General features: G+C 70.6%; 55 protein-coding genes, 1 tRNA gene and 3 pseudogenes (2 of these 59 cut by a window edge). 25 read left to right on the top strand and 34 right to left on the bottom strand.

Going from position 1 to position 54,085, the window contains the following annotated elements:
* Positions 1 to 254, top strand: partial view of an ATP-binding cassette domain-containing protein gene (locus tag ABD810_RS37705; RefSeq protein ID WP_344952445.1) — the final stretch only. The gene continues 775 nt to the left of window position 1, outside the view; the window shows 254 of its 1,029 coding nt (coding positions 776-1,029); its start codon lies off the left edge, out of view; its stop codon occupies positions 252 to 254.
* Positions 251 to 1,087, top strand: a complete 837-nt coding sequence (locus ABD810_RS37710) for an ABC transporter permease (protein WP_344952447.1) — start codon at positions 251 to 253, stop codon at positions 1,085 to 1,087. The genes ABD810_RS37705 and ABD810_RS37710 overlap by 4 nt, the downstream gene beginning before the upstream one ends.
* Positions 1,088 to 3,103: 2,016 nt before the next feature.
* On the opposite strand, the pseudogene ABD810_RS37715 reads toward ABD810_RS37710, so the two are convergent.
* The 3 genes and pseudogenes from ABD810_RS37715 to ABD810_RS37725 form a co-directional block, all read right to left on the bottom strand.
* Positions 3,104 to 4,147, bottom strand: a pseudogene (locus ABD810_RS37715) (AfsR/SARP family transcriptional regulator); the annotation flags it as partial.
* 216 nt (positions 4,148 to 4,363) lie between these two features.
* Complete coding sequence (locus tag ABD810_RS37720; RefSeq protein WP_344952449.1) at positions 4,364 to 5,554, bottom strand: alginate O-acetyltransferase AlgX-related protein; 1,191 nt, start codon at positions 5,552 to 5,554, stop codon at positions 4,364 to 4,366.
* Positions 5,555 to 5,568: 14 nt separating this feature from the next.
* A complete protein-coding gene (locus tag ABD810_RS37725; protein ID WP_344952451.1) occupies positions 5,569 to 7,071 on the bottom strand; it encodes an MBOAT family O-acyltransferase in 1,503 nt (500 codons plus the stop codon).
* Between the two features lie 124 nt (positions 7,072 to 7,195).
* Between ABD810_RS37725 and ABD810_RS37730 the strand changes: the two genes are divergently transcribed.
* Positions 7,196 to 7,852, top strand: a complete 657-nt coding sequence (locus tag ABD810_RS37730; RefSeq protein ID WP_344952453.1) for a response regulator transcription factor — start codon at positions 7,196 to 7,198, stop codon at positions 7,850 to 7,852.
* Positions 7,849 to 8,994 (top strand): sensor histidine kinase, encoded by a 1,146-nt coding sequence (locus tag ABD810_RS37735; protein WP_344952455.1) that lies wholly within the window; start codon positions 7,849 to 7,851, stop codon positions 8,992 to 8,994. The genes ABD810_RS37730 and ABD810_RS37735 overlap by 4 nt, the downstream gene beginning before the upstream one ends.
* A gap of 309 nt (positions 8,995 to 9,303) precedes the next feature.
* Here ABD810_RS37735 and ybiA read toward each other — a convergent pair whose 3' ends face one another.
* Positions 9,304 to 9,870: a riboflavin biosynthesis intermediates N-glycosidase gene (ybiA, locus tag ABD810_RS37740; RefSeq protein WP_425567031.1), complete on the bottom strand. Its 567-nt coding sequence runs from the start codon at positions 9,868 to 9,870 to the stop codon at positions 9,304 to 9,306.
* Between the two features lie 62 nt (positions 9,871 to 9,932).
* Between ybiA and ABD810_RS37745 the strand changes: the two are divergent.
* Both ABD810_RS37745 and ABD810_RS37750 read left to right on the top strand, forming a co-directional pair.
* Positions 9,933 to 10,130: pseudogene (locus ABD810_RS37745) on the top strand (hypothetical protein); the annotation flags it as partial.
* A gap of 90 nt (positions 10,131 to 10,220) precedes the next feature.
* Positions 10,221 to 10,883 (top strand): DUF6461 domain-containing protein, encoded by a 663-nt coding sequence (locus ABD810_RS37750; protein WP_344952457.1) that lies wholly within the window; start codon positions 10,221 to 10,223, stop codon positions 10,881 to 10,883.
* Between the two features lie 31 nt (positions 10,884 to 10,914).
* Here ABD810_RS37750 and ABD810_RS37755 read toward each other — a convergent pair whose 3' ends face one another.
* From ABD810_RS37755 to cysS, 5 genes and pseudogenes are all read right to left on the bottom strand, one after another.
* Positions 10,915 to 11,238: a hypothetical protein gene (locus ABD810_RS37755; protein ID WP_344952459.1), complete on the bottom strand. Its 324-nt coding sequence runs from the start codon at positions 11,236 to 11,238 to the stop codon at positions 10,915 to 10,917.
* A 67-nt stretch (positions 11,239 to 11,305) separates the two neighbouring features.
* Positions 11,306 to 11,533: pseudogene (locus tag ABD810_RS37760) on the bottom strand (GntR family transcriptional regulator); the annotation flags it as partial.
* Positions 11,534 to 11,598: 65 nt separating this feature from the next.
* A tRNA-Thr gene (locus ABD810_RS37765) sits at positions 11,599 to 11,671 on the bottom strand.
* Between the two features lie 315 nt (positions 11,672 to 11,986).
* Positions 11,987 to 12,952 carry a 23S rRNA (guanosine(2251)-2'-O)-methyltransferase RlmB gene (gene rlmB / locus ABD810_RS37770; protein WP_344952461.1) on the bottom strand — a complete coding sequence of 322 codons (966 nt, stop codon included), beginning with the start codon at positions 12,950 to 12,952 and terminating at the stop codon, positions 11,987 to 11,989.
* A 21-nt stretch (positions 12,953 to 12,973) separates the two neighbouring features.
* Positions 12,974 to 14,371, bottom strand: a complete 1,398-nt coding sequence (gene cysS / locus ABD810_RS37775) for a cysteine--tRNA ligase (protein ID WP_344952464.1) — start codon at positions 14,369 to 14,371, stop codon at positions 12,974 to 12,976.
* A gap of 498 nt (positions 14,372 to 14,869) precedes the next feature.
* Between cysS and ABD810_RS37780 the strand changes: the two genes are divergently transcribed.
* Positions 14,870 to 16,567, top strand: a complete 1,698-nt coding sequence (locus ABD810_RS37780; RefSeq protein WP_344952466.1) for a DUF2637 domain-containing protein — start codon at positions 14,870 to 14,872, stop codon at positions 16,565 to 16,567.
* 416 nt (positions 16,568 to 16,983) lie between these two features.
* Here ABD810_RS37780 and ABD810_RS37785 read toward each other — a convergent pair whose 3' ends face one another.
* The 3 genes from ABD810_RS37785 to ABD810_RS37795 form a co-directional block, all read right to left on the bottom strand.
* Positions 16,984 to 17,253 carry a GlsB/YeaQ/YmgE family stress response membrane protein gene (locus ABD810_RS37785; protein WP_344952468.1) on the bottom strand — a complete coding sequence of 90 codons (270 nt, stop codon included), beginning with the start codon at positions 17,251 to 17,253 and terminating at the stop codon, positions 16,984 to 16,986.
* Between the two features lie 540 nt (positions 17,254 to 17,793).
* A complete protein-coding gene (gene ispF / locus ABD810_RS37790; protein WP_344952470.1) occupies positions 17,794 to 18,303 on the bottom strand; it encodes a 2-C-methyl-D-erythritol 2,4-cyclodiphosphate synthase in 510 nt (169 codons plus the stop codon).
* 17 nt (positions 18,304 to 18,320) lie between these two features.
* A complete protein-coding gene (locus ABD810_RS37795) occupies positions 18,321 to 18,803 on the bottom strand; it encodes a CarD family transcriptional regulator (protein ID WP_344952472.1) in 483 nt (160 codons plus the stop codon).
* Between the two features lie 263 nt (positions 18,804 to 19,066).
* Here ABD810_RS37795 and ABD810_RS37800 point away from each other — a divergent pair, with 263 nt between their 5' ends.
* On the top strand, positions 19,067 to 19,699 hold the full coding sequence (locus ABD810_RS37800; protein ID WP_344952474.1) for a copper chaperone PCu(A)C domain-containing protein: 633 nt from the start codon (positions 19,067 to 19,069) through the stop codon (positions 19,697 to 19,699).
* A gap of 128 nt (positions 19,700 to 19,827) precedes the next feature.
* On the opposite strand, the gene ABD810_RS37805 is transcribed toward ABD810_RS37800, so the two are convergent.
* Together ABD810_RS37805 and ABD810_RS37810 are read right to left on the bottom strand one after the other, a co-directional pair.
* On the bottom strand, positions 19,828 to 20,517 hold the full coding sequence (locus ABD810_RS37805; protein WP_344952476.1) for a response regulator: 690 nt from the start codon (positions 20,515 to 20,517) through the stop codon (positions 19,828 to 19,830).
* Complete coding sequence (locus ABD810_RS37810; RefSeq protein ID WP_344952611.1) at positions 20,514 to 21,695, bottom strand: sensor histidine kinase; 1,182 nt, start codon at positions 21,693 to 21,695, stop codon at positions 20,514 to 20,516. The genes ABD810_RS37805 and ABD810_RS37810 overlap by 4 nt, the downstream gene beginning before the upstream one ends.
* A gap of 106 nt (positions 21,696 to 21,801) precedes the next feature.
* Between ABD810_RS37810 and phoU the strand changes: the two genes are divergently transcribed.
* The gene (gene phoU, locus ABD810_RS37815) at positions 21,802 to 22,461 is read left to right on the top strand and encodes a phosphate signaling complex protein PhoU (RefSeq protein WP_344952478.1); all 660 of its coding nucleotides are present in this window, start codon (positions 21,802 to 21,804) and stop codon (positions 22,459 to 22,461) included.
* Between the two features lie 100 nt (positions 22,462 to 22,561).
* Here phoU and ABD810_RS37820 read toward each other — a convergent pair whose 3' ends face one another.
* From ABD810_RS37820 to mshA, 3 genes are all read right to left on the bottom strand, one after another.
* On the bottom strand, positions 22,562 to 23,305 hold the full coding sequence (locus ABD810_RS37820; RefSeq protein ID WP_344952481.1) for a phosphoglyceromutase: 744 nt from the start codon (positions 23,303 to 23,305) through the stop codon (positions 22,562 to 22,564).
* A 9-nt stretch (positions 23,306 to 23,314) separates the two neighbouring features.
* Complete coding sequence (locus ABD810_RS37825; protein ID WP_344952483.1) at positions 23,315 to 23,884, bottom strand: type III secretion system chaperone family protein; 570 nt, start codon at positions 23,882 to 23,884, stop codon at positions 23,315 to 23,317.
* 122 nt (positions 23,885 to 24,006) lie between these two features.
* Positions 24,007 to 25,287, bottom strand: a complete 1,281-nt coding sequence (mshA, locus tag ABD810_RS37830; protein WP_344952485.1) for a D-inositol-3-phosphate glycosyltransferase — start codon at positions 25,285 to 25,287, stop codon at positions 24,007 to 24,009.
* A gap of 191 nt (positions 25,288 to 25,478) precedes the next feature.
* Here mshA and ABD810_RS37835 point away from each other — a divergent pair, with 191 nt between their 5' ends.
* Positions 25,479 to 26,219: an SDR family NAD(P)-dependent oxidoreductase gene (locus tag ABD810_RS37835; protein WP_344952487.1), complete on the top strand. Its 741-nt coding sequence runs from the start codon at positions 25,479 to 25,481 to the stop codon at positions 26,217 to 26,219.
* A 30-nt stretch (positions 26,220 to 26,249) separates the two neighbouring features.
* Complete coding sequence (locus ABD810_RS37840) at positions 26,250 to 27,116, top strand: class I SAM-dependent methyltransferase (RefSeq protein ID WP_425567032.1); 867 nt, start codon at positions 26,250 to 26,252, stop codon at positions 27,114 to 27,116.
* 76 nt (positions 27,117 to 27,192) lie between these two features.
* Here ABD810_RS37840 and ABD810_RS37845 read toward each other — a convergent pair whose 3' ends face one another.
* Positions 27,193 to 27,723 (bottom strand): O-acetyl-ADP-ribose deacetylase, encoded by a 531-nt coding sequence (locus ABD810_RS37845; RefSeq protein ID WP_344952489.1) that lies wholly within the window; start codon positions 27,721 to 27,723, stop codon positions 27,193 to 27,195.
* Positions 27,724 to 27,904: 181 nt separating this feature from the next.
* Between ABD810_RS37845 and ABD810_RS37850 the strand changes: the two genes are divergently transcribed.
* From ABD810_RS37850 to ABD810_RS37875, 6 genes are all read left to right on the top strand, one after another.
* The gene (locus tag ABD810_RS37850; protein WP_344952491.1) at positions 27,905 to 28,261 is read left to right on the top strand and encodes a BlaI/MecI/CopY family transcriptional regulator; all 357 of its coding nucleotides are present in this window, start codon (positions 27,905 to 27,907) and stop codon (positions 28,259 to 28,261) included.
* A complete protein-coding gene (locus tag ABD810_RS37855) occupies positions 28,258 to 29,184 on the top strand; it encodes a M56 family metallopeptidase (RefSeq protein WP_344952493.1) in 927 nt (308 codons plus the stop codon). Before ABD810_RS37850 ends, ABD810_RS37855 begins: the two co-directional genes overlap by 4 nt.
* A gap of 67 nt (positions 29,185 to 29,251) precedes the next feature.
* Entirely contained in the window at positions 29,252 to 29,734 is a 483-nt protein-coding gene (locus ABD810_RS37860; RefSeq protein WP_344952496.1) for a helix-turn-helix domain-containing protein, read from the top strand.
* A gap of 3 nt (positions 29,735 to 29,737) precedes the next feature.
* A complete protein-coding gene (locus tag ABD810_RS37865; RefSeq protein WP_344952498.1) occupies positions 29,738 to 30,199 on the top strand; it encodes a hypothetical protein in 462 nt (153 codons plus the stop codon).
* A gap of 209 nt (positions 30,200 to 30,408) precedes the next feature.
* On the top strand, positions 30,409 to 30,738 hold the full coding sequence (locus ABD810_RS37870; RefSeq protein WP_344952500.1) for a DUF2516 family protein: 330 nt from the start codon (positions 30,409 to 30,411) through the stop codon (positions 30,736 to 30,738).
* Between the two features lie 120 nt (positions 30,739 to 30,858).
* A complete protein-coding gene (locus ABD810_RS37875) occupies positions 30,859 to 32,487 on the top strand; it encodes a DUF2207 domain-containing protein (RefSeq protein ID WP_344952502.1) in 1,629 nt (542 codons plus the stop codon).
* A 23-nt stretch (positions 32,488 to 32,510) separates the two neighbouring features.
* Here ABD810_RS37875 and ABD810_RS37880 read toward each other — a convergent pair whose 3' ends face one another.
* On the bottom strand, positions 32,511 to 33,464 hold the full coding sequence (locus ABD810_RS37880) for an asparaginase (RefSeq protein WP_344952504.1): 954 nt from the start codon (positions 33,462 to 33,464) through the stop codon (positions 32,511 to 32,513).
* Positions 33,465 to 33,570: 106 nt separating this feature from the next.
* Here ABD810_RS37880 and dtd point away from each other — a divergent pair, with 106 nt between their 5' ends.
* Positions 33,571 to 33,996 carry a D-aminoacyl-tRNA deacylase gene (dtd, locus tag ABD810_RS37885; RefSeq protein WP_344952506.1) on the top strand — a complete coding sequence of 142 codons (426 nt, stop codon included), beginning with the start codon at positions 33,571 to 33,573 and terminating at the stop codon, positions 33,994 to 33,996.
* 10 nt (positions 33,997 to 34,006) lie between these two features.
* On the opposite strand, the gene ygfZ is transcribed toward dtd, so the two are convergent.
* The 3 genes from ygfZ to ABD810_RS37900 all read right to left on the bottom strand — a co-directional run bounded on the left by ygfZ (position 34,007) and on the right by ABD810_RS37900 (position 36,483).
* The gene (ygfZ, locus tag ABD810_RS37890; RefSeq protein WP_344952508.1) at positions 34,007 to 35,068 is read right to left on the bottom strand and encodes a CAF17-like 4Fe-4S cluster assembly/insertion protein YgfZ; all 1,062 of its coding nucleotides are present in this window, start codon (positions 35,066 to 35,068) and stop codon (positions 34,007 to 34,009) included.
* A gap of 37 nt (positions 35,069 to 35,105) precedes the next feature.
* On the bottom strand, positions 35,106 to 35,519 hold the full coding sequence (locus ABD810_RS37895; protein WP_344952509.1) for a Fur family transcriptional regulator: 414 nt from the start codon (positions 35,517 to 35,519) through the stop codon (positions 35,106 to 35,108).
* Between the two features lie 475 nt (positions 35,520 to 35,994).
* A complete protein-coding gene (locus ABD810_RS37900) occupies positions 35,995 to 36,483 on the bottom strand; it encodes a heme-binding beta-barrel domain-containing protein (protein ID WP_344952511.1) in 489 nt (162 codons plus the stop codon).
* Positions 36,484 to 36,583: 100 nt separating this feature from the next.
* On the opposite strand from ABD810_RS37900, the gene ABD810_RS37905 reads away from it, so the two are divergent.
* Positions 36,584 to 36,946: a DsrE family protein gene (locus ABD810_RS37905; RefSeq protein WP_344952513.1), complete on the top strand. Its 363-nt coding sequence runs from the start codon at positions 36,584 to 36,586 to the stop codon at positions 36,944 to 36,946.
* A 29-nt stretch (positions 36,947 to 36,975) separates the two neighbouring features.
* On the opposite strand, the gene ABD810_RS37910 is transcribed toward ABD810_RS37905, so the two are convergent.
* The 4 genes from ABD810_RS37910 to ABD810_RS37925 form a co-directional block, all read right to left on the bottom strand.
* A complete protein-coding gene (locus ABD810_RS37910; RefSeq protein ID WP_344952515.1) occupies positions 36,976 to 37,689 on the bottom strand; it encodes a type 1 glutamine amidotransferase in 714 nt (237 codons plus the stop codon).
* Positions 37,679 to 38,908, bottom strand: coding sequence for a MurT ligase domain-containing protein (locus ABD810_RS37915; protein ID WP_344952517.1), 1,230 nt, complete (start codon positions 38,906 to 38,908; stop codon positions 37,679 to 37,681). The genes ABD810_RS37910 and ABD810_RS37915 overlap by 11 nt, the downstream gene beginning before the upstream one ends.
* A gap of 117 nt (positions 38,909 to 39,025) precedes the next feature.
* Positions 39,026 to 42,109: an ATP-binding protein gene (locus ABD810_RS37920; RefSeq protein WP_344952519.1), complete on the bottom strand. Its 3,084-nt coding sequence runs from the start codon at positions 42,107 to 42,109 to the stop codon at positions 39,026 to 39,028.
* Between the two features lie 62 nt (positions 42,110 to 42,171).
* Complete coding sequence (locus ABD810_RS37925; RefSeq protein ID WP_344952521.1) at positions 42,172 to 44,115, bottom strand: hypothetical protein; 1,944 nt, start codon at positions 44,113 to 44,115, stop codon at positions 42,172 to 42,174.
* 205 nt (positions 44,116 to 44,320) lie between these two features.
* On the opposite strand from ABD810_RS37925, the gene ABD810_RS37930 reads away from it, so the two are divergent.
* From ABD810_RS37930 to ABD810_RS37940, 3 genes are read left to right on the top strand one after another with little or no spacing between them, the layout of a single operon-like run.
* Entirely contained in the window at positions 44,321 to 44,995 is a 675-nt protein-coding gene (locus ABD810_RS37930; RefSeq protein WP_344952523.1) for a hypothetical protein, read from the top strand.
* On the top strand, positions 44,995 to 45,711 hold the full coding sequence (locus ABD810_RS37935; RefSeq protein WP_344952525.1) for a hypothetical protein: 717 nt from the start codon (positions 44,995 to 44,997) through the stop codon (positions 45,709 to 45,711). Before ABD810_RS37930 ends, ABD810_RS37935 begins: the two co-directional genes overlap by 1 nt.
* Before the next feature lie 4 nt (positions 45,712 to 45,715).
* Positions 45,716 to 46,396, top strand: coding sequence for a hypothetical protein (locus tag ABD810_RS37940; RefSeq protein ID WP_344952528.1), 681 nt, complete (start codon positions 45,716 to 45,718; stop codon positions 46,394 to 46,396).
* Here the strand turns inward: ABD810_RS37940 and ABD810_RS37945 are convergent.
* Positions 46,360 to 47,754: a hypothetical protein gene (locus ABD810_RS37945; RefSeq protein WP_344952530.1), complete on the bottom strand. Its 1,395-nt coding sequence runs from the start codon at positions 47,752 to 47,754 to the stop codon at positions 46,360 to 46,362. The two genes, ABD810_RS37940 and ABD810_RS37945, sit on opposite strands and share 37 nt — an antisense overlap.
* Positions 47,755 to 48,042: 288 nt before the next feature.
* Here ABD810_RS37945 and ABD810_RS37950 point away from each other — a divergent pair, with 288 nt between their 5' ends.
* Genes ABD810_RS37950 through ABD810_RS37960 form a run of 3 tightly spaced genes read left to right on the top strand, consistent with a single transcriptional unit; the run spans position 48,043 to position 50,200 of the window.
* On the top strand, positions 48,043 to 48,645 hold the full coding sequence (locus ABD810_RS37950) for a hypothetical protein (RefSeq protein ID WP_344952532.1): 603 nt from the start codon (positions 48,043 to 48,045) through the stop codon (positions 48,643 to 48,645).
* Positions 48,645 to 49,310: a hypothetical protein gene (locus tag ABD810_RS37955; RefSeq protein WP_344952534.1), complete on the top strand. Its 666-nt coding sequence runs from the start codon at positions 48,645 to 48,647 to the stop codon at positions 49,308 to 49,310. Before ABD810_RS37950 ends, ABD810_RS37955 begins: the two co-directional genes overlap by 1 nt.
* Positions 49,310 to 50,200, top strand: a complete 891-nt coding sequence (locus ABD810_RS37960; protein WP_344952536.1) for a hypothetical protein — start codon at positions 49,310 to 49,312, stop codon at positions 50,198 to 50,200. The genes ABD810_RS37955 and ABD810_RS37960 overlap by 1 nt, the downstream gene beginning before the upstream one ends.
* Here the strand turns inward: ABD810_RS37960 and ABD810_RS37965 are convergent.
* The 7 genes from ABD810_RS37965 to ABD810_RS37990 form a co-directional block, all read right to left on the bottom strand.
* Entirely contained in the window at positions 50,094 to 51,464 is a 1,371-nt protein-coding gene (locus ABD810_RS37965; protein WP_344952538.1) for a hypothetical protein, read from the bottom strand. The two genes, ABD810_RS37960 and ABD810_RS37965, sit on opposite strands and share 107 nt — an antisense overlap.
* Before the next feature lie 137 nt (positions 51,465 to 51,601).
* Entirely contained in the window at positions 51,602 to 51,901 is a 300-nt protein-coding gene (locus ABD810_RS37970) for a DUF1416 domain-containing protein (protein WP_344952540.1), read from the bottom strand.
* Positions 51,901 to 52,740: a sulfurtransferase gene (locus ABD810_RS37975; protein ID WP_344952542.1), complete on the bottom strand. Its 840-nt coding sequence runs from the start codon at positions 52,738 to 52,740 to the stop codon at positions 51,901 to 51,903. Before ABD810_RS37975 ends, ABD810_RS37970 begins: the two co-directional genes overlap by 1 nt.
* Before the next feature lie 14 nt (positions 52,741 to 52,754).
* Positions 52,755 to 53,165 (bottom strand): DUF4395 domain-containing protein, encoded by a 411-nt coding sequence (locus ABD810_RS37980; RefSeq protein ID WP_344952544.1) that lies wholly within the window; start codon positions 53,163 to 53,165, stop codon positions 52,755 to 52,757.
* An 86-nt stretch (positions 53,166 to 53,251) separates the two neighbouring features.
* Entirely contained in the window at positions 53,252 to 53,335 is an 84-nt protein-coding gene (locus ABD810_RS41215) for a putative leader peptide (RefSeq protein WP_380838093.1), read from the bottom strand.
* A 32-nt stretch (positions 53,336 to 53,367) separates the two neighbouring features.
* Positions 53,368 to 53,799: a thioredoxin family protein gene (locus tag ABD810_RS37985; protein WP_425567033.1), complete on the bottom strand. Its 432-nt coding sequence runs from the start codon at positions 53,797 to 53,799 to the stop codon at positions 53,368 to 53,370.
* 117 nt (positions 53,800 to 53,916) lie between these two features.
* On the bottom strand, positions 53,917 to 54,085 hold the end of the coding sequence (locus ABD810_RS37990; protein ID WP_344952546.1) for a zf-HC2 domain-containing protein. Its footprint extends 626 nt past the window's final position; the window shows 169 of its 795 coding nt (coding positions 627-795); its start codon lies beyond the right edge, outside the window — the gene reads right to left on this strand; it ends in the stop codon at positions 53,917 to 53,919.

Below are 54,085 nucleotides of genomic sequence, written 5' to 3' on the forward strand. Positions count from 1 at the left end.
AGGGGCCCGCGGCTATGGAGATCGTGCGGCGCGTCCTCGGCTCCGACCCGATCCTCAGCCCGGAGCAGGGCCGCCTCAACGTCGCCCTCGACCAGGCCGATCTGGCCGCGGACGTACTGATCGCGCTGCGTGCCGCCGGGGTGTCGATCTCCTCGGTGAGCGTGGCCAAGCCCAGCCTGGACGAGGTGTTCCTCGCCCTCACCGGCCACGAAACGGACGGGGACGACCAGACCGGCACGGAGGAGAACCGATGAGCACCACGATCGCACCCGCCCGTGAGGCGGTCCGGGCCGCCGACCGCGTGGCGGCCGCCCGGCGGCGCATCTCCATGGGGGAGACGCTCGGTCAGACCCTGATGATGGCGTGGCGGGCACTCAAGAAGATGCGCCGCAACCCGGAGCAGTTCTTCGACGTGGCGCTGCAGCCGATCCTGTTCACCGCGATGTTCGCCTTCATCTTCGGCGGCGCCATCGCCGGCGACGTGCAGAGCTACCTCCCCCTGATGATCCCCGGCATCCTCGCCCAGACCGTGCTGACGACGTGCATGGCCACGGGCACGCAACTCCGCGAGGACATGGAGAAGGGTGTCTTCGACCGGTTCAAGTCGTTGCCGATCGCCCGGATCGCGCCGCTCGCCGGCCCGATGGTGGCCGACCTGCTGCGCTACACGATCGCCGCCACACTGACCTTCGGAATGGGCCTGGTGCTGGGCTACCGCCCGGGCGGCGGAGCGGGCGGCGTGCTCGCCGCGATCCTGCTGGCGATCTTCACGGGCTGGTCGCTCGCGTGGGTCTTCACCTGGGTCGGCACGATCGCCCGGAGCGCCCAGGCCGTGCAGGGCATCTCCATGATGATCTTGTTCCCGCTGACGTTCCTGTCGAACGCGTTCGTCCCCGTCGAGACCCTGCCCGGCTGGCTGGCCGCGTTCGTACGGGTCAACCCGGTCTCACATCTGGTCACGGCCGCCCGCGACCTCGCCAACGACGCCCTGGTCAGCGGAGAGGTGGCCTGGACGCTCCTGGCGTGCCTGATCGTCATCGCGATCTTCGCGCCGCTGTCGGTACGAAGCTACAAACGGCACATGTGACCTCCGTCCGTCATGCCCGGAAACCTGCTCGACGAGACTCCGTGCCTCGTCGAGCAGGTCGGGGCCGCGTCGATCGCCGTACTGGGCCCGCACGGCGGCGATCATCCCGGGCGCGGCCAGCTCCGCGTACGGTTCGATCCGCTTGAAGGTCATGCTGGGCATGCCGCTGTTGTACGCGAACCGCTCGGCCAGCACCAGCAACCCGATCGCGTCGCCGGGGGCCATGGCTTCCCGCAGCAACCCCCAGGCGCCGAGCGCGAAGAGCACCGAACCGCACAGCGGGAAGTCGAGGATGGGGTTCTCCACACCCAGCAGGTCGAAGTCCCGCGCGGCGGAGAACAACTCCTCGCCGTACCGGACGTCTTCCGGCGGGGCGTGGTACGCGTACGCCGTCAAAGTGACCGACACCGCGATCATCGTCCACGGCGTGAACTCCGCGCGGGACACCCCGGGCAGGCGCAGATCGCGTGCCCGCTGGACGGCCAGGCGGTACTGCGCGAGCGCGGCGGCCGTCTCGCCGCGGGCGAGGGCGAGCTCCGCCGCGCACAACGAGGCGATCGCCATCGCGCCGAACACCGCCTCGTTGTCGTTGATCCGGGTGATCTCAGCGAGCTCGGCCTCCGCGGTGCCGAGGTCGCCATCGATGAGCGCGGAGGTCAGCAGCACCGCGCGTAGCTGGATCTCGTCATCGGTGGCGCCGAGCCGGCTGAGCACCGGAATGGCGGTCCGCGCGTGTTCGACCGACTGCCGGTGGTCGCCGAGATGCACGACCAAGTGGGCCAGCACGGCGTGCATGATCGCGGCGAGCCACGGCCCATCGTCCTCGGGGAGCATCATCAGGGTGCGCTCGGCGGCCTCGATCGCCCCGGTCACGTCACCCGCGTTCTCCAGGACGTGGACGCTCAACTGCGTCGCCGCCAAGGCGACGGCACGGTCGGTGCTCCGGCTCAACATCGCCAGCCGGCGGTGCACCTCGGCGCCGTCGGCCACGTCGCACGCGAGCAGCACCGTGGTCATCGCCCCCACGTGGGGATCGGTCATGTCACTGGTGGGCAGCGTACGGAGGAGATCGCGCAACGGATCGCCGCGGCGATCCGTGATGATCACGATGTTCATGAGCGTGATCAGTATGGCGGCCCTGGTCACCTCGACGAGGTGTGGCGGCGGCACCCAGCCGGTGATCACCTCGTTGATCGCATCCCAGTGGACGAGGATCCGGGAGTGGTCGCCACGGATCGACCACAGCGTGCCGACGCCGACCAGTAACTGGACCGTCGTAACGGGATCGGACTCGCCGAGAGCCTGCCGGAGCAGATCGGCGAGGTTGCCCTCCTCGACGCGCAACGCGTCGACCGCCGCGAACTGCGCCGGGCTGAACACCGCCAAAGCGTGTTCGAGGGCGTACGCCGTCGCCCAGGCTCGCTGCGCCGCCCGGGCGGGCGCCTCCTCGCCGGCCTCCTTCAACCGCATCCGCCCGAACTCCCTGACGGTCTCCAGCATCCGGTAGCGCAGGCCGTACGTCGTCTCGCGGACGCTCAGCATCGACTGCTCGGTCAGCACGTCCACGACGTGCAGGGCGTCCGGGCCGAGGACGTGCTCGGCCGCGGCCAGCGTGAAACCATCGCCGAACAGCGACAACCACCGCAACGCCTGCCGTTCCGGGTCGCCCAGCAGATTCCACGACCAGTCGATGACCGCGAGCAGCGTCTGGTGCCGGTCGGGGGCCATACGGTTCCCGCCGCGCAGCAGAGCGAACCGGTCCGCCAGGCGCCGCGCGATCTCCTCCACCGACATCACCCGCACCTTGGCCGCGGCCAGCTCGATCGCGAGCGGCAGCCCGTCGAGGCGGACGACGACCTCCTCGACCACTCCCTCCTCGATCCGCACACCTGGGCGGGCGGCCGTGGCGCGCTGGCGGAACAACTCCACCGCGTCGCCCCTGGGCAGCTCGCCAAGCAGGTAGACGCGTTCGGCGGGGATCGACAACGGGGCGCGCGAGGTGATCAGCACCCGCAGGTCGCGGGTCGTGACGGTCAGGAACGCCACCAGATCGGCGACGGCCTCGATCACGTGCTCGCAGTTGTCCAGGATCAGCAGCGCCGGAGCCTGGTCGAGATGCTGGGCGATCCGGGCGCGAACGTCGGAGCGCTGCTCGGTGGTCAGGGCCCGACGCCCGCTGACCGAGTCCCGGACCCCGAGTGCCGAGCCCACCTCCCCGACCACGCCGTCCGGCGAGGAGACCCCGACGAGTTCGACGAAGTGAGCGATGGGCTGCGCGGCGTTCCTGCCGACGACATGAGCCAGCCGGGTCTTGCCCAGCCCGCCAGGGCCGATGATGGAGACCACCCGGTTGGTCTGCACCAGGGCGTGCACCGCACGGATGTCGTCGTCGCGGCCGAGCAGCGAGGAACCGTCGAACAGGATGCCTTCACGCACCGGCCGATCGGCGACCAGGAGTTCGGCGTACACGCGGGCAAGCTCAGGCCCTGGCCCGGTGCCGAGCCGCGCCACCAGACCCGCGCGATACCGCTCGTAACGCTCCAGAGCGGCGGCGGCACCTCGTACGGCGGCCTCGCTGCGCAACAGGCAGGCGAGCAGCTCCTCGTCGTGCGGCCGATCGGCCACGGCCTCCTCCAGCAGCGGCAACGCGCTCTCGTGAGCACCGCTCCGCCCCCGCGCGATCGCCACCACCCGGCGCGCCTCGGCCACCCACCCTGCGGCGACGCCCCTCAGCTCAGCGAGCGGCCCCGTGGCTCCGTCCACGCCGCTGGCCACCAGACCCATGGCCTCTTCGGCGCGGCGGCACGCGAGCACCATGTCGTCTTCGCCCAGTGCGGCCCGTGCCTGCTCCACCAAACTGCCGAGCAGCAGCACGTCCACCTGATCGGCGGGCAGCCCGAGCCGGTAACCACGCGCGATCCGCACCACGACGTCGGCACAGGTCGCCGCCCTGGTCCGCGAGACGACCACCTGCAACGCCTTCGCGGGGTTGGCCGGCACCTCTTCGGGCCACAACTCCTCGGCCAAGCGCTCGTCACCGACCCCTGCCCGCCCATGCATGGCGAGCACGGCCAGCAAGGTCTGCGCGCGATCACCGACCACGCGCACACCCTGCCACCGAACGCCATCGAGCAGGACCAGTGCGGGGGACACACCCACAGCTTACGGAGAGTGCGATGATCGCGAGAGGCCGTGACCGGGCGCGAGGGGAAGCGCCGTCCTTCCGCGACCGACGGCGGGCGAAGCCCACGGCCCTGAGCGAAGCGAAGGACCATTTCACAGTGCCCGTTCGAGGGCGGCGAGCACGGCGTCGTCCAGCATCTCGACGCGGCCACCGACCAGGTGACGCTCCACGATCTCCACCACCACCGTCTCGCTCCGTGCCACCTCCCACGCGACCTGGTCGGCCCCCACCGTCGCGGGGGCGTCGCTGCGCAGGTAGGTGAGGTCGGCGAAGTATGGGAGCACCCACGGCAGGGAGTTGCGGGTGAACGAGTCGCCGATGAGCAGGGTCCTCGGCCGGTACAGCGATGCGCGGCCGGAGGCGTTGGCGGTGCGGAAGGACACCGGCAGCTCGCGGTCGTCCTGTCGGAGCCGCCGCACGCCGTCCCGGTCCAGGCGCCACCGCTCGACGGTCTCCTCGCGGGGCACGCCCAGCAGCCCGCCCAGGTCGCCGTCGCGCACCGCCCGCCCCGTCCTGACCAGCCGGGTGTGCCGGGACAGGCCGGGGTCGAGGGCACGGGCGAGTTCGGCGCCGTACAGCCCCGCGGAGCGCTCGGTCCAGTGGCTGTCGGTCCGCCAGTACGCCGGCGCGCCGGAGTCGCGCTGCGTCCGTTCCAGCGGGCCCCGCAGATCCACGTAGCCGGGCAGGCGCGCCATCCGCAGTGCGGCCCAGAACTCCCGCTTGCGTTCGCCGAGACAGCTCTGGCCGGGGAAGCGCTCCGGCAGCCGGTGCGGGTACACGGTGGTCTTGTCGGGGGCGACGGTGACCAGGAACCGCCGGCCGGACCCGCGCACGATCTCGGCCAGGCGGCGCAGGCGTTCGAGGGTGTCGGCGACCGGGCGGCGCGGCCGGCACGCCTCGGTCACGTCGTCGCCGAAGTAGAGCCAGCCGTCGCGCCCTTCCACCACCCGCGGATAGTCTGGCCGGCCCGTCCTGGCGTGCGACGACGCGTCCCCGAATAGCAGCTCCGAGAGGGCGGCGTCCGCGCGTACCGCGTACCGCCGCAGCGACAGATGGGCGGTCGCCCACGCCTCCGCGTCCGGGATGACGTCCCAGCCCCGCGACAGCGCCGGGAACTCCGGCAGCCTCCGGTTCTCGATCTCCACCGCACGGTCACCCGCGACGAAGGCCAGGGCGGGGCCGAAGAAGAACAGCGCCGCCGCCAGCGGCGCCACCGCCCGCCGTGCCGTGGGGCGGCGGCCTCTGGCCCGGGGCGACGCCGGTCCGGTCCGCACAGTGCTCACCTCCATCATCTCTGTCAGAACTGGTAGTAGAGGAAAGGGCTGAAGGTTCCGGCGGCGACCAGCATCGCCGCATAGGGGGCGGCCACCCAGATCACCACGGCGCGCGCGACCCGCGCCGCCCGTCCCCGGCCCTCCTCGATCAGCGGGCCGAGCGCCGGCCCGGCCGGCGACGCCACCACGGCGAGCGCCAGAGCGAGGACGAGCATCCGCTGGCGGTTCGCGGTGTACGCGACGAACTCGTCGAGCTCGCCCGGACGCCAGGTGAACATCGCCCGCAGCATGCCCCACGCGTCCGGCATGCTCTCCGCCCGGAAGACCACCCAGCCGACCACGACCAGCAGGAGAGTGGCGCCGCGGCGCAGCACGCCCGCCCACGCGGCGGTGGGCGGGCGGTCCCAGCCGAGCAGCCGTTCGGCCACCAGCAAAGCGCCGTGGTACAGGCCCCACACCAGGAAGGTCCAGCCGGCGCCGTGCCACAGGCCACAGAGCGCGAAGACGGCCAGCAGGTTGCGGTACGTCCTCGGCGCGCCGCCCCGGTTGCCGCCGAGCGGGATGTACACGTAGTCGCGGAACCAGCGGGACAGCGACATGTGCCAGCGCCGCCAGAAGTCGGTGACGGAGTACGCCGTGTACGGCCGGTCGAAGTTCTCCGGGAGCCGGAATCCGACCATTGTGCCCAGGCCAATGGCCATGTCCGAGTAGCCGGAGAAGTCGAAGTAGATCTGCAGCGCGTAGGCCGACGCCCCCAGCCACGCCGTCGGGGTGCTGATCTGCCCCTCCGCCTGCGCGAACGCCGCGTCGGCGACGGGGGCGAGCGAGTCGGCGACGATGACCTTCTTGGCCAGCCCCAGGGCGAAGCGCGGGAAGCCCGCGGCGAGGTCGCCGAGGCGGTCGCGCCGGGCGTCGCCGAGCTGCCCGGCCATCTCGTGGTAGCGGACGATCGGCCCGGCGACGAGCTGTGGGAACATCGCGATGTAGGTGACGAACCGCACGGGACTCCGCTGGGCGGGCGTGCTGCCTCGGTAGACGTCCACCACGTACGACAGGTGGTGGAAGGTGAAGAACGAGATCCCGATCGGCAGGGCCAGGGCCACGACCGGGGTGTGGCCCAGCCCCAGCGCCCCCGCCAGCGCGTCCACCTGCCTGCTGGCGAAACCGGCGTACTTCCACACCGCCAGCACCGCCACGTCCCACCCGACGGCCGCCAGCAGCACGCCGCGGCGCGCCCCCGGCCGGTCGCGCAGCCGGGCCGAGCCAAGCGCGAGCCCGGCGACGTAGTTGACGGCGACGGCCGCGAGCAGCAGCAGGACGTACGGTCCGGCGCCCCAGGTGTAGAAGACCAGGCTGGCGGCGGCGACGACCGCATTGCGCCGGCGCGGCGGGAGCAGGCAGTACGCGGCCAGCGTGGCCGGCATGAAGAACCACAGGAACAAGGGGGAGGCGAACGACATCTGGGCCCCGAGGATGTGCAGGAGAGGGTGCGGACGACAGGGGCACTCCAGCAGACGGCCGATCAAGGTGACGTAACCGTATTTGGTTACGCCCGCGTTATTCCGCCGCTGCCACCCTGGTGCCCGCCGGGACGTACGGGTGCGCCCGCCGGGGCATACGGGTGCGCGGAGGGACTACGGAAGGGGCGCGATGCGGGTCCTGATCGCCGAGGACGAGCGGATGCTCGCCGACTTGATCGCGGCGGGCCTTCGCGGCGAGCGGCTGACCGTGGACGTCGCCTACGACGGCGCGGCGGCCCTGCGACGGCTCGCCGTCCACCGTTACGACGTGCTCGTCCTCGACCGGGACCTGCCGGGCGTGCACGGCGACGACGTCTGCCGGAAGGCGGTCGACGCGGGCGGCCTGGTCCGGATCCTCATGCTCACCGCCGCGGGGAATGTCCGCGACCGGGTGGCCGGCCTGTCCCTCGGCGCCGACGACTACCTGACCAAGCCGTTCGCCTTCGACGAGCTGGTGGCCAGGGTCCGCTCCCTGGGCCGGCGCGCCACCCCCGCCGATCCGCCGGTCCTCCGGCGCGGGGACATCACCCTCGACCCGGCCCACTGCCAGGTGTTCCGCGACGGCCGGTACGTCCCGCTGGCCCGCAAGGAGTTCGGCCTGCTCGCCGAGCTGCTGCGCGCCCGCGGCACCGTCGTCTCGGCCGAGGTCCTGCTGGAGAAGGTCTGGGACGAGCGCGTCGACGCCTTCACCAACACCGTACGGACCACGATGATGAAGTTGCGCCGCAAGCTCGGCGAGCCACAGGTCATCGAGACCGTCCCCGGCGTCGGGTACCGCATCCCATGAGGACCACCATCCGGATGCGGTTCGCCCTGCTGTTCGGAGGGATGTCCTTCCTGATCGGCGCCCTGCTGCTGGCCATCGTCCACCTCGTCGTCCAGCTGAGCCTCGGACCTCTCCCCCAGGAGACCGGCGCTCTCATGGTCCGCACCCCGGAAGGCCAATGGGTGTCGAGGAAGGACGTCCTCCGGTTCGGCTACGAGGAGGGGATCCAGCGGATCTACCTGGCCGACACCCTGCACGCCGTGCGTCTCTGGGGAGCCGTGGCCCTGATCGTCACCACTGTGATCGCCGGCGCGGCCGGCTGGTGGGCGGCCGGCCGGACGCTCCGCCCGGCACGGACGGTGACCCTCGCCGCCCGGCGCGTCGCGCAGAGCCACGACCTGGCCGAGCGCATCGGCTACGACGGCCCGTACGACGAGATCAAGGAACTGGCCGACATCTTCGACGGCATGCTCGGCCGGCTGGCCCGGGTCGTGGACGGGCAACGGCGGTTCATCTCCAACGCCTCGCACGAGCTGCGCACCCCGCTCGCCGTGAACCGCACGCTGGTGGAGGTGGCGGTCCGCGAGCCCGGCGCGCCCGCGCAGGTCCGGCGGCTCGGCGAGTCGCTGCTGCTGGTGAACGCCAGGCACCAGCGGCTGGTCGACGGCCTGCTCGCCCTGGCCGAAGGCGAGCGACCGGTCCTCGACCGCAACCGGTTCGACCTGGCCGACGTGGTCGAGCACGCCGTGGAGCAGGCGGCGGCCGAGGCGAAGGAACGCGGCGTCACCGTGCACAGCACGCCGGAATGCGCGCCCACCGCAGGTGACGCGGCGCTGGTCGAACGGCTGGCGCAGAACCTCGTGGAGAACGCGATCAGGCACAACCAGCGGGACGGCGAGGCGTGGGTGACCACCCGGCGGTGCGGCGACATGGTCGAGCTGGTGGTCGGGAACACCGGGGCCGCCGTGCCGCCCGGCGAGATCGAGGCGATCTTCCAACCGTTCCGGCGGCTGCACGGCGACCGGCTGGACTCCGAGCGCGGCAGCGGCCTCGGCCTCTCCATCGCCCGCGCCATCGCCGCCGCCCACGGCGGCACGATCACCGCCGAACGCCGCGACCAGGGCGGCCTCACGATCACCGTGCGCCTGCCCTGCGAAGAGTGACCACCCCCCTCACACCCCGCCCTGTTCCGCGAAAGACCCCTTGTGAAGATCGCAAGGGGCCTTCGACAAGAGAGCCGACGAGGGGAATCGAACCCCTGACCTACGGTTCACAAGCCAGTTCGAGATCGTCTATCGACGTCCACTGATGTGCCTGACTCCCTGTTCAGAGTCCACATCGCTCTCATCGTCTTCTACCGCCGTCTACCGACATCCACGGAGGCTGTTAGCACCGGCGTTAGCAAATGGATCAGGTACCGCTACGGCCTGAGCCGCATCAGGGCCACGCTAGCTCGGGCACCCACCCCGCTGTCACTGTTGCCGGAGGACCTGACGCACCTCCATCAAGGCGAACCCGAGCAGGTTCAACCCCTGCCACAGTTCCGGCCTCTCGGCTCGTTCATCGTCGGCCGCCAGCCCGATCCCCCAGATGCGGTCCACCGGGCTCGCCTCCACCAGCACCCGCTCACCAGTACCCAGCAGGAACTCTCGCAGATCGGCATGCTGGCCGAACTTGGCGAGATTGCCCCGAACCACCAGATCGAAGCGGGCCGACACCCACGTCTCCTCCTCGAAACCCCGCACCCGGCGCCCGAGATCCTTGGCCTGCTTGGGGTGATCGGCCGCCACGATCGCCGCGGCCGTCTCCTCGTCACCGAACAGCCGCGCCTTACCCGCCATCATGAAATGCTCCGCCGTGCGATAGACGACGCCGTCCACGGCGAAGTCCGCTGGCCACCACTGCGACAGGCACCCGTCCCCGATAGCCCCAGAACGCGTCGGCCGGTGCCCCCAGAACATCAGGTACTTGATCCGCTCACCGTGCTGCGCCACCTCGACCAACCCCGCCACATCGCGCACGTCCACCGTCTTCGCCATGCATGCACCCTCACACACCACTTGACTCGGCACCAACCACTTTCAGGCGACGGCCACACCGCGTGCCCTGGAAAGCAGACCTGGTCGTGGTCGGCCAGCGTCTGGAGCCCGATCGCGGTCCTGGCGTGCCGGGCCCTGGAGGCCGATGACGGCACCGAGGGCTGGTGCCGACGCTGCGGGTGTGCAGGAGACCCCGGGACACCGTCACGCGGGAGCGGGCGCACGAGCCGCTGGGCTGGCGACCGACCACCCTGCTGGTGACTCTCGCGTCGCCCAAGGGCTTGGCGTCGCGGATCGGGGTGGCCGCCGATCTCGACTGATTGTCGGTACGGCCTGCCACTATGTCCCGCATGACGACATCCGACCCCTTAGCCCCGTTCCAGTGGCTCAACAAGTCCGAGGGCTCGGGCGGCGGCGCACTGGGTGTGATCTTCAGCGTGGCCTTCTTCCGTGGGCTCGACCCAGCGGAGGTGGTGCGCCGCTTCAGCCGCGGTGAGAGCTCCGGCCAGGAGTCGGACTTCGGCGGGCTCGACGCCAAGGCCTACGAGTTCGTCAACGAGACGCACGGCGGGGCTGGCGGCGGCTACGTAGGCGTCATCCAGGCCGGCGAGTGGTGCGTGGCCATCGAGCCCCACGGTTGGATGGTGACGCTCCACGAGGTGGTGACCGAGCTGTCGCGGGGTTGTGAGGTGCTGGCGGTCACCCGGCACGACTACGCCGCCGAGCACAGTTTCGAGTACGCGATCGACGGCACGGTTGTCACCGGTTACCGGCTGCGACACCCGCACGAGCGTTACGGCTCCGTCCCTGACCGGCTCAACGGCTTCATGCGGGAGCTGGGCATGGGGCTGGACAAGCCGGAGGACGAGGCCGCGTGGGACGTCGCTTGGGAGGACAACTACGACACCGCCGTGCCAAGGGGCTTCGCCCTGGCGGCGAAGGTCACGGGGGTGCCGTTCAGGCCGGACATGCTCGACCGCCCGATGCTCGTGGGCCCTATTGTGGAAAAATGATCGTTTTGTACCGTCCAGCAGTACCCGCTGCTCAGCGTGCCACCTGACCGCCCTGGCGGTGCCAGGGGGTTACGTCCACGGAGGCGTGGTAGGCGGTCAGGGGCGGGGTCGAACCGCCGACCTTCCGCTTCTGGCGACGGCGTGCCGCATAGGCGTTGCTGCACTCCATCCACAGATGGCGGGCCTCGTCGAGTTCGGCGACGGCCCGCACCAGCGAGGCAGAATCGTCCTCCAAGCGTCGAGGGATGCGCGCATTGACCAGCAGGTGATGCCACGTGGGCCGGAACCCGTACGGCGCGAAGTGCACGACGCACTCCCGCAGCGCCAGCAGCCGATCTTGAGGCGGCAGCATCATGTGGGACGCCAGTCGTCGTTGGCGGCCTGGTCCTGGTGCCCTTTGTCGGTCGACGCTGGCGGGTGGTTCACTGAGGCTGAGCTGATGGCTCGTCGCCCTCGTCGGGGTCATCTTGCGGGGTGATCTGGTCGGGTGGCCGGCCTATGGCTGGGTCCGCGGCGAAGGTGCCGATGTTCTTGACCGTGTAGATCAGACCCTCGTCCAAGAGTGCGTTGATCACCTTGCGTGCTGTCCGGCGCGCGATGCCGAACTCCGCGGCCATGCGAGGTTCGCCGGGGATGGGATGTCCGGGCTTGTAGACGCCTGCTTCGTGTTAGCAAAAGGCCCCTTGCGATGATCGCAAGGGGCCTTTGAGCTGGGAGCCGACGAGGGGAATCGAACCCCTGACCTACGGTTTACAAGACCGTTGCTCTGCCGATTGAGCTACGTCGGCCTGCGGTGCCCTACGAGTTTAGTGGCATGACGTGGGGTCCGTCACCGATCAACGGTGCCGGGCCGGGCCCGAGCCGGGCCGTCCGGGATCAGGCTGCCTGTGAACAGCCTGTGGATCCCGTATAGCGGCCTGTGGAACCCATATGGCGGCCTGTGGAACCCGTATGGCGGCCTGTGGAACCCGTATAGGCCGCTGTGGATCCCGTATAGGCCGCTGTGGATCCCGTATAGGCCGCTGTGGATCCCGGTTGGCGGCACGCCGGCGTCGGCGCCTCGTTGGGGGCGTGGGGGGTGGGGGTGGTTGCGGGGTGGGTGGTCAGCGGCGGAGGCGGGCGGTCTCGTAGAGGGCGATGCCGGCGGCGATGCCGGCGTTCAGGGACTCGGCGGTGGGGCGCATGGGGATGCGTGCCACCACGTCGCATGACTCGCGGACCAGGCGGGACAGGCCCTTGCCCTCTGAGCCGACGACGATCACGAGCGGCTCGGTGAGCAGCTCCACGTCGCCGATGTCGGTCGAGCCCTCACCGTCGAGGCCGACGACGAACAGCCCCTGCTCGCGGTATTCGCGAAGCGCGCCGGTCAGGTTGGCGGCCCGGGCCACGGGAAGGTGGGCGAGCGTGCCGGCCGAGGTCTTCCAGGCGCCGGCCGTGACGCCGGCCGAGCGGCGGGACGGCACGAGGATGCCGTGGGCGCCGAAGGCGGTGGCGGAGCGGGCGATGGCTCCAAGGTTGCGCGGGTCGGTGACGCTGTCGAGGGCGACGATCAACGGCACCTCGGCCGCGTCGTGAGCACGCTCGACCAGATCCTCCGGGTGGGCGTACTCATACGGCGGAAGCTGGAGCGCGAGGCCCTGGTGGACCGCGCCGTCCATCATCCTGTCGAGCTTCTCGCGGCTGACCTCCAGGAGGGCGATGCCGCGATTGGCCGCCATCTTGATCGCCTCTCGGATGCGGTCGTCGCTCTCGACACGCTGTGCGACGTACAGCACGTTGGCGGGCACCTCGGCTCGCAGCGCCTCGACCACCGGATTACGCCCGCCGATGACCTCGGGGGCGTCCTCACGCCTGCCCCCGCGGCTCGGCCGCGCGGGCTGGTCGGCGGCGGGCCGGGCGGTCGCCGCTCCGCCCGAGGACCGCTGCTTGTCCTTGAACCAGTGCCTCTCGTGGGCGGGCGGAGTCGCTCCCCTGCCTGAGAGGGACCGCCGGCCCTGCCCACCAGTGCCCCTTGTGGGGCCCTTCTTCTTCGCGGGCCTACCGGACGACCCTTTACCCCCACCAGCCATAGCCCCAGCCTACCGGCGGGATCAGCGGGCCAGTTCCCATCGAGGACCTTGGGGGGTGTCCTCGACCATCACGCCCGCCGCGGCGAGCTGATCGCGGATCGCGTCGGCCGCGGCGTAGTCCTTGCGTGCCCGCGCGGCCTGGCGCTGCTCCAGGGCCACCTTGACCAGGGCATCCACCGTGTCGCGCATGCCGCTTTCGCCCCCGGCCTCCCGCCATTGGGGGGAGCGAGGGTCCAGACCGAGCACGTCGAGCATGTTCTGCGTCTCGGCGAGAAGCCGGGCCACCTGCTCCTTGTTGCCGTGGGAAAGAGCGACGTTGCCCTCGCGGACGACCTCGTGGACCACGGCGAACGCCTGAGGAACGTTGAGGTCGTCGTCCAGCGCGTCCACGAAGGCCTGCGGGAGCGGCGCCGCCGCGTCGACGTCGTGGATCACCTCGGCGGCGCGGGTGACGAAGCCCTCGATGCGCTGGTAGCCGGCGGCGGCCTCGGCGAGCGCCTCGTCGGAGTAGTCGATCGCGGAGCGGTAGTGGGCCGCGACGAGGTAGTAGCGCAACTCGACGGCACGCACCTTGCCCAGCATCGCGGGCACGAGCAGGGAGTTGCCGAGGGACTTGCTCATCTTCTCGGCGCCGATCTTCAGCATGCCGTTGTGCAGCCAGTAGCGCGCGAAGCCGTCGCCCGCGGCCTGCGACTGGGCGATCTCGTTCTCGTGGTGCGGGAAGATCAGGTCGACGCCGCCGCCGTGGATGTCGAAGGTCTCGCCGAGGTATTTGGTGGCCATGGCGGAGCACTCGAGATGCCAGCCGGGACGGCCGGGACCCCATGGAGTGGGCCAGGTCGGCTCTCCGGGCTTGGCGCCCTTCCAGAGCGCGAAGTCACGGGCGTCACGCTTGGCCGAGTCGCTGTCGGTATCGCCCGCCGCACGCATGTTCTCAGGGCGCTGGTTGGACAGCCTGCCGTAACGCTCGGCGTAGGACATCACGTCGAAGTAGACATCGCCGCCGGTCGCGTAGGCGTGGCCCTTGTCGATCAGCCGGTGGATGAGCTCGATCATCTCGGGGATGTGGCCCATCGCCCTCGGCTCCACCGTGGGTGGAAGGCAGCCCAAGGTGTCATAGGCCCACGTGAACGCCCGCTGGTTGCGCTCGGCGACCACGAACCACGGCACGCCTTCTCCCGCCGCGACTCGGATGATCTTGTCGTCGAGATCCGTCACGTTGCGGCAGAACGACACCTCGTACCCGGACCGCGTCAGCCACCTGCGCAGCACGTCGAAGTTGACGCCCGAACGGATGTGGCCGATATGCGGCGGAGCCTGGACAGTGGCCCCGCACAGGTATATCGAGACCCGGCCCGGCTGGATCGGGACGAAGTCGCGGACCGCACGGGTGCTGGTGTCGTATAGGCGCAGACTCACGAACGCAAGGCTAATGCCTCGCACGCCGTGACAGGACGGGTTGCCCGACCTCACAGCGCCGCAAAACGAATGTGAATCCGGCCGCCTTTCCAGTAGCCCAGCGAGAATGACCGACTTCTCCCTATAAGCCAGGTTGTCCCAGGTCGTTTGTGCCGTTATGGGATAGATCGCAGTGACATGGTGTCCTCAGGGCTTTCTGTGAAGCCGCCGTGACGAATCCTTGGCCACCGCGCCCCCGCGCCACCGCGCTGCCGTACGACAGTTCGGACCCCACGTAGGCCCCGGGCGCCGTCGTTACAGTCGCCCAAGCCGTGCCCGTGGAGCGACTCGGACTCCGCAGCGTGTCTCTGTACGCCCGTACGACCATGCCGTCCCGCGCCGAGCAGGAAGGGGGATGACTTTCGGGGAGGGACGTAGGAGATTAATGCGGTGGGTCGCCGCGTGGCGTCGGCCTCCGAGCCGATTACGGGATCGCCGATTCTGTAGGCTCGAAGCGCCATGGACGTCACTCCCCCTGCGGCGGCAGGTAAGCCCTCCCGCCGGACCGAGCCTCTGCCCGCTCCCGCCCAGCCGACCGGAGCGGCGCTGGTGTTGCGCCGCCTGGGGACCGCCGTCGCGGGCCTCGCGGTCGCCGCGCTCGCCGGCGGCGCCTGCGTGCTGTCCTTCGACGCGCTGCGCGCCCTTGCCGTGTCCGGCGGAGCCCGCACCGACCTCGCCTACCTGTACCCCGCCGGCTTCGACGTGCTTCTGGCGATCGCGCTGATCAGCATGCTTCTGCTGCGTCCCGCTCGGCTTCTCCTCCGGGTCCAGGCGGTGCTGATCCTCGCCCTGCTGGTCGCGGCCGCCGCCGCCGCCAACGTCGTGATCGCCATGGGCTTCACGGTCGCGGCGCGGCAGGCCGCCTTGGGCGTCGCCGTGGCCCCCTGGGTGATGCTGGTCATCGGGCTGTGGCTCTTCCTGCTTCCGGCGAGACGCCTCCAATCATCCCCTTCTACGGCGGACGTCCCCGAGCCCGATGGTCGTACGGAGGCCGCGGCTCGTACGGATCACGACCTTCTCCCGTTCGGCCGTGAGGAGCGTGACCCCGACCTGGCTCCGCCCCTCGAAACCGGCCACGCTGCGGCTCTGGAGCGGGAGTACGCACCGCATCTGGAGATCGCCCACGCGTCTGAGCCGGAGATCGATCCGGTGGTGCCGCCGACGCCTGCCCCCGAGACCCCTACCGTGGATGAGCTGCCGCCACTGCACGACGAGACCCGGATCCGCAACCGGCCGAAGGCGCCGACCGCCGACACCCCGGAGGACACCGCTCCAGAGCAGAATTACGCCGGGGTTCATTACACGGATTCTGCGCGCGGGGGCAGGGATACCGAGCGCGGGGACGTGGCTTCCTCCGAGCGCGGGGGCACGGACTACGAGCGTAGGGAAGTGGGCTCCGAGCGCGGGGGCGCGGATTACGAGCGCGGGGAAGTGGGCTCCGAGCGCGGAGCCACGGACTACGAGCGCGGCAAAGCGGGTTTCGAGCGCGGGGACGTGCCTTCCGAGGGCCGTGGGGCGATGGCGGCGGAGGAAGACGCCGTTCCGGAGCAGCAGCACGCGGTTCCCGAGCCCGAGCCTGAGCAGCGCCTGGTGCCGAAGCCTCGTGTCCAGGCCACGACGCCCTCACCCCCGCAGCGCGACCCCGATCTCCCTCTCCGCTGGGGAGATCTCGTCCGGCCGACCACTGGCGACGTGCTGGTCCATCCGCTACCGAAGTCGACGAGCGAACGCGGGGGCGGCGACACCCAGCCGTACCCCCAGGTCACTGATCGGCCGACCGGACAGGTCCGCCACCGGCAGCCCGCCGAGCATTCCTCCGCGGACGCCGACGTCTCCGACGACCCGGACGGGCCGGACACCCAGCCCTACCCCCACCTGCGCGACAACGCCACTCCCCTGCCCTCCGACACCACCGAGACCCCGCACTCAGTGACACCGGAAACCGTGCCCTCAGGGACACCGGAGACCGTGCCCTCAGGGACACCAGAGGACGCGACCGCCGGCACCCTGGAAGAAGCGGGTCCCGATCCCGCGCACGGCGCCGACGTCGCCGACGAAGAGGAGTCGCCACGGGCGAGGCGGCAGCCGTACAGAGAGCCCACCACCGCACCCCCCTCCGGACGGATGCGAAGCACCCCGCTACCCCCCGAGGACTAGAAGCTGACGGCCAACCAGCCTGACCAAGCGACAGACGCCCTAGGGATAGCGACCAAAGAACCAGCCCGAGGCCATGAACGCCCCCAGCCGGCCGCCGCAAACGGCGCCGAATTCACCGTCGGGCAGGATGACCGTAAGGCTGGGAGCCCTTAAATGACCCCCAGAACGGCGCTCACCCCACTGCACTCGGTGAAGGGCCATCCCCACTGCGACAGTCCACGCCCTTCGTTGTGGTCTCGGATGGGGTGAATGCAAAAGATCCGCCTGGTCGTGGGACCAGGCGGATCTTTGAAGGTGCCGGCGGAGTCGGCACCGTGCGGGTGACCACTGCGCTTCACGGCCTAATGGCCGGGCGTGCGCCTTCCGTGCTGTGAGCGTCGGCGGAGGTCACCGGTCAGGATGCACTCCGCCCAGGGTCAGACCCTTGTACGGCCGCGGAGCCCGGCCACCAGGCCGACGCCGACCACGGCGAGAACCACCTGCATGACCAGTTCGATCCAGTCGATGCCGTTCGTGGTCGCGACGCCGAGTACCTGCGCGAGCGCAGTACCGATCAGAGCGGCCACGATGCCGACGACGATCGTCAGAAGCCAGCCGATGGGCTGCCGGCCAGGCAGTACGAGTCGACCGAGAGCACCGATGATGGCACCGATGACGATCGCGCCGAGGATGGTTTGAATGGACATATTGAGCCTCCCCTTGAGGGTCGCACCTTCACGCTGAAAAGATGGCTACCCTGATTTGGGGCACTAATCCTAGAAAGTAAGAAATGCCTGATCAGAGGCCCAAAAAATGACAATGCTGTCATGCAGCGCACCGGTTGACAGGCCACCGACGGCAGGTTCGCAGGCGTCCACCGCCCGCACCACAGGCCTGAACGGCCCCACGCCGATCTGACAGGCCTCAGTCCGCAGGCGGCTCAACCAGAGCCTGAGACACCCCGGACGCGCAGGCGGCCGCCGTCCGCAGAGGGTCCAGCCACCCGCACCACGGGGCTGAAACACCCCGCGCCGCGCAGGCGGTCAGCCTCTCCGAGCGGTTCAACGGTCCCGGCTACGGGCCTGGACGCAGCCGTGCCGGGCAGGCGGCCGGCGTTCGTAGGCAACTCGATCGTGTGTGGCGTAGGTGTGAAGCCTGAGGACGGTGTCCCGTGCCGCGCCGGTTGGGGGCACCGTCCTCAGGTTCGCGGGTGGGTTGAGCCATCCGCCCTACGTGGGATCCCGCTCTTAAGACGTGCTCGTCTGCTCGCCGGTTGGCGGCACCCGGGGAATTACTGGAAAAGCTTGGAAGACGATCGCCGTGGCGATGGCCGCGACGCCTTCGCCGCGGCCGGTCAGCCCGAGACCGTCGGTGGTGGTGGCGCTGACGCTGACCGGGGCGTCCACGACCGCGCTGAGGGCCTTCTCGGCCTCGACGCGGCGAGGCGCCATCTTGGGACGGTTGCCGATGACCTGCACGGCGATGTTGCCGATCTCGAAACCGGCCGCGCGGACATGGCGTGCGGCCTCCTCAAGGAGGGTCACGCCGGACGCGCCTGCCCAGCGTGGGTCGGACGTGCCGAACAGCCCTCCGAGGTCGCCGAGCCCGGCGGCCGACAGCAGCGCGTCGCAGCACGCGTGTGCGGCGGCGTCGCCGTCGGAATGGCCGGCGAGGCCCGTCTCACCCGGCCAGTGCAGACCGGCCAGGTGGAGCTCACGGCCCGATGCGAAAGGGTGGACGTCGACTCCGACGCCCACCCTTGGATGTTTCGTGTTCAGGAGTTGAGAACCTCGTCGAGAAGAGCCTCGGCCTTGTCCTCGTTGGTCTTCTCCGCAAGCGCCAGCTCACTGACCAGTATCTGCCTGGCCTTCGCAAGCATGCGCTTCTCGCCCGCGGACAGGCCACGCTCCTTGTCGCGCCTCCAGAGGTCGCGCACCACTTCGGCAACCTTGTTGACGTCGCCAGACGCCAACTTCTCCAGGTTGGCCTTGTAGCGGCGGGACCAGTTGGTGGGCTCTTCAGTGTGTGGCATGCGCAGAACATCGAAGACACGCTCTAGACCTTCTTGGCCTACAACGTCACGCACGCCGACGAGCTCGGCGTTTTCAGCCGGCACCTGAACGGTAAGGTCGCCCTTGTCGACCTTCAGCACCAGATAGGTTCTGTCCGCGCCCTTTATAGTGCGGGTCGTGATGGCTTCGATCCGAGCAGCCCCGTGGTGGGGGTAGACGACAGTGTCGCCGACCTGGAAAGTCATGTGACAAGTACCCCTTCCGCTGTACTCCAGGATACCACGCGCCAGTCCCCTCCCGGAACAGTGAAATCAACATAACTGCAGGTCAAAGCCTCGATTTGGGACTTGACAACCGCCCCACCGTGTGAATCCCAAGTCCTGACATGCCCGATGACCTGCGATGCTGGCCGCCTCAGCGGTCCCACCGGCCCGGCTCGGAGGGGGGTGCGACGCACGGATAAGGTTGCGTCTGGCCCTACCCATGTGTATCAAGGAGATCTCGAACCGTGACCAGCACCAGCCGTCGCAGGGTGATCGCCGCCACCGCTCTGCTCGCAGCCGCCCCGGCGCTGGCCGCGTGCGGCGCAGGATCCGATGCGAACACCAGCAATGCGTACGCCCCCACTGAGGCCAACGTGCTCATTGACAGCCACGGCTCCAGCAAGTCCTACGGCAGGAACGGCATCAAGGTCGCCCAGGCGTTCCTCCTTGGTCCCGAGGCCGGCGCCAAGATCGAGCCGGGCGGCTCCGTCCCCCTCTACCTCACCATGGTGAACTACGGCACCGCGGCCGACACCCTCGAGGGTGTGGCAGTGGCCGACCAGAGCGCCGGCTCGGTGAAGGCGCAGGGCTCCATCGCCCTTCCCCCGGGCAAGCTGGTCAACACCGGCAGGCCGGCCTCCCAGGTCGCCCTGGAGGGCACCAAGAAGCCCCTGTACGGCGGTGAGAGCGTCACCGTGACCCTGAAGTTCACCCAGGCCGGCGACATCACCATGACGGTTCCTGTGATCACGCGCAGCCGCGAGTTCGCCGTCCTGTCGCCCGCCCCCAGCGCGGTCCCGTCGACCACCCCCAGCGCCGCGCCCTCCACCGCCACCCCGGCCGTGACTCCCAGCGCGACCGCGTCGGCCCACGGCTGACGGGCAGAAGGCACCGGAACACCGCGAAGCGAGAGGCCCGGTGGCGGGGAAATCGCCACCGGGCCTCGTCGTCCCTTGCATCAAACCCGTCACAGGCGCCCCCGCCAGGGGTCACGGCCACGCCAGGGTCATGCCTCGGAGGGGTCGAACTTGTAGCCCAGGCCGCGGACGGTGAGGATGGACCGCGGGTTGGAGGGATCGGCCTCCACCTTGGCCCTCAGGCGCTTGACGTGCACGTCCAGGGTCTTGGTGTCCCCGACGTAGTCGGCGCCCCACACGCGGTCGATCAACTGGCCCCGGGTGAGCACCCTGCCGGCGTTGCGGAGCAGCACCTCCAGCAGCTCGAACTCCTTCAGCGGAAGCTGCACCTGCTGCCCCCGTACGGCCACGATGTGCCGGTCGACGTCCATGCGGACGGGCCCCGCCGCGAGGACCGCCTGCTCGATCTCCTCACCGTCACCGTGCCGGCGCAGCACCGCGCGGATGCGCGCCACCAGCTCACGCGAGGAGAACGGCTTGGTGACGTAGTCGTCGGCGCCGAGCTCAAGGCCGACCACCTTGTCGATCTCGCTGTCCTTGGCGGTCAGCATGATCACGGGAACCTTGGAGCGCTGCCGCAGCGAGCGGCACACCTCCGTGCCTGGCAGACCGGGGAGCATGAGGTCGAGCAGCACCAGGTCGGCGCCGCTCCGGTCGAAGGTGTCGAGTGCCTCCGGGCCGGTGGTCGCGACCGCGACCTCGAACCCTTCCTTTCGCAGCATGTAGGACAGGGCGTCGGAAAACGACTCCTCGTCCTCGACGACGAGCACGCGGGTCATCTCGCGGCCTCCAGGGGGATCGATGTGCTCGGTACGGCTATCGCCATGCCGCCGAAGGCAGGCAGGCGGAGGGTGAACGTGGAGCCGGAGCCTTCCTTGCTCCAGACCGTCACCTCGCCACCGTGTGCCACGGCGACGTGCTTGACGATGGCGAGGCCGAGACCCGTGCCGCCGGTGGCCCGCGACCGGGCGGCGTCGACACGGAAGAACCTCTCGAAGATGCGTTCCTGCGAGCTCTCGGGGATGCCGATGCCCTGGTCGCTGACGCTGACCTCGACCGCTTCGCCCGCGGGCCTGGCGCTCACCACGACACGGGTGCTCTCGGGGCTGTAGGCCACGGCGTTGTCGATCAGGTTGCGCAGCGCGGTGACGAGCAGCTCGTCGTCGCCCCAGACGCGCAGCCCCTCGGTGCCCCCCGCGACCAGCGCGATGTCCTTGGCGGAGGCCTTGGTGTTGCACCGGTCGATGGCCTCGTGGAGCACCTCGTCGATCGGCACGCATCCGGGCGTGGGGATGGGCTCGCCGCCCTGGATGCGGGACAGCGTGATCAGGTCTTGGACGAGATAGGTCAGGCGGGCCGCCTCGTGCTGCATGCGCCCGGCGAAGCGGGTGACGGCCACAGGGTCCTCGGAGGCGTCCTGGATCGTCTCGGCCAGCAGGCTCAACGCTCCCACAGGGGTCTTGAGCTCGTGGCTGACGTTGGCGACGAAGTCACGGCGCACGGCCTCGACGCGGCGGCGCTCGGTCTGGTCCTCGGCGAGCACCAGCACCTGGCCGTGGGTGCCGAGCGGGGCGACCCGGACGGCGAAAGTGGTGGTCTCCAGGCCGAACTTGTGGCCCGCCACCTCGAACTCGCTCTCGCGGATCTCTCCGTCCCTGCGTACCTGGCGGGCGAGGGCCAGCAGCTCGGCGGCCATGAGGTGATCGCCCTTGACCAGCCCGAAGGCACGGGCCGCCGAGCTCGCCCGCAGCACGCGGTCGTCACGGTCGAGGACCACCGCCGAGGACGGCAGCACGGCCAGCACCGACGCCACCCCCTGGGGCAGGACGGAATCGGAGGTGTCAACGGTCTCGGATCGACGCTTGTCGCGAGGACGCACCGCCACCATCGCGATCGCCCCTACGACAAACCCCGCCAGAGCGGCCAGGCTCGCCACGATCTCACTCACGCCTTCGATGGTAGGCGGCCTTATTCGCTGGCCAGGACTCCGAAGACCTCCCTTTCGTGGAGAGTTCACCTTCTGGACGAAGTTCGTTCACGAACGCGCGCGTAGCGTGAACCGCATGCGCGACGCCTTCCACGAAGAACTCAACGCTCTGACCGACCGCCTGGTGGAGATGACCAGCCTGGTCCGCTCCGCCATATCCAGGGCCACCACCGCACTGCTGGACGCCGACCTCCAGCTCGCGGAGAGCGTGATCTCCCAGGATGTGGAGGTCAACCGGCTCTACGCCGAGATCGAGACCTCCATTTTCGAGCTGCTGGCCACCCAGCAGCCCGTCGCCGTGGACCTCCGCGTCGCCATCACCGCCCTTCGTATGGGCGGCGACCTGGAGCGCATGGGCGACCTGGCCGAGCACGTTGCGAAGATCGCCAGGATGCGCCACCCCGTCTCCGCGATCCCGCCGGAGGTGCGCGACACGATCCTGGAGATGGGCCAGATCGCGGAGCGCCTGGTCACCAAGACCGGCAGCTGCATCGCCACGCACGACGTCGAGATGGCCAAGGAGCTCGATGACGACGACGACGCGATGGACAGGCTGCACCGCAGGCTGTTCCGTGTCCTGCTGTCCAAGGACTGGGCGCACGGCGTCGAGCCGGCGATCGACATCACCCTCACCGGCCGTTACTACGAGCGGTACGCCGACCACGCGGTCCGCGTCGCCCGCGACGTGGTCTACCTGGTGACCGGCAGGCGCTTGGAAAGCGACTCCGCCTCCTGACCGTTCCAGCCTCTCCAGGCGCGCCACCGGCATGAACGAGCCCCGGACCTCAGCGGTCCGGGGCTTGTTCGTCGTACGGGCCTGCTCGGGCTCGCGGCGGTCACTTGCCCTGGTTGGCCACGGCCTCGATGGCGGCCTTGGCGGCCTCGGGGTCGAGGTACTCGCCACCGGCCTTGAGGGGCTTGTAGTCGGCGTCCAAGTCGTAGCGGAGGGGGATGCCGGTCGGGATGTTGAGCTTGGCGATCTCGTCGTCGCCGATGCCGTCGAGGTGCTTGACGAGGGCGCGCAGCGAGTTGCCGTGGGCGACCACCAGGGTGGTGCGTCCCGCCGCCAGGTCGGGGACGACGCTGTCGTACCAGTAGGGCAGCATGCGGTGGACGACGTCCTTCAGGCACTCGGTGCGAGGCATGAGCTCCGGCGGCAGCATGCCGTACCTGGCGTCCCCCACCTGGGAGAACTCGTCGTCGTCCGCGAGGGGCGGCGGCGGTGTGTCGTACGAGCGGCGCCACAGGGCGAACTGCTCGTCGCCGAACTCCTCGCGGGTCTGCGCCTTGTTCTTGCCCTGGAGCGCGCCGTAGTGGCGCTCGTTGAGCCGCCAGGACCTGGTGACCGGCAGCCACAGCAGGTCGGCCGCGCCCAGCGCGAGGTTGGCGGTCTGGATCGCCCGGGTCAGGACCGAGGTGTGCACCACATCGGGACGCACCTCCGCGTCGAGCAGCAGCCTGCCGCCGCGCCGCGCCTCCGCCTCGCCCGCGGACGAGAGCTTGACGTCGACCCACCCGGTGAACAGGCCTTTCGCGTTCCACTCACTCTCGCCATGCCGCAACAGCACCAAAGTAGCCATGCGCCAAGCTTAGGGTCTGCCCGGCGTGGCCGATCGGCCCTCGTCCCCGCCTTCGCCCCGGTCGCGCTCCGCCTCTCGGCCGCCCGCCACTTCGCTCCTGCTGCGTGCCACGATGCCCTCGAACGCCCGCAGGTTGGCGAGCGACTCGCCCCGCTTGACCCGCCAGTCCCACTCGCGCCGGATCGAGGACGCGAAACCCAGCTCCAGGGCGCGGTCGAACCACTCGTCGGCGTAGGTCAGGACGCAGCCCAGCAGGCGGTCGATCTCGTCCTCGGAGACCGACGCCAGCGGCAGGTGCCCGACGAGGTGGACGTCGCCCACGGCGTCGAGGGCGAAGTGCACGCCGTACATCGAGCCGTTCTTCGACAGCAGCCAGCGGTAGAACTCCACGTGGTTCTCGTCGGGCTGGCGGCAGAAGAACGCCTCCACGTGCAGCGCCCGGTCGGAGACGGTGAGCCAGGTCATGGTCGCCAGCTTGTGCTGTCCGGGCAGTTTCACCAGGAAGGCGCCCGGGCGCGGCTGCTCGTAGGGGATCTCCGCGGCCTTCAGCGCGGACTCGACAACTGCCTCGTGGTCCATAACTGTGCACACTCCCGCATTCCTGGGCGGCTAAACCGTGTGTATCAGGAGCCGGTGATCGCCGGACCCGTGAGGCGGCGACAGTACCGCGCCCGGCGCCCCACAGCGGGGACCACACCACGTCACAGGTTGACGGCCGCCGGCACGCGGTTGAGCCGGGACATGGCGGCGGAGTAGACCTCGAGCAGGCGCGCGGCGGTGGCGGGCCAGCCGAAGGCCGCGGCGTGGTCCCTGGCCCCGGAGCCCATCGCGTCGCGCCAGGCCGGGCGGTCGACGAACGCGCGCAGTGCCTGGGCCCAGGCGTGCACATCGTGCCCGTCGACGAGCAGGCCGGAGACGCCGTCCTTCACGGCCGTGCGCAGCCCGCCGACCGAGGCGGCCACCACCGGGGTGCCGCAGGCCTGCGACTCCAGCGCCACAAGGCCGAACGACTCGTTGTAGGACGGGACGACCGTGACGTCGGCCGCGCGGTACCAGTCGGCCAGCTCGTACTGGGGGGCGGGCGGCGCGAGCCGTACGACGTCGGAGATGCCCAGTTCGGCGGCCAGTTCGGTCAGGTAGGAAGGGCGGGCGAGCCCGTTGCCGCTGGGACCGCCCACGCAGGCGACGATCAGCCGGGACCGCAGCGAGGGGTCATCGGCGATCATCCGTGCCGCCGCCCTGAGCAGCACGTCCGGCGCCTTGAGCGGCTGGACCCGGCCGACGAAGAGCATGACGTGGGCGTCCTGCGGCAGGCCGAGCCGGGACCGGGCCGCGCCCTTGGAAGCCGGCTGGAACACCTGGAGGTTGACGCCGGGGTTCACCACGGCCACACGTTCGGCCGGGGCGCTGTAGAGGTCGATCAGCTCCTCGGCCTCGGCGGCGGTGTTGGCGACGAGGCGGTCGGCCATCTCCACGACCTGCTCCTCGCCGAGCACGCGTGCCACGGGTTCGGGCTTGTCCCCCTCGGCCAGCAGGAGGTTCTTGACCTTGGCCATCGTGTGCATGGTGTGGACCAGGGGCACGCCCCAGCGTTCCCTGGCCAGCCACCCGACCTGGCCGGACAGCCAGTAGTGCGAGTGGATCACGTCGTAGCGCCCCGGCTCGTACATCGCCTCGGTGCGCAGCACGCCCGACAGGAACGAGCAGAGCTGGCCGGGCAGGTCGCCCTTGTCGAGCTCTTCGTACGGGCCGGAGGTGACGTGGCGTACGGTCACGCCGGGCTCGATCTCGACGGTGGCGGGGAGATCACGGGCCGTCTGCCGGGTGAAGATCTCGACCTCGACGCCGAGAGCCGCGAGGCGCTTGGCCACCTCGACGATGTAGACGTTCATGCCGCCCGCATCGCCGGTTCCCGGCTGGTCCAGCGGGGATGTGTGCATGCTGATGGTCGCAACCCGGTTGATCCGGCGTGCGACAGGCACTCGCGGCACCTGACACCACCTCCAGACGGGTTATAACTGTCGGATACTTCACGAGATTCCCGGCAGGTGAGCGCACGCCCCCGCGCAACCCCCTGCCCGCGGGCGCTGGCAGGATGACGACAAGGCTCTCCCGAGCGTGAACGGGGCGCCGGCGGCACCGAAGCATAAGCGGCGACCACGAAGGACGAGACATGACCAAGACAGCGGTGGTGACCGGCGCGAGCAGCGGCATCGGCGAGGCCACGGCACGCCGGCTCGCGGCGGAGGGCTTCGAGGTCCTCGCGGCCGCCCGCCGCCGTGACCGGCTCGACAAGCTGGCCGCCGAGGTCCCCGCGATCCGGCCCTTCACGCTCGATGTGACCTCCGACGACTCGGTCGCCGAACTGGCCGCCTCGCTCGACCGGTGTGACGTCCTGGTCAACAACGCGGGCGGGGCCTTCGGCCTGGAGCCGGTCGCAGAGGGCCTGGTCGACGACTGGCAGCGCATGTACGAGGTCAACGTGCTCGGCTCGCTGCGGATGACCCGGGCGTTGCTGCCCAAGCTGATCGAGTCAGGCGACGGCGTCCTGCTGATGCTGACCTCGGTGGCCGGCCTCGTCTCGTACGAGGGCGGCGGTGGCTACTGCGCGGCCAAGCACGCCCAGACCTCCATGACCGAGACGCTCCGGCTGGAGCTGTGCGGGGAGCCGGTGCGCGTCATCGAGGTGGCCCCCGGCATGGTCCAGACCGAGGAGTTCTCCCTGACCCGCTTCCGCGGCGACGCCGACCGCGCGGAGAAGGTGTACGAGGGCGTCCCGAACCCGCTGACGGCCGACGACGTGGCCGACGCGATCGCCTGGTGCGTCACCCGGCCGGCGCACGTGAACGTCGACCGGCTGGTGATCCGGCCGCGCGCGCAGGCCGCGCAGCACAAGGTCCACCGGATCTCCTGAGCATGAGGAACCGCTGGACGTGAAGACGCGATGAGCATGGCCGCGCCCGACGAGCCGCGTACCCGCCGTGGACCCGGCGACGCCCCGGCCAGAAGCCGCCCCGTCGGGGAGGTCACCCGGGGGACGACCGGTCACAACCGGCTGCGCCGCTCCGACCGGTGGACCGCCGCGGTGTACGGCCCGCTGCTCGTCTCCGCCGACAGGCCGCTCGTGGTCGATCTGGGGTACGGAGCCTCGCACGTCACCACATCGGAGCTGTTCGTACGGTTGCGCCGCGTCCGCCCCGACGTGGAGGTGGTCGGCATCGAGATCGACCCGGTCCGCGTGGCGGCGGCCAGGCCGTACGAAAGGCCGGGGCTGTCCTTCGCGCGGGGCGGCTTCGAGCTTCCGGTGAGCCGCCGGCCGACGCTCGTCCGCGCCTTCAACGTGCTGCGGCAGTACGGCGAGGCGCAGGCGTGGGCGGCGTGGGACCTGCTCCGGTCCCGTCTGGCGCCGGAGGGGGTGATCGTCGAGGGGACCTGCTCGGAGATCGGCCATCGGGCCGCCTGGGTGGCCCTGGACGCCCGAGGGCCGCGCACGCTCACCCTGTCCACCCGCCTGGCCGGGTTCGAGCGCCCTTCGGACCTGGCCGAGCGGCTGCCGAAGGCGCTGATCCACCGCAACGTGCCGGGCGAGGCCGTCCACGGGTTCCTGCGTGACTTCGACCATGCCTGGGCGCTGTCCGCGCCGTACGGGGCCTACGGTGTGCGCCCTCGCTGGATGGCCGCGGTCGAGCGGCTGGCAGGCACGTGGCCGGTCGCCACCGCTCCCCCGCTGGGCGGACGGCGCCGCTGGCGCCTCGGCGAGCTCACCATCCCGTGGTCGGCGCTGGCCCCGGACGAACGACCGCGCCCCTAGCCGCCCCCGTCCTCGTCCTCGCGACCGGGCGGCCAGCGCCTAGCCTTCGTCCTCGCGACCGGCCGGGGCCGAGCGTCTAGCCCTCGTCCTCGCGGCCCAGGCGGCCGAGCGCCTCCTCGAAGGCCGCGTACGCGTCCGCGCCGAACAGCACGAAACGGACCTCCGCCACCCCGGTCGACGCCTCCCGCACCGTCGAGAGCGCGATGCGGGCGGCGTCGTCCATCGGCCAGCCGTAGATCCCCGCCGACACCGCGGGGAAGGCGACGGTCTCGGCTCCCAGCGAGTCCGCGACCTTCAGGGACTCGGCGTAGCAGGAGGCCAGCAGGTGGGAGCGGTCCTCGGACTTGGCGTGCACGGGTCCGACCGTGTGGATGACCCACCGCGCGGGAAGCCGCCCCGCCGTGGTGGCGACGGCCTGCCCCGTGGGCAGGCCCTTCCCGTACCGGGAGGCACGCAGGGCACGGCACTCCTCCAGGATCTCGGGGCCGCCGCGCCGGTGGATCGCCCCGTCCACCCCGCCGCCGCCCATCAGCGACGAGTTGGCGGCGTTCACGATGGCGTCCACATGCTGCTCGGTGATGTCGCCCTGAACCAGCGTTATCTCCATATGGTCACGACCTTCCACGTGCCGCACACTCGCCGGGATCTCACACCGTAACCGGGCGGCGGAGGCGGTGTGAGCGACCTCACCGGCGCCGCGCCGGCGAGGAGGACGTGACACGGTCGACCCACGGCGACCCCGCCTGGCCTCTACACGACGTAGTACTACCCGAGGTAGGCTTGCTCGCGTGAAGGGTCTCGGCGAGCTTGAACGCAGCATCATGGACATCCTGTGGGCCCACGACGCCCCTCTGACCGCCAGGGAGGTCGGCCGTCTGATCGCCGACCGCGACCTCGCCCCCACCACGGTGATGACGGTTCTCGACCGGCTCACCCGCAAAGGCTTCCTCAGCCGCACCCGCGACGGACGCGCCTGGCGCTACGAACCCGCCGCGACCCGCGACGCGTACGTCGCGGAGCTTATGCTGGAAGCCCTCGACATGACCGGGGACCGTTCGGCCGCGCTCACGCGCTTCGCCCAGGGGGTCTCGGGGTCCGAGGCCGAAATCCTGCGCAGAGCACTGACGGAGCTGGAAGAAGAGTGATCACGGCCGCCGCCCTCGCCGCGCTCGCCATGGCGTGCGCGGTAGGCGCATGGCGGCTCACGCTGGCGCGGTGGCCGTGGCGCACCCCTCGGGCGGCCATCCTGCTGTGGCAGTCCCTGGGCGTGACGTGGGGTCTCGCCAGCGTGGGCGCGCTGCTGGCCTACGCTCTGGAGCCCTACGGCAGCGGCGTCCTGTACGGCCTGCGCGCCTTCGTCGACTCGGCCATCTCTTTCGGCATGGGATACGGCCTGCTCAAGCCGTACGACCTGCCCCGCGTCGCCGCGCTCGTCGCGGGGCTGACCCTTCTCGCCGTGCTGGTCATGGTGCTCCTCACAGCCGGGGCGCAGACCCTGCGCGCCCGCCGGCGGCACCGCGTCCTGCTGTCCCTCATCGCCCACGACGACCCCGGCGTCCCGGGCGTGCGCGTGGTCGACCACCCCGGCGCGGCGGCGTACTGCCTGCCCGGCCTGAGGTCCGAGGTCGTCGTCAGCGCGGGCACGCTGTCGTTGCTGAGCGCCGATGAGCTGACCGCGGTCCTGGCCCATGAGACGGCCCACGTCCGCGAGCGTCACGACCTGGTCCTCCTGCCGTTCACCGCGCTCAACTGGGCGCTGCCCTGGCTCAGCGTGGTGCGCAACGCCCATTCGTCGGTCGCCCTGCTGGTCGAGATGGCGGCAGACGACCGCGCCCGCCGTTACTGCTCGCCCCGCCGGCTGGCGACCGCGCTGCTCCGGTTCGGCACGGCCGGGGCGGTGCCGGCGCCGAGCGGAGCGCTCGGCGCGGCCGGTGAGCAGGTGATGGCCCGGGTCAACCGCCTGATCAAGCCCGGGGCCGCGCTGCCGAGGCGTTTCCGGTACAGCCTGGTCACCTTCTCGGTGCTCCTGTCCGCCTCCGCGCCCCTTCTGTGGATCTATCCCGGCTGAGCCAAGGTGCTTGCTGGCGCATGCCACAGCGTTTGCATTTGCAAGCACCGTGATGCAGACTGAAGGCATGGAACTACCGAAGGTCGGCTCGATCGGCGAGTACATCCGCGATCAGCGGAAGCAGGCGAAGATCTCTCTGCGCCAGCTCGCCACCCAGGCCGGGGTGTCGAACCCCTACCTGAGCCAGATCGAGCGCGGACTGCGCAAGCCGAGCGCGGAGATTCTGAACCAGATCGCCAAGGGTCTGCGGATCTCCTCCCAGGCGCTGTACGTGCAGGCGGGCCTCATCGAGGACCGCGAGCCGGACAGCGACGTGCTGGCCGCGATCCGGACCGACGGCAGCCTCACCGAGCGGCAACGTCAGGTGCTCGTCGACATCTACGAGTCGTTTCGCAAGGAGAACCGAGTCGAGGCTTCGACCCAGGCCGAGCGGACCTCCCAGAACGCCCGGCCCGAGTCGGAGCCCCACGGGGTCGACGCGGTTCCCGCCGAGGAGGGTGCGACCTCCTCATCGAACGGCCGTCGTAATCCAGAACCCAAGGAAGGTTAACCCATGCCCATTAATGACGAGGTCAAGAAGCTAGCCGAGTCCAAGCCGTTCTACGCCGTCGCGGGCGCGGGCGACTTCGCGGTCGAGAAGCTGCGCGAGCTGCCGGAGCAGTTCCACCGCCTGCAGTCCCGCCGCGCCGAGGTGGGCACGGTCGCCCGCGATCTGCCGACCATCGCGCGCAAGTACGCCGGCACCGTCCAGGTGAAGGCCGAGGCCGTCGCCAAGGACCTGCCCGAGAAGGCCAAGGAGTACGCCGACACGATCAGCGCCAGGGCCGCTCACCTGTACGACGAGTTCGCCAGCAGGGGCCGCAAGGTCGTCAGCCGCGTGACGGGCGAGGCCGCGCTCGAGCTGGAAGAGGTCTCCACGAACGCCGAGCCGGCGATCGCCGCCCGCCCGGCGCCGACCACCACCCGCACCGCGCCGGCCCGCAAGGCCCCGCGCAACGGCGGCACCAAGGCCTGAGCCCGGCCGCATAGCGCCACCATCACGGCCCGTCCCGGAACCTGGGGTGGGCCGTGTGCGTTGTGTGGAGTACGGCCCGTACGCGTTATCCGGGTACGGGCCGGCCAACCACCGTTCAGACCGGTCCGCGACGATCGTCGCGGACCCCCGGGAGGTCCCCGTCCGGGCTAGGCTGAACCCGGCCCATCACATGACCCCTTGGAGAGGCGATGTTCGAGGTTCACGGCGTCCTGGATCTCATATTCTGGGTGCTCGCCATCGGGGCCTTCGCTCTGTGCGTCTGGGCACTCGTGCACGCCCTCAGGACCCCCGCCCGCGCGTTCGCGATGGCGGGCAAGCTCAGCAAGCGCCTCTGGCTGCTGATCCTCGGCCTGGCGACCCTGTTCTCGTTCGCCGCCGCCGTGCAGTACCTCTCGGTGCTCAGCATCTTCACGGTCGCGTCGGTCATCGGCTCGGGCATCTACCTCGCCGACGTGAAGCCGGCCGTCGGCGAGATCGGCAAGGGCGGCGGGAACAACGGCCCGTACGGCCCCTGGTAGGCCGACGGCACCGGGGACGGCGCTCCCGCGATGCCGGGCCGCCGTCCTGATTTGTTGGTGTTCAGCCGGTCATGAGCGTCTCGCAACGCGGTCCCGCGCCGACCGCTAGGCTGACGCCCCATGGTGGATCTCCCTCGACGACTCGTGCTCGCGCTCCCGCTCGTGCTGACCCTCCTCGTCGCCACCCCGGCCCACGCCGCCGCGGACAGCGTGACAAAAACGGACGTCACCGTGGAGCTGCGCGCAGATGGCGTGCTGCACATCAAGGAGCAGATCTCCTTCACCGGCCAGGTCCGGCGTACCCTGCTCACCCGGACCAGGTACGACGACGGCAACGACCGCGTCTACCGTGTCACCGGCTTCAAGGGCGACGGCGCCCTCACCGGCGACACGATCACGCTGACCGGCAAGGACACGGCGACGATCGAGTACGACGTCGCAGGGGCGGTCTCCCCCGTCGGTGGTGGCGAGGAGCTTCGCTGGTACGTCGTCAACGGCTGGTCGGCGCCCGTCCAGAGCGCCGTCGTGAAGCTGAGCGGCCCGGCGCCCATCCAGAACCTCTCGTGCTTCGCCGGGGACCTCACCTCGGCGACCGGCTGCACCACCGCCTCGATGGACGAGACCGGCACGCGGGCGGAGTTCGAGCAGCAGGGCCTCGGCCCCGCCCAGGCGCTGACCGTCGCCGTCGGCTTCCCCAGTGGCACCAGCCGCGGTAGGCCGATCCTGGAGCGCCGGTTCGAGCTCGCCAGCGCCTTCACCCTGAGCCCGCTCACCGGCGGCGCGCTGATCGGGCTTCTGGTGCTGCTGCTCGGCGGCATCGTGGTGCTCTACTGGACCCGCGGCAGGGACGCCCGCATCCTCGACAGCGAGGCCGGTGGCCCGGTGACCACACTGCGCGACGGCCGGTTCTCCCCGCCGGACGGCGTGCGCCCGGGTCAGATCGGCACTCTGATCGACGAGCAGGCCGACGTCATCGACGTCACGGCCACGATCGTGGACCTGGCCGTCAGGGGCTTCGTGCGCATCGACGAGCAGCCACGCGGGACCTACGACGCCCCCGACTGGCTGCTGGTCAAGGTGCCGGACGCGCCGGTCGAGGAGCTTCTCGACTACGAGCGCGCGCTGCACATGGCCATCTTCGACGGGCGCGACTCGGTACTGCTGTCCCAGCTCCACGGCTCGTTCGGCGCCCGGCTCGGCAAGGTGCGCGACGCGCTCTACCGTGACGTCGTCGCGCAGGGGTGGTTCGTCCGGCGCCCCGACTCGGTCCGCACCCGCTGGACCACCATCGGCGTGATCGTCACCGGGCTCGGCGTGCTCGCCACCGTGCTGCTCGCCTGGCTCACCACGTACGGCCTCATCGGCCTGGCGTTGATCATCGCGGGAGCAGCCCTGGCGGTGGGCGGGCAGTACATGCCGGCCAAGACCTCGCGGGGCGCCTCGGCCCTGGCCCACACCCTGGGGTTCCGCGACTACCTCGCCTCTGGCGAGATCGGCGAGGTGCCGCCGGCCCAGCGGATCGAGCTGTTCTCCCGCTACCTGCCGTACGCGGTGGTCTTCGACAACGTCGACCGATGGGCGCGCGTGGTCGCCTCGATGAACGGCAACGGCGGCCAGGCCGACCACCTCTACTGGTACCAGGGCCCCGCCGAGTGGGATCTGTCCAAGTTCGCCGACTCGATGCGCACGTTCACCCTGACCACCTCAGGGGCGATCTCCGCGTCCCGCCAGTTCCGCCGCTCGATCTGACGCGAGGCGCCGCGGGGCGGGCCTCACACCTGGCCCCGCACGCGCACCTCGCCCACGGGACGGCCTCCGCCGAACTGCGGCGGGGTCGCGAGCGTGTCGAGGTCGGGGGCATCCAGGCCGAGGCCGAGCGCGCGCAGGGTGGCGACGGTGACCGGCACCCTCGCCCGCTGGCCGCCGTCGAGGATCTTGACGGTCGCCGCGCGCCCGTCCTCGAAGGCGAACGCGTCGAACGCCTCGGCGCCCGCCTTCAGCATGAGCCCGGGAACGGCCCGCATCAGCGTGGCCTCCGGGCGTGAGGTGCCCGACGTCCACTCCGGGTGGGCGCGCATCGCGTCGGCGATCCGCCGCTCGTGCGTACCGGGCTCGGCCAGCGGGAACGCACGGAACGCGCGGGCGACCCCGGCCATGGAGCCGAAGTACAGCGGGGCGCCGCAGCCGTCGACCCCGGTGGCCGCGACCCGCTCGCCGGTCAGCTCCTCGGCCGTTGACCTGATCGCCCGCTGCAGGGGATGGGCGGGATGCAGGTACTCGGCGGTGGACCATCCGTTGATCACGCAGGTCGCGAGCATCGCGGCGTGCTTGCCCGAGCAGTTCATGGTGATGCGCGCCGGTCCGCCGCCGCCGCGGAGCACGCGGTGTGCCGTCGCCGGGTCTGCCGGCAGGTCCTCGGGGCATTTCAGAGCGGACTCGTCGAGCCCGGCGCTCGCGAGGATCTTGGCGACCCCCTCGACATGGAAGTCCTCTCCCGAGTGGCTGGCGCAGGCGAGCGCGAGGAGCTCGCCGTCCAGTCGGAGGCCCGCGCGGAGCATGCCGAGCGCCTGTAACGGCTTCATCGACGAGCGCGGCGAGGCCGCCGCGGCGACGTCGCCGTGGACCGCCATGGGCGCTCCACCGGCATCGAGGGCGAAGACCCAGGCGCGGTGCACGGACTCCACGAACCCGGAACGGACGACTTCCACGATCAGATCGGCGGACACATCATCTCCCCTCGCACCTGAGTTTACGGACGGTGAACCTGCGCCGTTCACCACCGCACCGCCCGCATGTTCGCCCTGCCCCTACGCGGTGGAAGAATCGGGGACCATGCGTGCCGTAGTCCAGCGGGTGAGCTCAGCGTCGGTGGTGGTCGACGGGCGGAGCGTGGGGGCGATCGACGAGCCGGGCCTGCTCGTGCTGGTCGGCGTGACCCACGGCGACGGCCCGGCGGAGGCGGCCAGGCTCGCCGCCAAGCTGTGGGGCCTGCGCATCCTGTCCGGTGAGAAGTCCTGTTCCGACATCGGCGCGCCCCTGCTGGTGGTCAGCCAGTTCACGCTCTACGGCGACGCCAGGAAGGGCCGCAGGCCCACCTGGCAGGCCGCCGCGCCCGGACCGGTGGCCGAGCCCTTGGTGGAGGCCGTGGTGGCCGACCTGCGCTCTCTGGGCGCCCGGGTGGAGACCGGCGTGTTCGGAGCCGACATGAAGGTCGCGCTCGTCAACGACGGGCCCATCACGCTGATCATCGAGGTCTGAGCCCGGCCCCTCAGCGGATGCGGCGGCGCAGGCCCGGGTCGATGGTCACGTTGCGGCCGGCGTCCGGCGGCACGATGACCTCCTGGCCCGCTGCGACGCCCCCGGCCAGCAGGCCGATGTCGACGGGAACGGTGCGCTTGACCACGGCCAGGGCGATGGGCCCGAGCTCGTGGTGCCTGGCCGACGAGCCGACGAAGCCCACCTGGCCGGGCTCGGCGCTCCCCTCCATGGCGGCTTCGGGGTCGGCCTCCCTGGGCGACCCCACGCCGAGGGTCACCGGCGCCCCGTGGGGAGGCAGCGTGTCGGCGCCGCCGTCCAGATGCAGGAAGACCAGGCGACGGGGCGGGTGGCCGAGGTTGTGCACCCGGGCGACGGTCTCCTGCCCTCGGTAGCACCCCTTGGTGAGGTGGACCGCCGACCCGATCCAGCCGACCTCGTGCGGGATCGTCTTGTGGTCGGTGTCGAAGCCCGCCCGGGGAAGGTGCGCCTCGATGCGCAGGGCCTCGTACGCCCACAGGCCGGCGGTGCGCAGGCCGAGCTCCTGGGGAAGCCCACCGAGCCGCTCGCGGGGGACCAGCAGATCACCGCCGATCGCGATCGCCCCCTCCGGCACGACCCGGGGGACCTGCTCGTCGGAACCGGGCGACACGACGGTCACCACGGCGTAGGCGGAGGTGACGTCGGTGATCTCCACCTGGCGCATGAACCGCATCTTCTCCAGGAAGGCGACCAGGGCGGCGGAGGTGCCCGGCTCGACGTGCGCCCAGACGGATTCGCCGTCGTCGACCAGTGTCAGGTGGTGCTCCAGCCTGCCCTGCGGGTCGAGGAGCAGCGTCTGCGTGGGCGTGCCCGGTGCCAGGGTGTCGAGCTTCTGCGAGCTCAGGTCGTTGAGCCAGCCGAGCCGGTCGGGCCCGGAGACGCGGACGACCTCGCGGTTGCCGCGGTCGACCATCGCCTCGCCCGCGACGAGAGCGCGCTGCTCGGCATACGGCTCGCCGTAATGCGCGGCGACGGTGTCGTCGGGGACCGCGGCGGCTACGGCTCCAGGAGTGTCCAGCAGAGGGCTTCGCATGCCTCAAGGCTATTGCGCCGGGGCCCGTTTCCGTGACTCAGGGGCGGCACTCGCGGCACCGGCCGAACACGGTGAGGTGGTGGACGTCGGTCTCGAAGCCCAGCTCGTCCTCCAGCTTGGCCACCATGCCGTGGACGAGCTCGGGACGGACCTCGGTGATCTCGCCGCAGCCCCGGCAGACGAGGTGGACGTGATCGGCCTTGCTCGCCAGATGGTAGGTCGGGGCGCCGTGGCCCAGATGGGTGTGGGTGACCATGCCGAGCTCTTCGAGCAGCTCAAGCGTGCGGTAGACCGTGGAGATGTTGACACCCCTGGCCGTCTCCTGCACCTGACCGCAGATGTCCTCGGGCGTCGCGTGACCGAGCCGGGTGACCGCCTCCAGCACCAGCTGCCGCTGGGGTGTCACTCGGTATCCACGCGCCCGCAGCTCCTCGTGCCATGTCCCGGTCATGAACCGAGTCTACGAGCCCCGTCGTGGAGGGCGGAGGCCTGAAGCCGGCTCGTCGTGCGGCCCGCCGTCCCGGGGCACCACGGGAGCGCAGATGGGCAGGTCGGGAGCCATTCAGGGCGGGCCGGAAATATTTGCTTGCCTGGCTCGGCGGTGCTCGCATAGCGTACGTAACACGCAGAAGGGAGGTGGTCCAAACGATGGTCAGTCATTATTGGGCTAGCGAGGTGGCTGTCCGCTAGGGCATCGCCAAGTCAGGACCTTCCGTCCAGACGTCGTGCCCTCCCGGGCACTGGTGGCGTCCGGCGAATCCAAGACAGACACCGGAACCCCGGGCAGCCGACGGGGGGAGTTGCACTCCTCCCATGGTCCAGTCGGCCCGTCTTATCAGGAGACGGAGCGAGCCCGGGGTTCTTTCATGCACTGGCCCTCTTGGTCCGCGCGCCGGCATCGTGGCGCCCTCGCGGCGGAGGCGGCCTCAGCCCACCTTCTTCAGCTCCGCGGACAGATGCGAGGTCAGCGGCTGCCCTTCGGCCGCCATGTCGTACGCGTACATCAGGTTGCCGTTGACCAGGCCGTAGAGCCGGTGCCCCGCGGTGTACTCCTTGGCGGTGGCGGTACGGGCGACGACGTCGGTCCGCATCTCGATCTTGTGGAACGCGACCTCACCGAGGTAGATCTCGACGATGCCGGTCGGATGGGCCAGAACGATCTCGAGCTGCCGCTCGGGAAGCGCCCGCCAGTACCCCGACTCGGTGGCCAGGGGCCTGACCATGGTGCCCTCGTCGTCGAGCAGCCAGGTCGTGCTGTGGTAGCTCAGGAACGGCTTGCCGTTGTGCTCGAAGGTGATCTCCTGGCCGAACCGGAAGCTCTCGATGGTCGGGTAGCCGCCCACGCCGACCCCCTCCCACCTGCCCAGCAGGAAGGCGATCGGCTCAAGCGCGGGATGTGTTGACTGGGAGTCCATGGCACATGAGCCTAAATGCCCGCCTGTGCGGCTCGTGCCTGCGACACCGAACAGGGCGTTCACCTGGTGGATCATGGTCATCGGCGCATAGGCTCAGTCCATGGCACGATCAATGGTGATAAAGGTGACGGCTGGCTCAGATGCCCCTGAGCGCTGCAATCAGGCATTTACCGTGGCAACCGCGGCGGTGGCCAGCGGCGTACCCGTGTCCTTGTGGCTCACCGGGGAATCGGCGTGGTTCGGCCTGCCCGGCCGGGCCAAGGAGTTCAGCCTGCCTGAGGCGACTCCTCTTGAGGATCTGCTCGGCGCGGTGCTGGCCGGAGGCAAGGTCACGGTCTGCACGCAGTGCGCGGCACGCCGGGGCATCAAGGTGGACGACCTGATCGAGGGCGTGCGCATCGCGGGCGCCTCGACGTTCGTGGAGGAAGCGCTCGGAGAGGGCGTCCAGGCACTGGTGTACTGAGCCCTGGCGGGGCGGCACACCGCGCCGGCTCAGCCGGGCAGTACGGCCTTGAGCCGCTCGTCCCGCAGCCGGTCGTACCAGGTGTCGTCGATGGGCGACAGCGGCCCGGTCATCCAGCTCAGGAACACGTCGGCGAGCCACGGGTTGCGCGCCAGCGCCGGGCCGTGAAGGTAGGTGCCGACGACCTTGCCCATGTGGCAGCCTTCGGTGCCGTCGCCGTTGCCCGTGCCGACCACCGTGCGCGACAGCGGGCGGACCCCGCGTCCGAGCCGGGTGACGCCCATATGGTTCTCGAAGCCCGTCAGCATGTGCCCGCCGAGCCCGGTGTCGACCTCGGCGGCGAGCTCGCCCACCGCGCGCGCGGGGCCGCGGGAGCTCTCGATGTCGAGCAGCCCGATGCCGGCCACCGGCTGGCCCTCCTCGCCGCCGAACACCGACCCCATGATCTGGTAGCCCGCGCAGACCGCCAGGAGAGAGGCTCCCCGGTCGATCGCCCGCTGGAGGCCGCCGTCGCGGCGGAGCCGCTCGGCCGCGAGGATCTGCGGCCGGTCCTCTCCCCCGCCGATGAGATAGATGTCGCCCGAGTCGGGCACCTGGTCGGCCGAGCGCACGTAGACGGTCTCGACCGGGATGCCCCGCTTGCGGGCCCGCTGCTCCAGGATCAGCACGTTGCCCTGGTCGCCGTAGGTGCTCAACAGGTCGGGGTAGATCCACACAATGCGCAGGGCGCTGTCAGACGGCACGGCCGAACTCCGCTCGAATCTGCTGGAAGGCTGTGTAGTTGGCGATCACGTCGATGCGGCCGGGGACCTGGCGCGTCACGGCGTCGTCGAAGGTCTCGCACAGCTCGAAGGGCACCCCGGCGACGTCGAGCCGGAGCGCCAGATCGAGCCGCCGCTCCCCCGTCACGAACACCGGCCGGCCGCTCAGGATGCGGAAGTCGACGTCCCAGAGCCAGGAGGTGTCGCGGCCGTCGGGGCCCTGGGCGTTCACCGACAGGACGATCGGCAGCGACGGGTCGGCGACCTCGAAGGCCTCCAGCCAGCCGGCGGGGTTCTTGGCCAGCAGGAGCCGCAGCGACCGCCCGTCGCGCTCGACCGTGGTGTAGCGCCCGGCGACCGACCTGACCTCCCGCAGTCTCGGGAGCGCGCGGTCGACGGACAGGCCGAACGCCTCGGCGGTGGCCAGCGCGATGGCGGCGTTGGCGCGGTTGGCCCGGCCGGGAAGCTGGAGGTCGAGCACCCAGCGCTGCCGCCGGGGGTCGATCACCGCGTCGTCGTCGAGCACCCAGGTGGGCTCCGGACGGCGGAAGGTGCACTCACGGCAGGCCCAGTCGTTCTCCTTGCGATCGAGCGGCCCACCGCACTGGGGACAGCACCAGGAGTCCTCCTTCCAGGGCTGCCCGCAGGACACCCAGGTCACGTGGGCGGCGGTCGAGGCGCCCCAGGTGACCAGCGGATCGTCGCAGTTGGCGATCACATGGGCGTCCTTGCCCGCGAGGGCGCGCTGCCACTTCTGGGCCAGCAGCCAGATCTCCGCGGCACGGTCCATCTGGTCGCGGCTGAGGTTCATCAGGCAGATGACGCTCGCCCCCGTGGTGTCGAGCACCTCGGGAAGGTACTTCTCGTCGACCTCCAGCACGGCGAAGGGCGCCTGCTTGGCCTGGGACAGCGCCGACACGTGGCCTGCGGGCATGTTCGCGCCGAAGGCGTTGGTGGCGACCTCCCCGAGCTCCTGGAGCTCGGAGGTGATCAGCCGGGTCGTCGTGGTCTTGCCGTTCGTGGCGCTGACCAGCACGAGCTTGCGGTCGGCGGCCAGCTTGCGCAGCAGATCGGGCTCGAGGATCAGCCCGACGCGACCGCCGATCACCGATCCGTCGCCCCGGCCGGTGACCCGTGACAGGGTGGCGGCCGTACGCCCGAGGGCACTCGCGAGCTGAGCCCGCAGCGGGAGCTGGGTCATGCCCGAGATCCTAGTGGGGCTCGCGCGAAGAGTTCCTCTCAAGCAGTCAAAGGCGGCCCGCTACAGGGAGGAATATCGGCAAACCCCCGCGACTATGACCAAAATCACTCCACGCTGCTAGTCAAGGAAGGACAGCTCCGCCTGGTGCTCGGGGCCGCCCTCGAAGGGGAGCACGAAGCGCCGGGGCCATGACAGCACGGTCTCCAGCCAGGCCGCGCCCATCGTCTGGGCGATGTGACGCACCCGGTCGCGCGGCTCGATGCCGATGGCCACGGTCGCGAAGTCCTTCTGGATGCCCTCGTGCTCGTCGTCGCCGAGCAGGACCCGCCAGGCGAGCGCCCGGTTGCGGTCCATCTCCATCGACAGCGGGTGGTGGCGCAGTGCCTTGGCCCGATGGCCGAGCAGCTCGGTGCGGGCCATCGTGTCCACCGGCCCCGAGCCGTTGACCCCCAGGTGCGGGTACGGCCGGCCGGAGGGGTCGGTGCCGAACAGGGCGTACTCCATCGCGGGCGCGGGACTGCGCAGGTTCGGCGCCTGGTGACCGTAGGGGAAGAGCCTGTCGACCTCGTGCACCCACCGGACCTGCGGGATCACCCACGCGGCGCCGGGACGCCCGCCGGGGACGTGCTCGGACTCCTCCGGCGGGTCGAGCAGGGCCGCCGCCACCTCGGCCGCCTTCACGGTGAGCAGGCTGGGGTCGTAGAAGGTGCGCAGCGACCACGCGCGCCGGGCCACCGCGCGCTCGACCAGCGTGGCCAGCAGGCACTCGCGCCGCCTTGCGGGAAGCTCGGCCCAGATGTCGGCGAGGACACGCGGGACGCCGGGCAGCGACCGGTTGGTGCAGAAGGCGAGCACCACCGTGTCGGTCCAGATGCGCAGCCACGCCCACTCGGGGGCGTCGGCGAGCAGGTCGGCCTCGCGCAGCTCGAACAGCGTGCAGGCCTTCCCTGTGCTGCACTCGTGCCCGCAGGCCGCGGACCGGCGGCCCCTGATCGGCGGGATGGGGCCAAGAAGGGTGTGCTCCCGTTCTTCGCCGAGGGGCACCTGGATGCGCAGCGGGCGGTCCATCCCGTCGGCGAACACCGCGGCGACGCCCGGCTGGAGCGAGACGACCTGGCGGGACTGCTCCTCGCTGAGGTTCATCGCCGCGCCGACGAGCCTGCGGTCGTCCTCGGCCGGGAGCCGGTGCACGACCTTCAGCGCGGTGTTCTTCACGACGTCGGCGATGAGCTTGGTGGGGATCTGCTCGGCCACGACGATGCCGGTGCCGTACGCGCGGATCTCGGCCAGCATCCCCGCCAGCAACTCCACCGCGTGGGTGCTGGCCCGCTGGGAGCCCCGGTCGCGCAGCAGCCGGTGAGCCTCCTCGATCACGATGACGTGCTGGAGGCCGCGCGCCTTCTCCTGCCGCGCGCGCATCCTGAGGTGCTCGACGATGCGGATGATCAGCGTGCCCATGAGGAACGCCTTGTCCTCGTCGTTGGCGACGTCCTCGATCGCGAACACGACGTTGCGCTGCAGGAGCCCGCCGATGTCGGCGGGGTGGCCGCCCTCGAAGAACCGGCCGGCCGAGCCGACCCTCAGGCTCCGCAGCCGGAGGCTGATGAAGCCCTCGACGTCGGCCTGCACCTCGTTGCCGTACCCGATCTCCTGGATGACCTCCAGGGCATGCGTCTGTAACTGCTCCAGCGTCGGCACCGCGGGCTGCACGGCCGCCCCGGGGATCCCGCCACCGGTGACGACGTCCCAGCCGTTGGCCTCGTAGACCCGCTGCAACGCCAGGGACATGATCTGCGGGAACGGCTCCTCGGCGTCGAAGGCCGCCATGAACAGGGCCCTGACCATGTCGATGTGCGCCTGCACGGGGTAACCGGGCTCGGGGGCCAGCGGGTTGACGCTGAAGGGGACGTTGTCGGGCGCCGAGGGGTTGATCACCGTGAGCGGGGACAGGTGCTCGACCCGCCCGGCCATCGCGGCGTACTCCGACTTGGCCGGCTCGATCGCGAGCCAGGGGATGCCCGCCTCGGTGAGCTGCTCCAGCAGGTGGCGCACGGTCTGGGACTTGCCGGACCCGGTCGCCCCCGTGACGAAGGCGTGCCGGTTGAGCGTCGCCAGCGGCACCCGGAACGAGCCGACCGCGCGGTCCTGCCCGTCGACGATCGCGCCCAGGTCGAGCACCGGCTCGCCGGTGTTGCGCACGTCCGCCTCGCTGGTCACGTCGAAGAACCCGGCGTCCAGCACGCGCACGCCGGGCACCTCGCGGCGGGGCAGCCCCGCCAGGGCGGCCAGCGCCCCGGCCGTGGCCGCGAACGGCGCCGCCGCCCCGTCGGCCGGATCCTGCAGGGTCACGCCCAGCGCCTCGGTGAAGCCGTACACGGGCTCGACGGACGTGGAGCGCCCGAAGCCGGCGAGGATGGGCAGCGACAGCGCGCTGCGCAGCCGGTAGGGATGATGGCTCATCTCCACCGAGCCGACGAGCACCGGCGCGATCTGCCGCAGCTCGTCGGGGCCCGCGGCCCCGGCCAGCACTCGAACGTTCCACAGCCCGGCCTCGCGGAAGGCGTCCAGCTCCTGCATCCGCCGCTCGGCCCGCTCGGCGTCGTACCTGCTGCGCTCGGAGGCGTCGCCGTACTGCCGCAACACGTTCAGCTGTGTGCGCAGGTGGGCCACCTCGGCGTCCAGCAGGTCAGTGGGCTCGGCCACCACCAGCCAGGCGAACGGGCGCGACATCAGCGTCACCAGCGTGGACTCGAACAGCGTCGGGCGCAGCAGCTCGTCGGGGCCGGGCTCCCTGCGCCCGTTCAGCGGCGGCGCCTGGCGGCCCGGGCAGGGTGTCCAGGCCAGGTCGGCCAGGTCGGCCAGCCAGTCGTCACCGATCTCCACGCCTCGCGCGCCGCCGGGGAACAGCAGGGGCTGCACCCCTTGTGGCGGCTCCTCGACGGTGGCGCTGGACGCGCGGCGGGGCGGGCGGGGAGGGGTGAGCGGCCCGGCGTTGGTGATGAGCTCGAGCGGCGCGCCGGACCCCCGGGACAGCCAGCCGATGACGAAGGGCCGGTTGCGCTGGGCGGCGGAGAGCACGGCGGGCAGGACGGTGACGAAGTCCCACTCGGCCGAGGAGCTGCGCGAGGGGGCGGTGATCGCCTGGATGCGATACCACGGACCACTCAGAGGGAACGGCGCGCTGGGCGCTGCGGAGGACACGCTTGCCTGCATATCAAGCCCAAATCCCTAATGCCACTGACGTTTACCAGGGGATTACCTGTTCAATGCCTTGTCCGCCAGTCGAGCCGCTCCGGCGGCGGGCCGAGGTTCGGCGGGAAGGGGTCGTCCTCGAGCACCGGTTCGGGCTCCGGCGGGGTGAGCATGACACGGCGTACCTCCTCGAACTCGCCCAAGGTGGTCTTGGGGAAGGTGAGGATGGCCGGGTTCGCGTCGGCCAGCCGGACCTGCCGGCCTTCGGCCGTCGCATGGGTGACGATCACCGAGGTCGTGGGGAGCTGTTGGAGCTGGTGCGGCTCCACCAGGAACTCCCGGCTGCGGTGGAGCACGCGCTCCTCCCCCATCGCCTTGCTGGCGCTGCGCCCCCACTCGGTGGACTCGGTGATGCCTTCCTTGAGGTCGCCTTCGTCCTTCTCCTCTTCCTCCGGGCCGATGCGGCCGGCGTTCTCGCCCACAGTGGAGGTGTAGGAGCTGTTCACGCCGTCCACGGCCGGGCTGATGGTCTCGGTGAGCTGGGCCAGCTCCAGGCGGTGCTCGGTGCCCATGTGCTCGCTGGCGACCCGGGCGTCCTCCGCGTTGCCGAGGCGCATGAACGCGACGGCGGCGTGCCCTCGGCCGAGGCGCTCCCTGACCGTGGGGGTGAGGGAGCGGTAGGTCAGCACCAGACCGGTCTGCGAGGTCTCGCAGGCGTCCATCAGACGGTCGAGCACGTCGCCGCGGAGCTTGTCCGCGCCCGCGACGATGATCGTGTGGTACCAGGGCCGCTCGGAGGCCGGTGACTGGCGCAGGATGTGGGTCAGCGCGGTGGCGACGTAGGTGCCGAGCACCCGGTTGCCGAAGACCCCGGCCTGGCGGTCCATGGAGACCACGCGCAGCCGCGCGGGCGGCAGCCGTACCGCCTCGGACCCGAGGGTCTCCAGCTTGCGGAGCTGGGACTCCAGGGCCCAGGCGCGCTCGATCACCACGCGGTCGGTCACGCCCCTGCCGAACAGCGTGCCGATGCGCTCGAGCTGGGTGGCGGTGAGCAGGCCGAACCGCAGGTCGTCACGCGGGTCGCCCACCTGGGCGAGGGCGCGCAGGGCGGCCGTGACCTGGTTGATCGTGGCGTTCTCGCCGAGGACCTCCAGCACCCGCTCGAGGATGGCGTTGTCGAAGCTCAGGTCGCGGGTCGTGCGGTGCTCCTCGCTGACGCTGACCACGTGGGCGAGCACGTCGGCGAAGGCCTCCGGGGGCAGCGTCGCGCCGAGGTCGAGCCTCGGCAGGTCGACCGGGAGCACCCACACCAGGGGGTCGTCGCCGCCGCGCCTGGCCAGCTCGATCAGATCCTTGGCGATCGCGCCCTCGGACAGGTCGAGCACGGTGAGGTGGCCGCCGCTGTAGAGCCGGGTGGCGCCGAGCAGGGTGATGAGCGCGGACCAGCCAGGGAGCGTGCCACCGGCGACGTCGATGCGGTCGATCTCGTCGGGCACCGCCACCGCGTACCAGGTGAGCTGCTTGTCGTACTGGTCCTTCCTGGCGGCCCACTCGCGGTAGCGCTCGGCGTGCTCCTCCTGGGCGTCGAAAAGCTCGCGTTCGCGGCGCTCGCGGCGCTGGCCGGCGCGGGCCTCCTGCTCCCTGATGCGGGAACGGAGCGCGCGCTCGCCCTGATGGACGGCGTACCCGCAGATCGAGGCCACCCCGCCGGTGGCGACCAGGCCGATGACGACGAACGGCCAGCCGATCATCTCGCTGACGCCGAGGGCCAGGATCATGATCGCGAGGATGGCCATGAAGATCCCGACGATCTTCACCGGGCGGTTGAGGAGGTCCTCCTGCAGGCGCTCCCGCCGGACCCAGGCCGGGTCGACCGCGATGGGCTCTTCTGGGATCTCTCCCGGGGACGGGCGCCTTGGCGGCGGGCCGGGATCGGGGTACAGCATCGCGTACTGCCAGCCGAGGTAGATCCGGTCAGCCTGCAGCTGTGCATGCTCTGGGTGTACGTCCGCCACCGGACCTCCACCTGTCAATGGTCGCGCTCGTGGGGAGCTTGCCGGCTCCGTGCCGTGGACTCGCTCTCCGACTGTGACAGCGTATGAGGTGCACCTCGTATTCGGGCAGGGTTCTCGCCATTCGGCCCAGATTCCTGACGTCTGACGCCCTTCGATGGGATAAACGGGGCAGATGGGAAAGGGCCAACGATTACGATCGTGAGGCATGTCATCCTCCGTCCTCCCCGGTCGCCGTCGCCGGCGTCCGCTCCTCGCACCGGCCGCCGTCCTGCTCGCCGCGACCGGTCTCGGGACGATCGCCGCCCTCGGCGGTCTCGTGGAGGCTCCACCGCAGCAGCCTCCGCAACGGCGGGTGGGCGAGGAGATCGACCAGGACCTGTTCCGCACGAAGATCGAGGACGCGATCGTGCACGCCGTGTCCTTCGACGGCGATGATCCGCACGCGCCCCGGCACACCGTCCTCGACCTGAGCCTGAAGATCTACAACGACGCGGAGGTGAGCGTGCCTCTGGCGTACCTGGAGAACTCCCTGCTGCGGATCGTGTCGCGCGAGGGCGAGACGCTGATGTCCCCCGGGAGCGCCCCGGGCGCCGGGGGCACGTGGCTGTACGACACCACCGTGCCCGGCGAGGGCGCCCCCAGCAGGCTCCTGCCGCCGAAGCGGACCTCGGCCGTCACCGTCCGGCTCCGCAAGCGGAGCGCGTCGGGCGACGAGCCCGGCGCCGGGAAGTACCCGGACCTCGTCGGCGTCGACGTCGGCGTCTACGAGAACCACGAGGACTTTTTGACCGGACGCCACAGGGCCGCCCTGGTGCAGGACGACACGGGCGCGCCCGTGGTCGTCGCGCGGGTCACCGTTCCCGTACGGAAGGCGGTGTGATGACCGGGCCACTCGTCGCCGAGCGTCCGATCGGCGCTCCGCCCGCGGAGGGCGCGAGGCGCGGGCGGTTCTCGCACGCCCTGGGGAACGGGGTCGTCGCGCTCGCCATCGGCGCCGCGGCGGTGTACGCCCACACGTTCGCGATGGACAAGGACAAGCTGGACGCCCCGCTGACCAGCCACGCGGCGGCGGGAGGGGTGGCCGTGACCGGCAGGTTCAGCGCCCGGCTCGAGAAGGTGGTGGCCGCCCGGTCCCTGCGACTGCTCACGACCTCGACCGACCCGGAGACGGGACGGGTCACGATCAAGAAGTCCGGCAGGGTGGGCACCCAGGACGTCTTCATCGTCGTCACGATCGGCGCGACCTCTCCCGGAGATCCGACGCGGCTGGACGACGCGTGGCTCCGTACGGCGGACGGGGTGGAGTACGCGGCCACCGACCGGGTCGGCCCGGCGTTCACGCTGCCCCATCGCCCCGTCCAGAACGGCTGGTGGGTCGATGTGGTCTTCGTGTTCGAGATCCCGCCCGAGGCGCTTGCGGGGGCCTCGATCGTCGTCTCCGCGCCGTCCTCGAACGGCATCTACGACACGATCTACCCCAACCGCTACAACCAGCTTCTTCCCGAGGCCGAGCTGCCGATCTCGGCCGACCGCGCGGCGGCCAGGCGCCTGCTCGACGACGTGAAGACCTCCTGGCAACTGGCGGCCGAGGAGTGAGCGCGTGAGCGAGAAGCACGGAAGCACCCAGGAGTCCGGGGAACCGTCCTTCGACGCCTTCAAACCGGTCGCCCGTGACACGCCCTCGTCCGGGCAGGAGTCGATCTTCTCCACGGGGTCGTGGCCGGCCGCCTCGATCGCCACCGCGGCGCCGGAACCCTCCCCCGTCCCGGCAGGGCCGGCGGGCCGGCGGAGGATGCCCCGCCTTATACGCGCGACCCTGCTCCTGGTGGCCGCGGTCGCGCTGGTCGCGGTCACGGTGGGCGTGCAGTGGTGGGACCGGTCGGCGTGGATCGCCCAGCGCTATCCGGCCGAAGTGGTCAAGGACGTCCCGCGCGGGCAGAGCGCCGCGCTCCACGGGATGTCCTGGCAGGCGAGCCTGGCGGTCCGTGCGCGGTCCGCCGGCGACCACCGCGACGCCACGTCCCTGATCGCGACCGTCCGGGTGACCCCGATCTCGGCCAAGGACGTCGGCGGCTACCTCCCGCCGCGCTTCGAGGCACGTGACCGCGGCACCGGGCGCAGGTGGCAGGCCCTGCCCGCCGAGACGCCGACCGGCTCGGACCTGGAACCGGGCAGAACCACGTCCTTCATCGTGGTCGCGGCGGTGCCGAACGAGCTGAAGGACACGGCGGAACTGGTGCTCAGCTACTCGTCCGCCGAGACGCTGCGCTTCGCGCGCTGACGCGTCGCCGAGACGTCGAAGGTGGCGGCGAACAGGCACAGCGCCAGCGTGGTGAACAGCAGCTCCCGGCCGAAGTGGACGGGGATCTGGTAGAGCTCCCATTCGAGCTGGCGATGGGAGGTGCCGATCAGGTAGTACGCCCCTCGCTCGGCGTAGTCCATCCCCACGCGTAGCAGCATGTAGCACAGGCACATCACCGTGAAGATCGGGGCGCCGCCCCGCAGGGTGAGCCGCAGGGCGTTGAGCACCGGCGGCCACCGGTCCAGGCCCGACCGCGCGAACAGCAGGCCGGCGCCCTGCCGGGTCAGCCGGTGGGTACGCCGCTCGACCGCGTCGGCGGCCTGTTCCACCGGGGTGCCCCTGATCAGCGCGCGACCGTCCTGCGAGGAGGCCCCGTAGACCAGGATGGCGAGGGTCAGCCACGTGAGCGGGACCACCAGCGCCTCCATGAGGTGCGGGCGCATGCCCGCCAGCCATTCCATGGCGGTCCGCCAGCCAGGGAGCGCCGCCTCCAGCGCGGCCCAGTGCTCGTTCCACCACGTGGTGGCGATGCGTCCCTCCAGCCAGGCCGACCGTCCGTCGGCGAAGGTGAACACCAGGACCGCGCCGTAGAAGGTGTACGCGAGCTCGCAGAAGGCCACGCCGAAGGAGAGCCCCGTCCCGCCCTTGCGCTGGTGGATCGCCGACAGCACGTGGCGGGCGATCACGGCCAGGACCGTGAACGCGATGGCGACCTTCAGGTCCAGCACCAGGTTGGTCCCGGCGTCCGGAGGGGTGGGCCGGGCGGGGGCGGCGCCCGGGGCCACGGCGCTGTTCAGGAGCGCGGCCGTGTAGGTGTCGTACTGGTCCGCGTACCGCTCCATGTCGGCGTCGGCGAACTCACGGGCGTCGGCGGTGTGCCACCCCCACGCGAGGTAGATGGCGACGAAGACGATGATCGAGCGCCCGAGCCCGGTGAGCAGCGGCTCCTCCTTGTGCCCCGGGTCCCCGGCGTCGCCTCCCGCCTCGCCCGCCGCGCGCCGGGCGCGCATCTCCGTCAGCGCTCCCCGCAGGGAGTACAGCATGCCGACGGTCACCACCATGCCGAGCATCACCATGACGATGAAGATCAGCATGACCGCGGCGAGCCGCCACGGGCGGAACGAGCCGTGCGACAGCTCGGACCCGGCGACCAGGAGCCCGAAGCGCCCCAGCTTGCCGAGCGTGAACCACAGCACGAGCGGGACCAGGCATCGCCCCCAGATCGCCAGCGCGTACAGCGGAAGCCCGTACGGCGAGCGTCTCCACCAGCGGACGGCGGGGGACGCCTGCGCGGACGCGGGCGGCGACCCAGCCCCCAAGGCCAACGAATCGGACATCGTGCGCATGGTATCGATCACACCGGCGGCTCGCAGGGCATCTCCACAACGAGCAGTCAGGATTCCGTAGACCTCGGGATCAGAGCCAGGGACCGTGACACTCCCGGTTTCCTCGGCCATTTGTCTGGTTCGTACGCATTTGCTGGTATCCAGTGTGTGTCTATGGGACGAACGATGCGGAAGGGGAAGAAGCACCGACTACCATCCTGTGGCATGACGTCCACCCCCCCTGGCGGCGGTCCACGCCGGCGACCGGTGCTCATACCGGTATTGGCCGTTCTCGCGGCCGTGTCCGTGGGAGTGAGCGCGGCCTTCGGCGGGTTGGAGGAGGCGCCCGACGAGCCCGAGCAGCTCACCAAGGGCGCGGAATTCGACCAGGGCCAGGTGCTCACGCGGTTCGAGGACGCCGTCGTCGGACGGGCCGGGAACGACGGGCTGGGAGTCCCCGGCAGGCGCTACCTGCAGATCATCATGAAGGTGACCAACCAGTCCGACAGAACGGTCTCCGCATATCTGATGGACAGGGCGCTCCCCACCGTGTGGGCGGACCAGAAGAAGATCAAGGCGAAGGACGCGCCCATCACCTCCGGCCCCAGGATCGTCGTCTCCTCATCGGGCCGCAGCACCTACAGCCAGCTTCATCCAGGTGTGACGTCGACCGTGATCATGGCGTTCGAGATGAGGCCGGGCCAGCAGCCGCCGAAGAGCGTCCAGATCGACGCGGGGACCTTCGAGTGGACCAAGACCTTCGTCTCGCAGACCTATGAGTGGTACCAGGTGACCGAGACAGCGCCTCCGACGGAGGAGGACCGCAAGAAGGGAAGAACGAGCCAGAGCCGGCCGAAGGTGGCGGCCCAGGTGCGGCTGCCCGTCACGGTGGAGTCCGCGTGATGGCCGCCTCCCCCGGGTTCGTGCCCCAGGCCCCGCCGCACCGCCCCGCGCCGCCTCCGGTGGCGCCGCCTCCCCGCGTGCCGGTCTGGCGCAAGATCGTCGCCGCGACTCTGGGAGTCATCCTGATCAGCGCGGCCGTGTACGTGCAGACCTTCGTCCTGGACGGCAGCCGGTTGGACGACCCGCTGACCGTCTCCGGCGGCATCCAGGAGGCGGTCAGCACCGACGTCTTCTCCGCCCGCCTCGACCGCGTGGAGTTCGCCAAGTCGGTGCGGGTGAAGAAGCAGTTCGGGACCGACGAGGACACCACCGATAAGGTGTTCCTGGTCGTGAAGGTGGGAGCGACCGCTCCGCGGCGCCCGATCCAGCTCACTTCGCACCTGGTCACGGCCGACGGCCTGCGGTTCGACGTGACCGACCACGTCACCGACACCGCGACGCTGGGTTCCAAGTGGGTCCAGCCGGGCTGGTGGGGCTCCGGCCTGTTCTTCTTCGAGGTACCGCCGGACAAGGTGCCCGGAGCCCGGGTGGTGGTGTCGCAGAAGGCCAGCACGATCTTCGGCGACCAGTATCTGGCCGAGGCGTCGTTCGATCTCGGCCTGGACGGAGCCAAGGCCGGCCAGATGATCCAGGCCGCCAAGGACGTCTATGAGGTGAGCGGCTGATGAGCGATCAGAATCCCGGCGACACCGGCGTCTGGGCGCCTCCGGCCGCCGAACCGTCCTGGTTCACCCCGACCAAGCGGCCGCCCCGCCCGGACGCCCGGGTGTGGCCCCTGCCTTCCCCCGACCCCGAACCCCGAGGCAGCTCCACGGTGCCCATCCCCGTGATCGACGGCGGGAACCGGGCCCGGCACCGAGGATGGGTCTCTCCTCCCGCGCCGGGCGTGGAAACGCAGGCGACGGGCGGCGCGCTCTTCGGGATGGCGCCTCCCGCCGGTCTCGCGGCCGGGGAGCACCATCCCGCCGGTCCCGCGGCCGGGGAGCACCATTCCGCCGGGGAGCCTCGTCCCGCCACGGCGCCCCCTGCGCGGCGCCGGCGTCCGATGCCGACTGCCGCGAAGGTCGGCCTGCAACTGTTCGGCGCCGTGGGGCTGACGGCCGCCCTCCTCGGCGTTCAGGGGTACGACCAGCTCCACCGGTACGAGATGGACCACATCCCGGCTCAGGTGCGGCATGTCCCCCAGGGAGAGCCGGCGAAGCTGGAGCACGCCACGTGGCGGGTCCTCAGCATCGCCCCCATGGCGAAGCAGCCCGCGGGAATGCAGGCCGACCGGGTGATGCTGCAGATCGACATCGACGGCACCGCGCTGACGGCCGAGGGCCGGTACTACGACACCAGCCCGCCGGGCTTCTTCATGGCCGACGACACCGGGCGCACGTGGCTGGCGCAGGCGTACAAGAGCCCCGAGGACATGCGGCCCGGCGTGCCGGCCCGATTCAACCTGCTCAGCGTGGTCCCGAAGGCACTGCAAGACCAGGTGGAGCTGATGGTGTGGCCGAGCCAGCGTGTGGGGCTCGAGGAGTCGGGGCCGGCGCTGCGCTTCGACCGCTGACCTGCTGGGCGCGCCGCCTGCGCTCGGCGCCGGCCGCGATGTCGAACGTCGCCGCCAGCAGGCACGTCGTCAGCACCGTCACGACCAGGCCGACCACGAAGTCGATGGGCACCAGCGCCACGTTCCAGAACAGGAGCGGGTGATCGGTGCCCACCAGGTAGAGAAGGCCTCGCCTGGCGTAGCCGGCGCCCACGTTCATCGCCGCGAAGCACAGGGCGAACAGCCCGAACAGCGGCGCGCCTCCCCTGAAGGTGAGGCGGAGGGTGTGGGCCAGCGGCACCCAGTGCGCCCAGCGGCCGAAGAACCTCGTCAGCGTCCGCCGGGTCAGTGAGTGGGTGCGGTTGGCCAGCGCCTGCCCGGCCTGCGTCGCCGTCGTCTCCAGGCGGGTGCCCTTGATGACCGTCTGGGCGTCCTCGGCGTAGGCGCCGTACATGAGGATCGCGAGCGTCAGCCACACGGCGGACAGGAGAAGAGCGTCCCAGGCGTACGGTTTGATCTCGCCGACCGCGCCCCAGAAGGCCTCCCAGCCGGGGATGGTCGTCTGGAGGGTGGAGAGGAGGTCGTTCCACCAGGTGATGGCGGCCCGGTCGCCCATCCAGGTGCCCCGCGACACGATCACCTGGGTGCCGTAGTAGAAGAAGGCGAGCTCGCAGAACGCGACCGCGATGGCGGCGGCCCTGCTGCCCTTCCGGTCCTGCCACAGGGTGAGGACATAGCGCGCCAGGAAGGCGACGATCATGATGACGAACGTGACGTTGTAGTTCAGGTCGATGAGCCCGCGGCCGGTGTCCATCGCCTGCCCGGTGAAGGGATCGCTGATGGCCCCCAGATAGCCGTACTCGCCGCTCTGGCGTTGCTGATCGACCCTCACGAAGTCGCGGACGTCGGTGCTGTGCCATCCCCAGCTCACGTAGAGCACGGCGAAGGGGACGATGACCCGGCTCAGGCTGCCGACGAACCCCTCGTCCTCCCCCTCGGAGCGCCTCGCGCGCATCTCGTACAGCGCCCCGCGGAGGGAGTAGAACATGCCCACGGTCACCAGCATGAAGACCATGACCAGGATGACGAAGACGAGCATGGTCAACGCGAGCCGCAGGTCGCGCATGGAGCCGTGAGACAGCTCGGTGCCCCCGACGAGCAGGCCGAAGCGCGCCAGCTCACCCGCCGAATACCACATGACGAGCGGCAGCAGGCAGCGCCCGGCCAGCCGCAGGGTGTGCCACGGCAGCGACCAGACCGACAGGGTGCGGGGGGATTCGGACATCCGGTGAATCCTATCGAGGACGCCTCACCGGTCGCACCCGCATCATGGGAAGAAAGTCCGATTCCGTGACGCCACGAACCGGCATGCGAAGGGCCGGCGTCCCCGTACGGGAACACCGGCCCTCACGGCGGCGACCGTCAGACGGCCACCTGAAGCTGGGACACCTCGCCGAGGCGGGCCTCCACGGTGACGTCCTTGCTGATGCCACCGCCCGCGATGATGCGCACGGTCCAGGAGCCCGGCGCGGCGAAGAAGCGGAAGATGCCCTCGTCGGACACCACCACCTCGCCGGTGAACTCCCCCGTGTGGTCGAGAAGGCGGGCGTATGCCGTGCCGGCGCCGGTGACGACACCCTGGATGACGGCCTGGGTCGACAGATCGATCCCGGCCGGCAGGGTGACGGTCTGCTCCGGTGCGGCGCAACCTTGAGCGGTCATCAGCGGGCCTCCCCCAACTCGATCGGCACGCCCACGAGCGAGCCGTACTCCGTCCACGAACCGTCGTAGTTCTTCACGTTCGGCTGGCCCAGGATCTCGTGCAGCACGAACCAGGTGTGAGCCGAACGCTCGCCGATGCGGCAGTAGGCGATCGTGTCCTTGTCGAAGTCGACGCCCTCGCCGCCGTAGAGCGAGCGAAGCTCCTCATCGGACTTGAAGGTGCCGTCGTCGTTGGCGGCCTTGGACCACGGGACGTTGCGGGCGGTCGGGATGTGGCCACCCCGCTGCGCCGCTTCCTGCGGCAGGTGGGCCGGGGCGAGAAGCTTGCCGGAGAACTCGTCGGGCGAGCGGACGTCGACCAGGTTGAGCTTGCCGATCGCGGCGACCACGTCGTCGCGGAAGGCCCGCAGCGAGTGGTCCTGGTCCTTGGCGGTGTACTGCGTCGCCGGACGGGCCGCCACCTCGGTGACCAGCTCGCGGGAGTCGAGCTCCCACTTCTTGCGGCCGCCGTCGAGGAGACGGACGTTCTCGTGACCGTAGAGCTTGAAGTACCAGTAGGCGTAGGCGGCGAACCAGTTGTTGTTGCCGCCGTAGAGGACCACGGTGTCGTCGTTGCCGATGCCCCGAGCCGAGAGAAGGGCCTGGAAGCCCTCACGGTCCACGAAGTCGCGGCGGACCGGGTCCTGCAGATCCTTCTTCCAGTCGATCTTCACGGCGCCACGGATGTGGCCCTTGTCGTAGGCACTGGCGTCCTCGTCGACTTCGACGAGCACGACGTCAGCGGAGTCGAGATGGGCCTCGACCCAGTCGGCGTCCACCAGTACGGCGGAGCGGCTCATTAGGGAACCTCCCGTTATCGGGTTGCGGCGGGCATTAGGCGGCGGATGATCAGGTACATCTCGCAGCCGAGGCAGAAACCGAAGGCTGCGTTCAGGAACGCGGCGAGCAGGGCCGCGGCGGTCGCACCCAGTGCGAGCGGTGTGATCTGCGCGGTGAATCCGATCAGCCCGGCGAGCGCGAAGGCCAGGCCCACACCCTGCGCGAAGCGGGGCGGGGCGGCGTCCTCCATCTCCGCCGGCGGACCGAGTCTCGGCCGCACCGACCGTCTGAAGATCAACCCGTACGGCGAGACTCCGGCGGCCCCCAGGGCGAAGAGCACACCCTGGGCGAGAAGCAGCCAGGCGTTGCCCGTGAGCAGGACCAGCGCCAAGATGAGCGTCGTAGCGGCCGCGGCGAACCGCGTGCTTCTGGGATCAACCTGCATAGCGGGAAGCTCCTGAAGGGGTCGTGCCGGAAACGCAAAGATCGGGCACTATTCAGATCGGTGCGGCAAAGGCCGCGAGATCGCCCTCAGGCCATACGACAGAGCGCGGTGGCTACGCGGCAGAAGTCAACCGCGCGCCGCTTCGTCAGCAGCTCTGTCGAGGGATTCATACGATGGACACTACCTGCCGTCTTGCCATCTGTCACGTCGAGTCCGATTCGTGAGACGCGGTGAAGCCCAGGGCCGCGATCACGTCGGCCTTGCGCGGCTGGCCGGATGCCTTCTTGACCACCCGGCCGCCCTGGTCGAGCACCAGGACCGTGGGCGTGCGCGTCACGTCGAACCGCCGGACCAGGTCGAGCCGGGACTCCGCGTCGATCTCCACATGCCGCACGCCCGGCACCATGCCGGAGACCTCCGACAGGATGCGCCGGGTGGCGCGGCAGGGCTGGCAGAAGGCCGTCGAGAACTGCACCAGCGTCGCGCGCTCGCCCAGCTCCGCTCCGAGGTCGCCCGCGGCCACCAGGTCCATCTCACTCCTCACAGCGCGCACGGCGCCGCTCCGCCGCCGCATCGCCAGCCCGACGATGAGACCGGCGGCCAGCGTCACGCAGAGCACCAGCAGGCCTGTCATCGCCTGCGACAACACGTGCCGCCGGGCCGCCATTCCCGCCGCGGCCGGGGTGAGCGGCCCGGGGTTAGCCGCCCGGGGTGAGCGGCCCGGGTGAGCGGCCCGGGTGAGCGGCCCGGCCTAGCGGGTGTACGGGATCGACACCAGCCGCTTGCCAGTGGCGGTGCGGATGTCGAAGCCGCGGATCCGCTCCATCGTCAGCTCGGTGTGCCCGGTGAAGGTGGCGGGCCCCCCGTGGTAGTCGGCGTCGTCGATCGTCCAGCTGCCCGCCGGTGACCGGGTGCCGTCC

Source organism: Sphaerisporangium flaviroseum (assembly GCF_039537005.1).
GTDB lineage: Bacteria > Actinomycetota > Actinomycetes > Streptosporangiales > Streptosporangiaceae > Sphaerisporangium > Sphaerisporangium flaviroseum.

What these genes read in the sequence shown, in the direction of transcription:
- ABD810_RS37710 (WP_344952447.1), top strand. Translation starts at nt 251, where the DNA reads ATGAGCACCACGATCGCACCCGCCCGTGAGGCGGTCCGGGCCGCCGAC.
- ABD810_RS37730 (WP_344952453.1), top strand. Translation starts at nt 7,196, where the DNA reads ATGCGGGTCCTGATCGCCGAGGACGAGCGGATGCTCGCCGACTTGATC.
- ABD810_RS37735 (WP_344952455.1), top strand. Translation starts at nt 7,849, where the DNA reads ATGAGGACCACCATCCGGATGCGGTTCGCCCTGCTGTTCGGAGGGATG.
- ybiA (WP_425567031.1), bottom strand. Translation starts at nt 9,870, where the DNA reads ATGGCGAAGACGGTGGACGTGCGCGATGTGGCGGGGTTGGTCGAGGTG.
- ABD810_RS37750 (WP_344952457.1), top strand. Translation starts at nt 10,221, where the DNA reads ATGACGACATCCGACCCCTTAGCCCCGTTCCAGTGGCTCAACAAGTCC.
- ABD810_RS37755 (WP_344952459.1), bottom strand. Translation starts at nt 11,238, where the DNA reads ATGATGCTGCCGCCTCAAGATCGGCTGCTGGCGCTGCGGGAGTGCGTC.
- rlmB (WP_344952461.1), bottom strand. Translation starts at nt 12,952, where the DNA reads ATGGCTGGTGGGGGTAAAGGGTCGTCCGGTAGGCCCGCGAAGAAGAAG.
- ABD810_RS37780 (WP_344952466.1), top strand. Translation starts at nt 14,870, where the DNA reads ATGGACGTCACTCCCCCTGCGGCGGCAGGTAAGCCCTCCCGCCGGACC.
- ABD810_RS37785 (WP_344952468.1), bottom strand. Translation starts at nt 17,253, where the DNA reads ATGTCCATTCAAACCATCCTCGGCGCGATCGTCATCGGTGCCATCATC.
- ABD810_RS37795 (WP_344952472.1), bottom strand. Translation starts at nt 18,803, where the DNA reads ATGACTTTCCAGGTCGGCGACACTGTCGTCTACCCCCACCACGGGGCT.
- ABD810_RS37805 (WP_344952476.1), bottom strand. Translation starts at nt 20,517, where the DNA reads ATGACCCGCGTGCTCGTCGTCGAGGACGAGGAGTCGTTTTCCGACGCC.
- phoU (WP_344952478.1), top strand. Translation starts at nt 21,802, where the DNA reads ATGCGCGACGCCTTCCACGAAGAACTCAACGCTCTGACCGACCGCCTG.
- ABD810_RS37820 (WP_344952481.1), bottom strand. Translation starts at nt 23,305, where the DNA reads ATGGCTACTTTGGTGCTGTTGCGGCATGGCGAGAGTGAGTGGAACGCG.
- ABD810_RS37825 (WP_344952483.1), bottom strand. Translation starts at nt 23,884, where the DNA reads ATGGACCACGAGGCAGTTGTCGAGTCCGCGCTGAAGGCCGCGGAGATC.
- ABD810_RS37835 (WP_344952487.1), top strand. Translation starts at nt 25,479, where the DNA reads ATGACCAAGACAGCGGTGGTGACCGGCGCGAGCAGCGGCATCGGCGAG.
- ABD810_RS37840 (WP_425567032.1), top strand. Translation starts at nt 26,250, where the DNA reads ATGAGCATGGCCGCGCCCGACGAGCCGCGTACCCGCCGTGGACCCGGC.
- ABD810_RS37845 (WP_344952489.1), bottom strand. Translation starts at nt 27,723, where the DNA reads ATGGAGATAACGCTGGTTCAGGGCGACATCACCGAGCAGCATGTGGAC.
- ABD810_RS37860 (WP_344952496.1), top strand. Translation starts at nt 29,252, where the DNA reads ATGGAACTACCGAAGGTCGGCTCGATCGGCGAGTACATCCGCGATCAG.
- ABD810_RS37865 (WP_344952498.1), top strand. Translation starts at nt 29,738, where the DNA reads ATGCCCATTAATGACGAGGTCAAGAAGCTAGCCGAGTCCAAGCCGTTC.
- ABD810_RS37870 (WP_344952500.1), top strand. Translation starts at nt 30,409, where the DNA reads ATGTTCGAGGTTCACGGCGTCCTGGATCTCATATTCTGGGTGCTCGCC.
- ABD810_RS37875 (WP_344952502.1), top strand. Translation starts at nt 30,859, where the DNA reads ATGGTGGATCTCCCTCGACGACTCGTGCTCGCGCTCCCGCTCGTGCTG.
- dtd (WP_344952506.1), top strand. Translation starts at nt 33,571, where the DNA reads ATGCGTGCCGTAGTCCAGCGGGTGAGCTCAGCGTCGGTGGTGGTCGAC.
- ygfZ (WP_344952508.1), bottom strand. Translation starts at nt 35,068, where the DNA reads ATGCGAAGCCCTCTGCTGGACACTCCTGGAGCCGTAGCCGCCGCGGTC.
- ABD810_RS37895 (WP_344952509.1), bottom strand. Translation starts at nt 35,519, where the DNA reads ATGACCGGGACATGGCACGAGGAGCTGCGGGCGCGTGGATACCGAGTG.
- ABD810_RS37900 (WP_344952511.1), bottom strand. Translation starts at nt 36,483, where the DNA reads ATGGACTCCCAGTCAACACATCCCGCGCTTGAGCCGATCGCCTTCCTG.
- ABD810_RS37905 (WP_344952513.1), top strand. Translation starts at nt 36,584, where the DNA reads ATGGCACGATCAATGGTGATAAAGGTGACGGCTGGCTCAGATGCCCCT.
- ABD810_RS37915 (WP_344952517.1), bottom strand. Translation starts at nt 38,908, where the DNA reads ATGACCCAGCTCCCGCTGCGGGCTCAGCTCGCGAGTGCCCTCGGGCGT.
- ABD810_RS37930 (WP_344952523.1), top strand. Translation starts at nt 44,321, where the DNA reads ATGTCATCCTCCGTCCTCCCCGGTCGCCGTCGCCGGCGTCCGCTCCTC.
- ABD810_RS37935 (WP_344952525.1), top strand. Translation starts at nt 44,995, where the DNA reads ATGACCGGGCCACTCGTCGCCGAGCGTCCGATCGGCGCTCCGCCCGCG.
- ABD810_RS37945 (WP_344952530.1), bottom strand. Translation starts at nt 47,754, where the DNA reads ATGTCCGATTCGTTGGCCTTGGGGGCTGGGTCGCCGCCCGCGTCCGCG.
- ABD810_RS37955 (WP_344952534.1), top strand. Translation starts at nt 48,645, where the DNA reads ATGGCCGCCTCCCCCGGGTTCGTGCCCCAGGCCCCGCCGCACCGCCCC.
- ABD810_RS37960 (WP_344952536.1), top strand. Translation starts at nt 49,310, where the DNA reads ATGAGCGATCAGAATCCCGGCGACACCGGCGTCTGGGCGCCTCCGGCC.
- ABD810_RS37965 (WP_344952538.1), bottom strand. Translation starts at nt 51,464, where the DNA reads ATGTCCGAATCCCCCCGCACCCTGTCGGTCTGGTCGCTGCCGTGGCAC.
- ABD810_RS37970 (WP_344952540.1), bottom strand. Translation starts at nt 51,901, where the DNA reads ATGACCGCTCAAGGTTGCGCCGCACCGGAGCAGACCGTCACCCTGCCG.
- ABD810_RS37975 (WP_344952542.1), bottom strand. Translation starts at nt 52,740, where the DNA reads ATGAGCCGCTCCGCCGTACTGGTGGACGCCGACTGGGTCGAGGCCCAT.
- ABD810_RS37980 (WP_344952544.1), bottom strand. Translation starts at nt 53,165, where the DNA reads ATGCAGGTTGATCCCAGAAGCACGCGGTTCGCCGCGGCCGCTACGACG.
- ABD810_RS41215 (WP_380838093.1), bottom strand. Translation starts at nt 53,335, where the DNA reads ATGAATCCCTCGACAGAGCTGCTGACGAAGCGGCGCGCGGTTGACTTC.
- ABD810_RS37985 (WP_425567033.1), bottom strand. Translation starts at nt 53,799, where the DNA reads ATGACAGGCCTGCTGGTGCTCTGCGTGACGCTGGCCGCCGGTCTCATC.